Consider the following 57,671-nt stretch of genomic DNA (forward strand, 5'->3'; position numbering starts at 1 on the left):
TAGTATTTTGCTTTTTTCAGAAAATAATCAAAAAAAGTTAGCGTGGTGAATCGATACTTTACCGATTGAATTTGCATCAATTTCATTCATGAATGCGATTCCACTCACAATATTCCCGCCATATAAACCAAGTTTTAACCTTTTGAGAACATTTTCCACACCTAAAATGCTATTTCTGCGATAATAGCAACCGTTTCGTGACAGGAATCACGGAGTTTTTTGTCAAATATGAATTTCTCCAGATACGTAAATCTATGAGCCTTGTCGCGGTTAACACCCCCAAAAAGACTTTACTATTCAGGCAATACATATTGGCTAAGGAGCAGTGAAATGCGCGTTAACAATGGTTTGACCCCGCAAGAACTCGAGGCTTATGGTATCAGTGACGTACATGATATCGTTTACAACCCAAGCTACGATCTGCTGTACCAGGAAGAGCTGGACCCGAGCCTGACCGGTTATGAGCGCGGGGTGTTAACTAATCTGGGTGCCGTTGCCGTCGATACCGGGATCTTCACCGGTCGTTCACCGAAAGATAAGTATATCGTTCGTGACGATACCACTCGCGATACTTTCTGGTGGGCAGACAAAGGCAAAGGTAAGAACGACAACAAACCTCTCTCTCCGGAAACCTGGCAGCATCTGAAAGGCCTGGTGACCAGGCAGCTTTCCGGCAAACGTCTGTTCGTTGTCGACGCCTTCTGTGGTGCGAACCCGGATACTCGTCTTTCCGTCCGTTTCATCACCGAAGTGGCCTGGCAGGCGCATTTTGTCAAAAACATGTTTATTCGCCCGAGCGATGAAGAGCTGGCAGGTTTCAAACCAGACTTTATCGTTATGAACGGCGCGAAGTGCACTAACCCGCAGTGGAAAGAACAGGGTCTGAACTCCGAAAACTTCGTGGCGTTTAACCTGACCGAGCGCATGCAGCTGATTGGCGGCACCTGGTACGGCGGCGAAATGAAGAAAGGGATGTTCTCGATGATGAACTACCTGCTGCCGCTGAAAGGTATCGCTTCTATGCACTGCTCCGCCAACGTTGGCGAGAAAGGCGATGTTGCGGTGTTCTTCGGCCTTTCCGGCACCGGTAAAACCACCCTTTCCACCGACCCGAAACGCCGCCTGATTGGCGATGACGAGCACGGCTGGGATGATGACGGTGTGTTTAACTTCGAAGGCGGCTGCTACGCGAAAACTATCAAGCTGTCGAAAGAAGCGGAACCTGAAATCTACAACGCTATCCGTCGCGATGCGCTGCTGGAAAACGTCACCGTGCGTGAAGATGGCACAATCGACTTTGATGATGGTTCAAAAACCGAGAACACCCGCGTTTCTTATCCGATCTATCACATCGATAACATCGTTAAGCCGGTTTCCAAAGCGGGCCACGCAACGAAAGTTATCTTCCTGACAGCAGACGCCTTTGGTGTGCTGCCGCCGGTTTCTCGTCTGACTGCCGATCAAACCCAGTACCACTTCCTCTCTGGCTTCACCGCCAAACTGGCTGGTACAGAGCGCGGCATCACCGAACCGACGCCAACCTTCTCCGCTTGCTTCGGCGCGGCGTTCCTGTCGCTGCACCCGACCCAATACGCAGAAGTGCTGGTGAAACGTATGCAGGCGGCGGGTGCGCAGGCGTATCTGGTTAACACCGGCTGGAACGGCACTGGCAAACGTATCTCCATTAAAGATACCCGCGCTATTATCGACGCCATCCTCAACGGTTCGCTGGATAACGCAGAAACCTTCACTCTGCCGATGTTTAACCTGGCGATCCCAACCGAACTGCCGGGCGTAGACACGAAGATTCTCGATCCGCGTAACACCTACGCTTCTCCGGAACAGTGGCAGGAAAAAGCCGAAACGCTGGCAAAACTGTTTATCGACAACTTCGATAAATACACCGACACCCCAGCGGGTGCCGCGCTGGTAGCGGCTGGTCCGAAGCTGTAATCAGCTGATATCTCATTGACCCCTTATCCAAACGGATAAGGGGTTTTTTTATATCTAATTAGCTACCAATATGTACACTTATAATTATCAATAGACCGCAGGATGCATTATGTTCACCTTTATTGAACTACAAGGATTTAGCAAACGCCGCCAGTTATTGCTACCTGATAAGTAGTTCCGGGCTTTTCAGGAACTACTCATTCAAGATCCCACTGCCGGTGACATTATCGCAGGCACAGGCAGTTTTAGAAAAATTCGCTGGAACCGTTCTGGAATGGGGAAACGGGGTGGCATTCGAATAATTTATTACAACGTAACACGCAATGGTCGAATTTATCTGGCGTTGATTTATCCTAAAAATGAACAGGATGATTTAACAGAAGAACAAAGAAAGGCATTGAAACTATTGTCCGAGAAGCTGCTTTAATGTTGAAGCGCCACAAATTCCACCATGGTCGAAATGCCAACGGAGACATTGAAAACAGATGAAAGATGAATTATTTGCTGATCTTCTTGCCAGCGCAGAAGAAATGGTACGCATCGAAAAGGGTGAAGAAACGCCTGAACCAGAGCACGTCCATACTTTTAGCGAGATCGATGTAAAAGCGATCCGTGAAGCAACGGGTTTACGTCAGCAAGATTTTGCTGTCGCCGTAGGGGTAAGTTATGACCTGGTCAAAAGCTGGGAAACCAAACGCCGTCAACCTACCGGAGCACCTCGAAAATTGCTCCTGCTTTTGCAAGCGAATCCTTTCATTATCAATCAATTGAAAACAATCTAAAAACGGGAGGCACCTTCACCTCCCGTTTTTTTACCCTTCTTTTGTCATGCCCTGCGCCCGCGTTACCGGCACTGGCAGCCAGGCGCGAATGGAAAGCCCGCCCCGTTCGCTGGTGCCAAGCTCCAGCATCCCGTTATGGTTATCCACGATACGCTGCACAATCGCCAGCCCTAATCCCGTGCCGCTAATGGTGCGCGCACTGTCGCCACGAACAAACGGCTGGAACAGGTGCTTACGTTGTTCCGGCGCAATACCCGGACCGTCATCTTCTACCTGGAACCAGGCGCGATTCGGCTCCGTGCCGCTGCTGACTTTGATCCAGCCATTGCCGTAACGGGCGGCGTTGACCACCATATTCGCCACCGCGCGTTTGATCGACAGCGGGTGCATTTTCACCTCAATGCTGCCGGGGTAAAGCGCGGTTTCAATTTCCCGCTCATAGCCACTTTCGGCGGCAATCACCTCACCGAGCACGGCGTTGAGATCCGCCATTTCCATCGGCATCTCCTGCCCGGTGCGCAGGTAGTCGATAAACTGCTCAATGATGGCGTTGCACTCTTCGATATCTTTATTGATCGATTCTGCCAGGTAGCCATCCTGCTCGCTCATCATCTCGGTCGCCAGGCGAATACGCGTCAGCGGCGTGCGTAAGTCATGACTTACCCCCGCCATCAGCAGCGTGCGGTCATCCGCCAGTTGCTTAACACCAGCCGCCATATGGTTAAAGGCGCGGGTAACCGAACGCACCTCGGACGCGCCATATTCACGCAGCGGCGGCGGAATAATCCCTTTACCGACCTGCAGAGCAGCATGTTCGAGATCGACCAACGGTCGGTTCTGGATACGGATAAACAGCCACGCCCCGCCTATCGCCAACAGCATAATCGCCAGCGTATAGCGGAACAGCGGAGAAAAATCGCCCTGATGAATTTCGGTCAGCGGCACGCGTACCCAGATATTGGGCGACAGCCAGGTTTTCAGCCAGACAACAGGCGAACTTTTGTTGACCTCAACGCGCACTTCCGTCGGGCCGCCCAGTTGCTGTGCCATCTGATGGCTTAAGAATTCATAGTGTTGTGCCCAACGCAGACCTGCCTCTTCGGCAGCTTCGTTGGAGTAGAGAGAGATCCCCAGCTCACGGTAGATCTCCCGACGGAAAGCGGGAGGCACAACCAACTGCGTACCGTCCTCCAGTTGCAGTTTGTCGGTCATCAACATACGCACTTCGTACGCGAGGACTTTATTAAACTGCTGGAGGCTCGGCAAAATCGCGAAGTTCAGCACCACCAGATAAGTCGTCACCAGGCTGACGAACAGCAAGGTGACGATGAGCAATAACGTACGGGCAAATGAACTTCGTGGCGAGAAGCGCAATCGCCTCATGCTTTAGAACCGTCCGGTACAAAGACGTAGCCCAGACCCCAGACGGTCTGAATGTAACGCGGATGCGCCGGATCTTCTTCCACCATGCGGCGCAGACGCGAAATCTGCACGTCGATGGAGCGTTCCATTGCGGAATATTCACGACCACGGGCAAGGTTCATCAGCTTATCGCGGGAGAGCGGCTCACGCGGATGGCTGACCAGCGCCTTAAGTACCGCAAACTCACCACTGGTGAGCGGCATCGGCTCGTCTTCGCGGAACATTTCGCGCGTACCGAGGTTAAGTTTGAACTTACCGAAAGCAATTACCGCCTCTTCCTGTGACGGTGCGCCTGGCAGTTCATTCGCCTGACGACGCAGCACCGCACGAATGCGGGCCAGCAATTCACGCGGGTTAAACGGTTTTGGAATGTAATCGTCAGCGCCAATCTCCAGGCCAACGATACGGTCCACTTCTTCCCCTTTCGCCGTCACCATAATGATCGGCATCGGATTGCTCTGGCTACGAAGACGTCGGCAAATCGACAAGCCATCTTCACCAGGTAACATCAAATCCAGTACCATAAGATGGAAAGATTCACGAGTCAGCAGGCGATCCATCTGTTCTGCATTAGCGACGCTTCGAACCTGGAAGCCTTGTTCGGTGAGATAACGTTCCAGCAGCGCGCGCAGGCGCATGTCGTCATCAACCACCAGAATCTTGTAGTTCTCTTGCATTGTTTGTACTCCCAAAGGTTCGCAACAATTTGTAAGCGTGTATTCTTAAAAAAGCTCACGTTCGTCACCAGCTAAATCTGGTATGAATTTCAGCCTAAATTGTTACAAAGCATATTAAACAGCAGCTTAAGTATACAATTTATTCGGCGAAACATTATTGATTCTGTTGATATGATCACGTTATACCCAATGTGCGCATTATCAAACAGACAAAGGGAATCAACGAGATGAAAACGCCCCTGGTTACCCGGGAAGGGTATGAAAAACTCAAACAAGAGCTTAATTATCTCTGGCGTGAAGAACGCCCGGAGGTCACAAAGAAAGTGACCTGGGCCGCAAGTCTGGGTGACCGCAGCGAAAATGCTGACTATCAGTATAATAAAAAGCGCCTGCGTGAAATCGACCGTCGCGTGCGCTATCTCACTAAATGCATGGAAAATCTCAAAATCGTCGATTACTCCCCGCAGCAGGAAGGCAAAGTCTTTTTTGGCGCGTGGGTGGAGATTGAAAACGACGATGGCGTGACTCACCGTTTCCGTATTGTCGGCTACGATGAAATTTTTGGCCGTAAAGATTACATCTCTATCGATTCCCCGATGGCCCGCGCATTGCTGAAAAAAGAAGTCGGCGATCTGGCGGTGGTGAATACCCCTGCCGGGGAAGCGAGCTGGTATGTTAATGCTATCGAGTACGTGAAACCGTAAGGAAGAGTCTTAACCTCCTGCCGATGGCTGGCATTTTTGCCAGCCAGTCCGTATAACTATCCCCTGATTTTTGATCCGAAAAGATGAACTCAAACCATGATGAATGATTCGTTCTGCCGCATTATTGCGGGTGAAATTCAGGCGCGCCCGGAACAGGTTGACGCTGCCGTTCGCCTGCTTGACGAAGGGAATACCGTGCCGTTTATCGCACGTTATCGTAAGGAAATCACCGGCGGTCTGGATGACACGCAGCTGCGTAATCTGGAAACGCGTCTGAGCTATCTGCGCGAGCTGGAAGAGAGACGTCAGGCGATCCTCAAGTCTATTTCCGAGCAAGGCAAACTCACCGATGATCTGGCGAATGCCATCAACGCCACCCTAAGCAAAACCGAACTCGAAGACCTCTACCTGCCCTACAAACCTAAACGCCGCACCCGTGGGCAAATCGCCATTGAAGCAGGGCTTGAGCCGTTGGCCGATCTGCTGTGGAGCGATCCGTCACACACGCCAGAAGTCGCCGCTGCACAATATATTGATGCCGATAAAGGCGTGGCAGATACCAAAGCCGCGCTGGACGGCGCGCGCTATATCCTGATGGAACGGTTTGCCGAAGATGCCGCGCTGCTGGCGAAAGTGCGTGATTATCTGTGGAAGAACGCGCATCTGGTCTCAACCGTGGTGAGCGGTAAAGAAGAGGAAGGGGCAAAATTCCGCGACTATTTCGATCATCACGAACCGCTGTCCACGGTGCCTTCTCACCGCGCGCTGGCGATGTTCCGTGGTCGTAACGAAGGCATACTTCAGCTTTCGCTGAATGCCGATCCGCAGTTCGAAGAGCCGCCGAAAGAGAGCTATTGCGAGCAAATCATCATGGATCACCTTGGCCTGCGCCTGAACAATGCCCCGGCGGATAGCTGGCGCAAAGGTGTGGTGAGCTGGACGTGGCGCATCAAGGTGTTGATGCATCTGGAAACTGAACTGATGGGCACCGTGCGCGAACGCGCGGAAGATGAAGCAATCAACGTCTTTGCCCGTAACCTGCACGATCTGCTGATGGCGGCCCCTGCCGGGCTGCGTGCAACGATGGGCCTCGATCCGGGTCTGCGTACCGGGGTAAAAGTGGCGGTAGTCGATGCAACTGGCAAACTGGTGGCGACCGATACCATTTATCCGCATACCGGGCAGGCCGCAAAAGCAGCGATGACCGTTGCTGCGCTGTGTGAAAAGCATAACGTTGAACTGGTGGCGATCGGCAACGGTACAGCTTCTCGCGAAACCGAACGTTTCTATCTCGACGTGCAGAAGCAGTTCCCGAAAGTGACCGCGCAGAAAGTGATCGTCAGCGAAGCTGGCGCGTCGGTTTACTCGGCTTCCGAGCTGGCAGCACAGGAATTTCCGGATCTCGACGTTTCGCTGCGTGGCGCGGTGTCTATCGCCCGTCGTTTGCAGGATCCGCTGGCGGAGCTGGTGAAAATCGATCCGAAATCTATCGGCGTAGGTCAGTATCAGCATGACGTCAGCCAGACGCAGCTGGCACGCAAACTGGATGCAGTAGTAGAAGACTGCGTAAACGCCGTTGGCGTCGATCTCAACACCGCTTCTGTTCCTCTGTTAACCCGCGTGGCGGGCCTGACGCGCATGATGGCGCAAAACATCGTGGCCTGGCGCGATGAGAACGGCCAGTTCCAGAACCGTCAGCAACTGTTAAAAGTGAGCCGTCTGGGGCCGAAAGCCTTCGAGCAGTGCGCGGGCTTCTTGCGCATTAACCACGGTGATAACCCGCTGGACGCTTCTACCGTTCACCCGGAAGCCTATCCGGTGGTGGAACGCATTCTGGCAGCAACACAGCAGGCACTGAAAGATCTGATGGGTAACAGCAGCGAACTGCGTAACCTGAAAGCATCTGACTTTACTGATGAGAAATTCGGTGTGCCGACGGTAACCGACATCATCAAAGAGCTGGAAAAACCGGGTCGCGATCCGCGTCCGGAATTTAAAACCGCTCAGTTTGCCGATGGCGTCGAGACAATGAACGACCTGCAACCGGGTATGATCCTCGAAGGTGCGGTGACCAACGTCACCAACTTTGGCGCGTTTGTCGATATTGGTGTGCATCAGGACGGCCTGGTTCACATCTCTTCATTGTCGAACAAGTTTGTGGAAGATCCGCATACCGTGGTGAAAGCGGGCGACATTGTGAAGGTGAAAGTGCTGGAAGTGGATCTTCAGCGTAAACGTATCGCCCTGACCATGCGTCTGGACGAGCAGCCTGGCGAAACCAACGCCCGTCGCGGCGGCGGTAATGAACGCCTGCAAAACAACCGCCCGGCAGCCAAACCGCGTGGGCGTGAAGCGCAGCCTGCCGGTAATAGCGCGATGATGGACGCGCTGGCGGCAGCAATGGGTAAAAAGCGTTAAACCCCCTGATTGGCCTACGGTTCAAATTTTCACGAAATCGTAGGCCAGATAAGGCGTTCACGCCGCATCTGGCAATACACGCCTTGCCTGACATAAAAATGCCGGAGTATATCTCCGGCATTTTTATTCCACAGCCAACCCCACAATATACTCCCTAATATTTATCACTTCATTAACAACTGAGACCTTAATTAAACATTAACCAGCCCTAATAATTCGTCATGCGAATTATATTTTCGCTGCGATATAACCTTGAGCCATATCAACATTGAGTCAGATTATTATTCAAACCAACATTCACACACATTTTAAGTATTGCTGATAGAAACCATTCTCATTATCATTGTACTGTTGATTATTTAATCTCTCCTTCGTTGGCAAATCATCTGGTCTCATGTCGCTGTCAAACGCCCCATGAGGTAGTTATCCAGTTAATGAGAAACAAGTAGGCACCTATGCAATACACTCCAGATACTGCGTGGAAAATTACTGGCTTTTCCCGTGAAATCAGCCCGGCATATCGCCAAAAACTGCTTTCTCTTGGCATGTTACCTGGCTCCTCTTTTAATGTGGTGCGCGTCGCTCCACTCGGCGACCCCATTCATATCGAAACCCGTCGTGTGAGCCTGGTATTACGCAAAAAAGATCTGGCCTTATTAGAAGTGGAAGCGGTTTCCTGTTAATACGGTGATAACAACAATGAAAAAATTAACCATTGGCTTAATTGGTAATCCAAATTCTGGCAAGACAACGTTATTTAACCAGCTCACTGGCTCACGTCAGCGTGTAGGTAACTGGGCTGGCGTTACCGTCGAACGTAAAGAAGGGCAATTCTCCACCACCGATCATCAGGTCACGCTGGTGGACCTGCCCGGCACCTATTCTCTGACCACCATCTCATCGCAGACCTCGCTCGATGAGCAAATCGCCTGTCACTACATTTTGAGTGGCGACGCAGACCTGCTGATTAACGTGGTGGATGCGTCTAACCTTGAGCGTAACCTGTACCTGACGCTGCAACTGTTGGAACTCGGCATTCCCTGCATCGTGGCGCTGAACATGCTCGACATTGCCGAGAAGCAAAATATTCGCATTGAAATTGATGCTCTGTCGGCGCGTCTTGGCTGCCCGGTGATCCCGCTGGTTTCAACCCGTGGTCGCGGTATTGAAGCGCTCAAGCTGGCGATTGATCGCTATAAAGCTAACGAAAATGTGGAACTGGTGCATTACGCTCAGCCGCTGCTCAACGAAGCAGATTCACTGGCAAAAGTGATGCCTTCCGACATCCCGCTGAAACAACGTCGCTGGCTGGGCCTGCAAATGCTGGAAGGCGATATCTACAGCCGCGCCTACGCCGGTGAAGCGTCGCAGCATCTGGATGCCGCCCTCGCCCGTCTGCGTAATGAGATGGACGATCCGGCGCTGCACATTGCCGATGCGCGTTACCAGTGCATTGCTGCCATCTGTGATGTGGTAAGCAACACCCTGACGGCAGAACCCAGCCGTTTCACCACTGCGGTAGATAAAATCGTGCTCAACCGTTTCCTCGGTCTGCCGATTTTCCTCTTTGTGATGTACCTGATGTTCTTGCTGGCTATCAACATCGGCGGGGCGTTACAGCCGCTGTTTGACGTCGGCTCCGTAGCACTCTTTGTGCATGGTATTCAGTGGATTGGCTACACGCTCCACTTCCCGGACTGGCTGACTATCTTCCTCGCCCAAGGCCTGGGCGGTGGTATTAACACCGTGCTGCCACTGGTGCCGCAGATCGGCATGATGTACCTGTTCCTCTCCTTCCTTGAGGACTCCGGCTATATGGCGCGTGCGGCGTTTGTGATGGACCGTCTGATGCAGGCGCTGGGCTTGCCGGGGAAATCCTTTGTACCGCTGATCGTTGGTTTCGGTTGTAACGTACCGTCGGTAATGGGCGCACGTACGCTTGATGCACCGCGTGAACGTCTGATGACCATCATGATGGCACCGTTTATGTCCTGCGGCGCGCGTCTGGCTATCTTCGCAGTATTCGCGGCTGCCTTCTTCGGGCAGAACGGTGCGCTGGCGGTCTTCTCGCTGTATATGCTGGGTATCGTAATGGCGGTGCTGACGGGCCTGATGCTCAAGTACACCATCATGCGCGGTGAAGCGACGCCGTTTGTCATGGAGCTGCCGGTCTACCATGTACCACACGTTAAAAGCCTGATTATCCAGACCTGGCAGCGTCTGAAAGGCTTCGTTCTGCGTGCTGGTAAAGTGATTATCATCGTCAGCATTTTCCTGAGCGCCTTCAACAGCTTCTCGCTGAGCGGAAAAATCGTCGATAACATCAACGACTCGGCGCTGGCTTCCGTCAGCCGGGTGATCACCCCAGTCTTCAAGCCGATTGGCGTGCATGAAGATAACTGGCAGGCAACGGTTGGCCTGTTTACAGGCGCAATGGCGAAAGAAGTGGTGGTGGGCACGCTCAACACCCTCTACACCGCAGAAAATATTCAGGACGAAGAGTTCAATCCGGCGGAATTTAACCTCGGTGAAGAGCTGTTCAGTGCGGTAGATGAAACCTGGCAGAGCCTGAAAGACACCTTCAGCCTTAGCGTACTGATGAACCCCATTGAAGCCAGCAAAGGCGACGGCGAAATGGGTACCGGGGCGATGGGCGTGATGGATCAGAAATTCGGTAGCGCAGCTGCCGCATACAGCTACCTGATTTTCGTCCTGCTGTACGTACCGTGCATCTCGGTGATGGGGGCTATCGCGCGTGAATCAAGCCGTGGCTGGATGGGCTTCTCCATCCTGTGGGGGCTGAATATTGCTTACTCACTGGCAACATTGTTCTATCAGGTCGCCAGCTACAGCCAGCATCCAACTTACAGCCTGGTGTGCATTCTGGCAGTTATCCTGTTTAACATCGTGGTTATCGGTCTGCTGCGCCGCGCGCGTAGCCGGGTAGATGTCGAACTGCTGGCAACGCGCAAATCGGTAAGCAGTTGCTGTGCGGCCAGCACCACTGGCGATTGCCACTAAGGACACGACAATGGCTTCGCTCATTCAAGTGCGTGATTTACTGGCATTACGGGGCCGTATGGAAGCGGCCCAGATTAGCCAGACACTGAACACTCCGCAGCCAATGATTAACGCCATGCTGAAACAGCTAGAAAGTATGGGAAAAGCAGTGCGGATTCAGGAAGAACCTGACGGCTGTCTTTCCGGCAGTTGTAAAAGCTGCCCGGAAGGAAAAGCCTGTCTGCACGAATGGTGGGCGTTGCGTTAACCTTGTTTCACTGCCTGTTTTGAAAGCCCGGTATGCGTTTGCATCCGGGCTTTTTTGCGTGCGGCTTTCCATAAAAATGCAACCCTTGCAGCGCGACGTAAGTTCCTCTGAAAGCGTCTCGCAGGGATGAAAACTCGCTAATGCACAGGTGTGGAGTGGCGCGTAGAGTCGCGGCATTCAAATAACAGGTGAAGGAACGCCATGAGCAAAAAGCAGAGTTCCACCCCACACGATGCGTTACGCCATTGCCGCAATGCAAAATCACCTTGATGCCGGATACAAAACATTGCCGATGGTGGTGCCATTGTTGTTTTATCACGGTATTGAAAGCCCCTATCCCTATTCGCTGTGTTGGCTGGATTGTTTCGCCGATCCCAACCTGGCAAGGCAGCTTTATGCCTCTGCATTTCCGCTGATTGATGTCACCGTCATGCCTGATGATGAAATCATGCAGCACCGACGTATGGCACTGCTGGAGTTAATTCAAAAACATATTCGTCAACGCGACCTGATGGGGCTGGTAGAGCAAATGGCCTGCTTATTAAGTAGTGGATACGCTAATGGCAGACAAATCAAAGGGCTGTTTAATTACATACTGCAAACCGGCGACGCGGTACGTTTTAACGATTTTATCGATGGTGTGGCCGAACGTTCACCAAAACACAAGGAGAGTTTAATGACTATTGCGGAAAGATTGCGGCAGGAAGGGGAACAATCCAAAGCCTTGCATATAGCAAAAATAATGCTTGAATCCGGAGTCCCTCTTGCAGACATCATGCGCTTTACCGGGGTGTCAGAAGAAGAGTTGGCTGCGGCGAGCCAGTAAAGTTCTGTCCCGCCATTTCGAAAGCCACCTACACCCTCTGCTTCAACGCCACCAGCAGATGACAAAACTCGTCCGGATGTGAAATAAACGGCGCATGGGCCGCTTTGGCGAAAATGTACGACTCGCTGTGCGGCCAGAGTTTATCCAGCATCGGCACTACTTTGCGCGGCACCAGACCATCAAGATAGCCATACAATCGCAAAAACGGCATGGACACGTTTTGCAGCGGCAGACGGAGATCGACCGTTTTGAGGATTTCCAGCCCACCATTGAGCACGTCCACCTCCGGCATCGGTAACGCCAGTACGGTTTTCTTCAACGCCCGCGCATCCTGGCGCGCCGTTTCAGTACCCATGGTTTGTAACGCCAGGAACCGCTCCACTGTACGCTGAAAATCATCACTCAGCTGCTGCTGAAATCCCGCCAGCACGTCCGGTTTTATCCCCGGCCACTCGTCACGAGCACTAAAACAAGGCGACGACGCCACGGTGACCAGCGCCTGAACACGCTCGGGATGGGTTAACGCAATCTGGCTTGCCACCAGCCCGCCCAGACTCCAGCCTAACCAAATGGCTTTATCAGGTGCCTGTCGCAGCACGGCTTCGGCCATATCAGCAAGCGACAGCGCACCAAATCCCCGACTGCGCCCGAAACCGGGCAGATCAACAAGGTGCAGCGTAAAATGCGAGCTAAGTTCCTCGTCAATGCAACGCCACACTTCGGCATTCAGTCCCCATCCGTGCAGCAGCACAAGATGAACATTCCCCTGACCTTTGGTCTGCCACCAGATGTTATTCATCCGCTATTGTTCTCTTTTGACTTACAAGGATGAACATATGCTAACAGTACCGGGATTATGCTGGCTATGCCGAATGCCGCTGGCGTTAGGTCATTGGGGGATTTGTTCGGTATGCTCACGCGCCGCCCGTACAGATAAAACGTTATGCCCCCAATGTGGATTACCCGCCACACACTCACATCTTCCCTGCGGTCGCTGCCTGCAAAAACCGCCGCCCTGGCAAAGACTGGTCACGGTTGCCGACTATGCGCCGCCGTTAAGCCCGCTAATCCACCAGCTTAAGTTTTCCCGGCGCAGCGAAATCGCCAGCGCCCTGTCACGTCTGTTACTATTGGAGGTCTTACACGCTCGTCGCACCACCGGGTTGCAATTGCCGGATCGCATCATCAGCGTTCCGTTATGGCAGCGGCGTCACTGGCGTCGGGGATTTAATCAGAGCGATTTGCTGTGTCAGCCGTTATCACGCTGGCTACACTGCCAATGGGATAGCGAAGCCGTCACACGAACACGGGCCACCGCGACCCAGCATTTTCTTAACGCCCGGCTACGCAAACACAACCTGAAAAATGCCTTTCGCCTTGAATTGCCTGTGCAAGGTCGCCATATGGTGATTGTGGATGATGTCGTTACCACCGGAAGTACCGTCGCAGAGATTGCGCAGTTGCTTTTACGCAATGGTGCGGCGACTGTCCAGGTCTGGTGCCTTTGTCGAACCTTGTAGAGCCTCGATGATGGGCGTATTATAACCAACTAAAATAGTCAACTATTAGGCCATTACTATGATCCGTATTTCCGATGCTGCACAAGCGCACTTTGCCAAACTGCTGGCAAACCAGGAAGAAGGGACACAAATCCGCGTATTTGTGATTAACCCTGGCACGCCTAACGCTGAATGTGGCGTTTCTTATTGTCCGCCGGACGCTGTGGAAGCCACCGACACTGCCCTGAAATTTGACCTGCTGACCGCGTATGTTGATGAGTTAAGCGCTCCTTACCTGGAAGATGCAGAGATCGATTTTGTTACCGACCAGTTGGGTTCGCAGCTGACGCTGAAAGCGCCTAACGCCAAAATGCGTAAAGTGGCTGACGATGCGCCGCTGATGGAGCGCGTGGAGTATATGCTGCAATCACAGATCAACCCACAGCTTGCTGGTCACGGTGGTCGCGTTTCGCTGATGGAAATCACCGAAGACGGTTACGCCATTTTGCAATTTGGCGGCGGCTGTAACGGTTGTTCCATGGTCGATGTAACGCTGAAAGAGGGGATCGAGAAGCAGTTGCTGAACGAATTCCCGGAGCTGAAAGGTGTACGCGATCTCACCGAACACCAACGCGGCGAGCACTCTTACTACTAAGTTCTCTCCTCTTTTGTCGATTGCCCGATGTGACGCTAAAGCGTCTTATCGGGCCTGTACGTTGCACGAGAGTCTGACATTAGCGCAGAATTACCTCAGCAAATCCAATCTCTTCGTTTCCCCACGATAATATGACCAACCTCTCATAATTTAAATTTACCCCGCTCTGGTGATTCTCAAGCACGTAATGTTACCCGTATCATTCTCATGGGCACCAAACACACTCATAACATCTGACTACACTAACTCGTTTTAGGGGTCATCAGCCGTGGTGCCGTAACATCTCTGTTCCCAGTTGGGACAACCAGGATTTTCCGTCAGAAACCTGACGTTACCCATAACAAATTAAAGGCCAGGTAAATCATGCCATTAGTCATTGTTGCTATCGGTGTAATCTTGTTATTACTCCTGATGATCCGCTTCAAAATGAACGGCTTCATCGCTCTCGTCCTCGTGGCGCTTGCTGTTGGATTAATGCAAGGGATGCCGCTGGATAAAGTTATTGGCTCCATCAAAGCCGGTGTCGGCGGAACGCTCGGTAGCCTTGCCCTGATCATGGGTTTTGGTGCGATGCTGGGCAAAATGCTGGCAGACTGCGGTGGCGCACAACGTATCGCTACCACACTGATTGCCAAATTTGGTAAAAAACACATCCAGTGGGCGGTGGTACTGACCGGTTTTACCGTTGGTTTTGCCCTGTTCTATGAAGTGGGTTTCGTGCTGATGCTGCCGCTGGTGTTTACCATCGCGGCTTCCGCGAATATTCCACTGCTGTATGTTGGTGTACCAATGGCGGCTGCACTGTCTGTGACCCACGGCTTCCTGCCACCGCATCCGGGTCCGACTGCAATTGCCACCATTTTCAATGCCGATATGGGTAAAACTCTGCTGTACGGTACTATTCTGGCAATCCCGACCGTGATTCTCGCCGGTCCGGTTTACGCTCGCGTGTTGAAAGGTATCGATAAGCCGATCCCGGAAGGTCTGTACAGCGCGAAAACCTTCAGCGAAGAAGAGATGCCGAGCTTTGGCGTCAGCGTCTGGACCTCTCTGGTGCCGGTGGTTCTGATGGCGATGCGTGCGATTGCCGAAATGATCCTGCCGAAAGGTCACGCTTTCCTGCCGGTAGCGGAGTTCCTCGGTGACCCGGTAATGGCTACGCTGATTGCCGTGCTGATCGCGATGTTCACCTTTGGTCTGAACCGTGGTCGTTCAATGGATCAGATTAACGACACGCTGGTTTCTTCCATCAAAATCATTGCGATGATGCTGTTGATTATCGGTGGTGGCGGTGCGTTCAAGCAGGTGCTGGTAGACAGCGGCGTGGACAAATACATTGCTTCCATGATGCACGAAACCAACATTTCTCCGCTGCTGATGGCCTGGTCGATTGCTGCCGTACTGCGTATCGCGCTGGGTTCCGCAACCGTCGCGGCAATCACTGCGGGTGGTATCGCGGCACCGCTGATTGCAACGACGGGTGTTAGCCCGGAGCTGATGGTTATTGCGGTTGGTTCCGGTAGTGTGATTTTCTCTCACGTGAACGATCCGGGCTTCTGGCTGTTCAAAGAGTACTTTAACCTGACTATCGGCGAGACCATCAAATCCTGGTCGATGCTGGAAACCATTATCTCGGTGTGCGGTCTGGTAGGCTGTCTGCTGCTGAATATGGTGATTTGATAATACTGATGGCCGGATGCGGCGTGAACGCCTTATCCGGCCTACGATTCGGCATTAATTAGTAGGCCGGATAAGACGCGTCAAGCGTCGCATCCGGCATCAACCGCACTCTACTTCTTCTTCGCTGCCGCTCTGCGCCGTCTGTCCAAATCCTTCAGCAACTTGTTCACACCATCATCGGCAAACATCGACTCAAGCGTTGCGGAAAGTTTACGTCGCCAGTTTTTATACTGGTAACTGGTGCCGGGAATATTTACCGGATCTGCCATATCCAGCCAGTCTTCCGGCTGTAGCCCTAACAGGGCGCTGTTGCTATCGGCGATGTAGCGCTGTAAGCCACGATTCAGCGTCGGCGTCATCGACATCAACGATGCCTTATGCCCGGCACGTTTTGGCAGACAACCATATTTATGCAGAGCATCCAGTAGTCCTTGCTTCGCCAGTTCGCGATCCTGATACAGACCGCGCAGTACCACTTCATCCGGATACAACCCCAGCGTTTTGCCCAGCGTTAGATCCCCGCTCTCCCAGTAGCCGCGTAGCGTAGGCAGGTCGTGTGTCGCCGCAACCGCCATCGACTGCTCTGGGTACGCTTTCGGCGCGCGGAATGTCTTCTCGTGGTCGTTTTCGAAATAGAGCACTTTGTAGGAGTACACACCGCTGCTGCGCAGCTTACCGACAATCTCTACCGGTACGGTACCGAGATCTTCACCAATCACCATACAGCGATGACGCTTACTTTCGAGTGCCAGAATCGAGAGCAGATCATCCACCGGATAGTGAACATATGCCCCCTGATCTGCCGTCTCGCCATACGGTATCCACCACAAACGCAGCATCGACATCACATGGTCAATTCGTAATGCGCCGCAGTTTTGCATATTGGCACGCAACAGCTCGATAAACGGTTCATAGGCACGCGCGGTGATAATATGCGGGTCCATTGGCGGCAATCCCCAGTTCTGCCCCAACGGGCCGAGGATATCCGGCGGTGCTCCAACCGACGCTTTCAGGCAATACAACTCCCGGTCGCACCAGGTTTCTGCTCCACCCTCTGCTACACCAACGGCCAGGTCACGATACAAGCCAATCGGCATTTCATAGCCCTGGCTTATCTCCCAGCAGGCGGCAAACTGGCTGTAAGCCAGCCACTGCAACCAGAGATAAAAATCAACGTCATCGCGATGTTCTTCGCAGAACTGGCGCACTTCTGGTGAATCCACGTTCTGATACATCTCTGGCCATGCAGGCCAGCCCCAGCGCATTTCGTCCTCTTTCACTTGCTGGGCATGTAGTGCGTCAAACGCCGCCTGCCAGAACAGGCTGTCGCCTTGCTCTGCAACAAACTGGCGAAACGCGGCCATCTGTTCATCATCACGTTGCGCGAAACCTTTCCACGCCATTCGTAATGCTGTCATTTTTAGGGCGGTAACCGTGGAGTAATCGACCCAGTCGGCATCCCGCGCCTGTTGCAGCGTCTGTTGCGTGGTCGGCAACTTCCACCAGGCCTGAGCCTCTTCGCTAAGATGGAAATCTTCAACGGCGTTAACGTCGATATAAATCACATTCAGCCAACGGCGAGAAGACGGGCTATACGGGCTGGCACTTTCCGGATTTGCCGGATAGAGCGCATGAATCGGGTTCAGACCGATGAACGACCCGCCACGTTTTGCCACATCCACCAGCATCGCTTTGAGATCGCCAAAATCCCCAATACCCCAGTTTTTTTCCGATCGCAGTGTATAAAGCTGAACGCAGGCACCCCACAGCTTTTGTTTGTTCAGCAACGCCTGCGGTTCGTAACAGCGTTTCGGGGCGACAATCACCCGGCAATGCGCGCGCTGGTCGTCCTGGGTAAGCGTCAGCGTGTGATAACCTTCCGGCAGCTTCGTCGGTAGATTGAACGCTTTGCCCCCCATCACATGGCCTTTGTACTGCTTTCCTTCTTCGGTGGTCAGCAGCCAGCTATATTCGCCGCTGCCCTCCACCACCATCGGCATTTTTTTGCCGCTGGTATAAACCATGACATTCGGGACTGGCGTTACCGCCACTTTCGTGGCGGTACGTTGATGCATCGCGTCAAGCAAACGCCGTTTGGTTTCGGCGCTAATCGACTGCGGTTTACCGTGGGCATTGATGTAATTGGGGCTGATCCCCGCCGCCAGCGCGGCATTATCCAGACGTTTGCTTTCCATCGAGCTTCCTTAGCGTTTTGCCTGCCAGATACGAGCCTGATAATCGCGAATAGAGCGATCCGAGCTAAACATACCGCAGCGGGCGGTATTGAGGATCGCCGCGCGAGTCCAGGCCTCCTGGTCGCGGTACAGCACATCCACCTGCTTTTGTGCCTCTACATAAGCGGCGAAATCTGCCATCACCAGATACGGATCGCCGCCCTGTTTGCCGATACTGTGCAGCATCTGGTCGAAGGCATGCTTATCGCCGTCGCTGTATTTACCGCTTTCCAGCTCTTTCAATACTGCGTCCAGCACCTTATCTTTCTTCCGCCATTTCACCGGGTCGTAGCCTTTGGCCAGAATTGCCTTCACTTGTTCCACGGTATGACCAAAAATAAAGATATTTTCTTCACCGACTTTCTCAGCGATTTCAACGTTCGCACCATCCAGCGTACCGACAGTAAGCGCACCATTGAGCGCCAGTTTCATATTGCCGGTACCGGAAGCTTCTTTACCTGCAGTCGAAATTTGTTCGGAGATATCCGCCGCCGGGATCAGTTTTTCCGCCGCCGAAACACAATAATCCGGCAAGAAAACCACCTTCAACTTGTCGCCAACCAGCGGATCGTTGTTGATCACGTCAGCCACTTTGTTGATCGCAAAGATAATATTTTTCGCCAGGTAGTAGCCCGGTGCTGCTTTCGCGCCGAAGAGGAAGACGCGCGGTACGCGGTCAGACTGCGGGTTTTCACGAATTTCTTTGTACAACGCCAGAATATGCAGCAGATTCAGATGCTGGCGTTTGTACTCATGCAGACGTTTGATCTGAATATCGAAAATCGCCTGTGGATTGATCTCAATACCGGTACGAACTTTCACAAACTCTGCCAGACGGACTTTATTCGCCTGCTTGATCTCGCGATATTGCTGACGGAATTTCGCATCATCAGCGAATTTTTCCAGATTGATCAGTTGATCGAGATCGTTAGCCCACTCTTTTTTCAGTGATTTATCCAACAGAGCCGCCAGTGCCGGGTTGCACTGTTTGATCCAGCGACGTGGGGTAATACCGTTGGTGACATTATGGAATTTGTTCGGCCATAGCTGGTGATATTCCGGGAACAGATCTTTCACCACCAGATCTGAGTGCAGCGCCGCAACACCGTTCACCGCGAAACCGCCAACCACACACAGGTTCGCCATATGCACTTGTTTGTCGTGTACCACCGCCAGTTTGGCCCACACTTTTTCATCGCCCGGCCAGGTTTTCTCCACCAGCGTTTTAAAGCGAGTATTAATTTCGTTAATAATCTGCATGTGGCGCGGCAGTAAGCCTTTCACCAGTTTCACATCCCAGCGTTCCAGCGCTTCTGGCATCAGGGTATGGTTGGTGTAAGCGAAAGTTTTGCTGGTGATGGCCCAGGCGTCATCCCAGCTCATCTGGTGCTCATCGATCAGCACGCGCAGCAGTTCTGGAATCGCGATAGTTGGGTGGGTATCGTTCAGCTGAATAACTTCGTAATCCGCCAGTTCGTGCAGTTTACACCCCGCCAGATGATGGCGACGCAAAATATCCGCTACCGAGCAGGCACACTGGAAGTATTGCTGCATCAGGCGCAGCTTTTTACCGGCAGTATGGTTGTCGTTTGGATAGAGAACTTTGGTCAGTTTTTCCGCGTTGATGCCCTGCTGTTCGGCACGCAGGAAATCACCGTCGTTAAATTTAGTCAGATCAAACGGATGCGCATGCGTCGCCTGCCACAGACGCAGTGGCTGCGCCACGCCATTACGATAGCCGACAACGGGGAGATCCCACGCTTGACCGGTAATGGTAAACTCCGGCTCCCAGCGTCCGTCTTTCGTCACTTTACCGCCAATCCCTACCTGCACATCCAGTGCTTCGTTGTGGCGGAACCACGGGTAGTTACCGCGATGCCAGTCATCCGGCGCCTCAACCTGTTTGCCATCGACAAAAGACTGGCGGAACAAACCATATTGATAGTTCAGACCGTAACCCGTCGCAGACTGACCAACAGTTGCCATTGAGTCGAGGAAGCACGCCGCCAGACGTCCCAGACCACCGTTCCCCAGCGCCGGGTCGATCTCTTCTTCCAGCAAGTCAGTCAGGTTGATGTCATAAGCCTTCAACGAATCCTGTACATCCTGATACCAGCCGAGATTCAACAGGTTGTTGCCCGTCAGGCGACCAATTAAAAACTCCATTGAGATGTAGTTAACATGTCGCTGATTCGCCACTGGCTTGGCGAATGGCTGAGCACGCAGCATTTCGGCCAGTGCTTCGCTCACTGCCAGCCACCACTGGCGAGGAGTCATTTCAGCCGCAGAATTTAAGCCATAACGCTGCCACTGACGTGAAAGCGCTTCCTGAAATTGCTTATCGTTAAAAATAGGTTGTGACATAGGAGTTCCACTTTTCTTAGATTTTCAACACAACGTTATCGCTAGTTTGCCAGGCTCGATGTTGACCTTCCTCATCCTGCGGGGGATTAGGCAGGGAGGAGTTGCGGGGATGAGCAAGGAAATGTGATCTCGACCACTTAAAGCTAGTGCAATCCACAGGATTAGCAGCAAATCAATGCCATACCGCGCAGAAAATCTGTATCTAAGTGCAAAAAATGGCCGTTGCGTATTTTCAAAAAGCGGAAGGTAACTCTATAAATTAAGTAAAGGAGTGAAACAGTTTCACAAGTAAAATATCAAATGTGCTCCATCTCATTCTTAATAGATTTATTAAGATCATCTTTTTAGATGGCACTTTCATCAGAAATGAAGAAGAAACCCTTACTTAAATGAAACTGATGAACATAAGGAAAATACCGTACAACCCAGTATTCACGCTGGATCAGCGTCGTTTTAGGTGAGTTGTTAATAAACATTTGGAATTGTGACACAGTGCAAATTCAGACACATAAAAAAACGTCATCGCTTGCATTAGAAAGGTTTCTGGCCGACCTTATAACCATTAATTACGAAGCGCAAAAAAAATAATATTTCCTCATTTTCCACAGTGAAGTGATTAACTATGCTGATTCCGTCAAAATTAAGTCGTCCGGTTCGACTCGACCATACCGTGGTTCGTGAGCGCCTGCTGGCTAAACTTTCCGGCGCGAACAACTTCCGGCTGGCGCTGATCACAAGTCCTGCGGGCTACGGAAAGACCACGCTCATTTCCCAGTGGGCGGCAGGCAAAAACGATATCGGCTGGTACTCGCTGGATGAAGGTGATAACCAGCAAGAGCGTTTCGCCAGCTATCTCATTGCCGCCGTGCAACAGGCAACCAACGGTCACTGCGCGATATGTGAGACGATGGCGCAAAAACGGCAATATGCCAGCCTGACGTCACTCTTCGCCCAGCTTTTCATTGAGCTGGCGGAATGGCATAGCCCACTTTATCTGGTCATCGATGACTATCATCTGATCACTAATCCTGTGATCCACGAGTCAATGCGCTTCTTTATTCGCCATCAACCAGAAAATCTCACCCTTGTGGTGTTGTCACGCAACCTTCCGCAACTGGGCATTGCCAATCTGCGTGTTCGTGACCAGCTGCTGGAAATTGGCAGTCAGCAACTGGCATTTACCCATCAGGAAGCGAAACAGTTTTTTGATTGCCGTCTGTCATCGCCAATTGAAGCCGCAGAAAGCAGTCGGATTTGCGATGACGTTTCCGGTTGGGCGACGGCACTGCAGCTAATCGCCCTCTCCGCCCGGCAGAATACTCACTCAGCCCATAAGTCGGCACGCCGCCTGGCGGGAATCAATGCCAGCCATCTTTCGGATTATCTGGTCGATGAGGTTTTGGATAACGTCGATCTCGCAACGCGCCATTTTCTGTTGAAAAGCGCCATTTTGCGCTCAATGAACGATGCACTCATCACCCGTGTGACCGGCGAAGAAAACGGGCAAATGCGCCTCGAAGAGATTGAGCGTCAGGGGCTGTTTTTACAGCGGATGGATGATACCGGCGAGTGGTTTTGCTATCACCCACTGTTTGGTAACTTCCTGCGCCAGCGCTGCCAGTGGGAACTGGCGGCGGAGCTGCCGGAAATCCACCGTGCCGCCGCAGAAAGCTGGATGGCCCAGGGATTTCCCAGCGAAGCGATTCATCATGCGCTGGCGGCAGGCGATGCGCTGATGCTGCGCGATATTCTGCTTAATCACGCCTGGAGTTTGTTCAACCATAGCGAACTGTCGCTGCTGGAAGAGTCGCTTAAGGCCCTGCCGTGGGACAGTTTGCTGGAAAATCCGCAGTTGGTGTTATTGCAGGCGTGGCTGATGCAAAGCCAGCATCGCTACGGCGAAGTTAACACCCTGCTGGCCCGCGCTGAACATGAAATCAAGGACATCAGAGAAGGCACCATGCACGCAGAATTTAACGCTCTGCGCGCCCAGGTGGCGATTAACGATGGTAGTCCGGATGAAGCGGAACGGCTGGCAAAACTGGCACTGGAAGAGCTGCCGCCAGGCTGGTTCTATAGCCGCATTGTGGCAACCTCGGTGCTGGGTGAAGTGTTGCACTGCAAAGGCGAATTGACCCGCTCACTGGCGTTAATGCAGCAAACCGAACAGATGGCACGCCAGCACGATGTCTGGCACTACGCTTTGTGGAGTTTAATCCAGCAAAGTGAAATTCTGTTTGCCCAAGGGTTCCTGCAAACCGCGTGGGAAACGCAGGAAAAAGCGTTCCAGCTGATCAACGAGCAGCATCTGGAACAGCTGCCAATGCATGAGTTTCTGGTGCGCATTCGTGCGCAGCTGTTATGGGCCTGGGCACGGCTGGATGAAGCCGAAGCGTCGGCGCGCAGCGGGATTGAAGTCTTGTCGTCTTATCAGCCACAGCAACAGCTTCAGTGCCTGGCAATGTTGATTCAATGCTCGCTGGCCCGTGGTGATTTAGATAACGCCCGTAGCCAGCTGAACCGTCTGGAAAACCTGCTGGGGAATGGCAAATATCACAGCGACTGGATCTCTAACGCCAACAAAGTCCGGGTGATTTACTGGCAAATGACCGGCGATAAAGCCGCCGCTGCCAACTGGTTGCGTCATACGGCTAAACCGGAGTTTGCGAACAACCACTTCCTGCAAGGTCAATGGCGCAACATTGCCCGCGCACAAATCTTGCTGGGCGAGTTTGAATCTGCGGAAATTGTCCTCGAAGAACTCAATGAAAATGCCCGCAGTCTGCGGTTGATGAGCGATCTCAACCGTAACCTGTTGCTGCTTAATCAACTGTACTGGCAGGCCGGACGTAAAAGTGACGCCCAGCGTGTGTTGCTGGACGCATTAAAACTGGCGAATCGTACCGGATTTATCAGTCATTTTGTCATCGAAGGCGAAGCGATGGCGCAACAACTGCGCCAGCTTATTCAACTCAATACGCTGCCGGAGCTGGAACAGCATCGCGCACAGCGTATTCTGCGAGAAATCAATCAACATCATCGGCATAAATTCGCCCATTTCGATGAGAATTTCGTTGAACGTCTGCTAAATCATCCGGAAGTACCAGAGCTGATCCGCACCAGCCCGTTGACCCAACGTGAATGGCAGGTCCTGGGGCTGATTTACTCCGGTTACAGCAATGAGCAAATTGCAGGCGAGCTGGAAGTGGCGGCAACCACCATCAAAACGCATATCCGCAATCTGTACCAAAAACTCGGTGTCGCCCACCGTCAGGCCGCGGTACAACACGCGCAGAAACTGCTGAAGATGATGGGATATGGGGTGTGAGTTTAGCCGGATAATGCGTCGGATCCGGCTTACATCTTTACATCATTCAATGCTCACCCGCGTTACGCCATCTGTTTCTATAAAACCAAACCGCACCGGCAAGAAACGCTCCACCACGGCGATATTGGTCAGCAGATGGCATGAGGGATGGGCGACCGTAAATTCCCCCGTGCCCGCCAGCGCCATCGGTAGCACCAGTTGGTCGGCGAGATATTCCCCCACCGCCGCCGGGCTTGCCAGGTAGCGTTTCACCTCTTTCACCAACTGTGCCGCGACCACCTCGGCACTGACGCGCTTTTCACCGACGACAAAAAAGCGTTCGGTGATATTTTCACTTTCGACTTCAAGCGAGACGGTATTACCCGGCCCCTGGTCGCGCGGCAGGTTATGAATATTCTGTTCATGCAAGGAAAAACTACCCGCCAGTGTAGCGATTTCACGCTCAGCAACATGGCGCGGCACACCAGCCAGTAGCACCTCTCCACGCATCTGCACAATGTTCCCGCGCTCGCCAAGTTGCAAGCTATTAAACGATGCCACCGGTGAGACTTCCGTTGCTACCATGCCGCCTCCGGCAGGATAAAAACCGTGACGTAACAGCGTGGTTTGCTGATGAACTCCTATTTTCGCCAGCAGCGGCTCCAGCACCCGACGGATAAAATCCGCAGGCGGGGCCGACGGGTTATCGGTGCCGCCGCTCACTTCAACACGCGAAGGTCCATCGGCAAACCACAGCGCGGGCAGCACCGTTTGCAGCACCAGCGTACAACTTCCGGCGCTACCGATAGCAAAGCGGTAATCGCCGCCGCGCACGGTGCCAGGTCGGAAGACCAGACGCTGCGACCCCAGCTCAGCGCCTTCCACCGTTGCCCTACAAATTTCCGCAGCCGCTTTTACCGCGGTCAGATGTTGGCGCAACAGCCCCGGTTTCGCCCGCCCGGCACGAATGCCGGTGATGGTAAATGGCTGGCCGGTTATCATCGACAGGCTCAGCGCCGAGCGCAGGATCTGCCCGCCGCCTTCGCCCTGTGCGCCATCCAGCACAATCATCCTTTTCATCATTTATCCTTTTACGCACACCACCTGACGCAGGGTATAGATAACTTCCACCAGATCGCTTTGTGCCGCCATCACCGCATCAATATCTTTATACGCCATCGGGATTTCGTCGATCACCTCGGCATCTTTACGGCACTCCACATGCGCGGTGGCACGGATTTGATCTTCCACACTGAACAGTTTTTTCGCTTTAGTACGGCTCATTACCCGCCCGGCACCGTGGCTGCACGAACAGAACGACTCTTCATTTCCCAGCCCACGGACGATAAAGCTTTTCGCCCCCATCGAACCGGGAATAATTCCATATTGACCCGCACGCGCAGACACCGCGCCTTTACGCGTCACATAGATCTCTTCGCCAAAGTGCTGTTCTTTTTGCACATAGTTGTGGTGACAGTTGATCTCTTCCATCGCCAGCGTTTGTGGCTGTTTTACCGTTTTCTGCGTAACGCTCTGCAACGCCGTTACCACGTTTTCCATCATCGCATCGCGGTTAAGGCTGGCAAAAAGCTGCGCCCAGGCCACGGCTTTCAGGTAATCATCAAAGTATTCCGTACCTTCCATAAAGTACGCCAGGCCACGCGATGGCAACGTTTCAAGCGTTTCCTGCATCTCTTTTTGCGCCAGATCGATAAAGTAAGTTCCGATGGCATTACCGATTCCGCGTGAACCGGAGTGCAGCATAATCCACACCTGGTCCGACTCATCAAGGCAGATTTCAATAAAGTGGTTACCCGTTCCCAGCGTTCCCAGGTGTTTATAGTTGTTAGTGTTAAGGAAACGGGGATATTTTTGCGTTAACCACTGATAACCGGCTTCCAGCTCAGCCCATTTCGCATCGACGTTAACAGGTGGATTTTCCCATGCGCCTTTATCACGTTTACAACGGCCAGTGGTACGTCCGTGCGGCACGGCCGTTTCAATCGCCTGACGCAGCTCCGCCAGGTTTTCAGGCAGGTCTACCGCCGTTAACGCGGTACGCAGCGCGTTCATTCCACAACCGATATCCACGCCCACCGCCGCCGGAATAATCGCCCCTTTGGTCGGGATCACGCTACCAATGGTGGAACCTTTACCCAGGTGTACATCAGGCATTACCGCAATATGTTTGAAAATAAACGGCATCTTCGCGGTATTAATAAGTTGCTGACGCGCATCGGCTTCTACCGGCACGCCTTTGGTCCACATTTTTACCGGAGCATTTTCAGTGGTCAGTAATTCGTAATTCATTTTGTTTTTCTCTTTTCGTTGTTTGCTGTCCTGATAATTGCAACCGTCGTGCCAGAAAACCAAATAAGCAGCTTAATTTTTTAATTCATTGTTTTTAAAAATATTATATTTTTACGTCCGTAAACGGAGATTTCCCGCAAAGCCGATTTACCGATAATGAAATCTCGTCTTTTATAAGGATATCTAAGATGCGTAAAACAGTGGCTTTTGGCTTTGTCGGAACGGTGCTGGATTATGCCGGGCGCGGCAGTCAGCGCTGGTCAAAATGGCGTCCGACACTCTGTCTATGCCAGCAAGAATCGTTAGTTATCGATCGGCTGGAATTATTGCACGACGCCCGCTCGCGCTCGCTATTCGAAACGCTTAAACGCGATATCGCCAGCGTTTCGCCAGAAACAGAAGTGGTGGGCGTTGAGATAGAACTGCATAACCCTTGGGATTTCGAAGAGGTTTACGCCTGCCTGCATGATTTCGCCCGTGGTTACGCGTTCCAGCCAGAAAAAGAAGACTATTTAATTCACATCACCACCGGTACCCACGTCGCGCAGATTTGCTGGTTTCTGCTGGCAGAAGCGCGTTACCTGCCCGCCCGGTTGATACAATCTTCACCACCGCGCAAAAAAGAGCGGCCCGATAGCCCTGGCGCAGTGACGATTATCGATCTCGATTTAAGCCGTTATAACGCCATCGCCAGCCGCTTTGCCGAGGAACGCCAGCAAACGCTTGATTTTCTTAAGTCCGGCATTGCCACGCGTAACTCCCACTTCAACCGCATGATTGAGCAGATTGAAAAAGTGGCGATAAAATCCCGCGCACCGATCCTGCTTAACGGCCCGACCGGTGCAGGTAAGTCATTTCTGGCACGACGCATCTTCGAGCTAAAACAGGCGCGGCATCAGTTTAGCGGCGCGTTTGTGGAAGTGAACTGCGCCACCCTGCGCGGCGATACCGCCATGTCGACGCTGTTTGGTCATGTGAAAGGCGCGTTTACCGGGGCGCGGGAATCGCGTGAAGGATTATTACGCAGCGCCAACGGCGGAATGTTGTTTCTTGATGAGATTGGCGAACTGGGCGCAGACGAACAGGCAATGCTGCTGAAAGCCATTGAAGAGAAAACCTTTTACCCGTTTGGCAGCGATCGCCAGGTGAGCAGTGATTTTCAGCTTATCGCCGGAACGGTGCGCGATTTGCGCCAGTTGGTTGCCGAAGGCAAATTTCGTGAAGACCTGTACGCGCGAATAAATCTCTGGACCTTCACCTTGCCAGGATTACGCCAACGCCAGGAAGATATTGAACCGAACCTGGATTATGAAGTGGAGCGCCACGCCTCACTCACTGGCGACAGCGTGCGTTTTAACACCGAAGCGCGGCGTGCCTGGCTGGCCTTTGCGACCTCTCCCCAGGCAACATGGCGCGGTAACTTTCGCGAACTTTCTGCCAGCGTCACGCGGATGGCCACCTTTGCCACTAGCGGACGCATCACACTGGATACGGTGGAAGATGAGATCAACCGTCTGCGCTATAACTGGCAGGAGAGTCGCCCCTCCGCGCTTACGGCGTTGCTGGGCGCAGAGGCAGAAAACATCGATCTCTTCGACCGTATGCAACTGGAACACGTTATCGCTATCTGCCGCCAGGCAAAGTCGCTTTCAGCTGCCGGACGTGAACTGTTTGACATTTCGCGCCAGGGTAAAGCCAGCGTCAATGACGCGGATCGGCTACGCAAATACCTGGCGCGTTTTGGTCTGACATGGGAAGCAATGCAGGATCAGCACAGCTCCAGTTGAATATGATGGTCCTTCAGCACCTGCATCACGCTCGCAGGCGGCATCGTGTCGGTGTAGACAGCATCGACCATGCTGATGCTACCCATATTGACCATTGCGTTACGGCCAAATTTTGAGTGGTCGACAACCAGCATAACGTGGCGCGAGTTCTCAATGATGGCGCGTTTGGTGCGAACTTCGTGGTAATCGAACTCCAGTAGCGAGCCGTCGCTATCGATGCCGCTTATCCCCAGAATGCCGAAATCAAGGCGGAACTGGGAGATAAAATCGAGCGTTGCTTCGCCAATGATCCCGCCATCACGGCTGCGTAATTCGCCACCGGCAAGAATGATACGGAAATCCTCTTTTACCATCAGCGTGTTAGCGACGTTGAGATTGTTGGTCACAATGCGTAAATTGCTGTGATTAAGCAGCGCGTGCGCCACCGCTTCCGGCGTGGTGCCGATATCGATAAACAGCGTCGAGCCATTGGGAATTTGCTCCGCCACTTTGCGGGCGATGCGCTCTTTTTCTTCGGTCTGGGTGGCCTTGCGATCGTGCCACGGCGTGTTAACCGAACTGGAAGGCAGCGCCGCACCGCCATGATGGCGCAGGATCAGGTTTTGCTCTGCCAGCTCGTTGAGATCGCGGCGAATAGTCTGCGGGCTAACGGAGAAATGCTCTACCAGTTCCTCGGTGCTGACATAACCCTGCTGTTTAACCAGTTCGATAATACCGTTGTGACGTTGTGTTTGTTTCATTGATAAATCCCTGGAATTATTTTCGTTTTCGCGCATTGAGCGAATCAACAAAAGCCATCGCTAAACCCACGGCTAACCCGGCGATGTGTGCTCCGTTCGCCATCGACATCCCAAACAAATCAAACCATCCGGCGACAATCCAGATCAACGCAAAGATAATTAACCCACGTTGCAGGTAAATGCCACTTTGCGGATCGCGTTCGCCACGTAGCCAGACGTAGCCCATCAGCGCATACACCACGCCAGAAAGCCCGCCAAACCACGGCCCGCTGAATTTTTGCTGCACATAGCCGCTTAACAGGGCGCTAATGAGAGTAATGACAATTAGCTTACCGCTACCGAGGCGTTTTTCCACCGCACCGCCGAGATACCACCACCAGAGCAGGTTAAAGAGGATATGCATCAGCGAGAAGTGCATTAACGCGTGGGTGAAGTAACGCCAGAACTCAAATTTCAGCGTCGGATCGAATGGCCAGGCCAGCCATAACATCACTTCCTGATCGCCGAGAATTTGCATGGCGATAAACACCACCACGCAGGCGATCATCATCACCCAGGTTACCGGACCTGCGCGTTCACGCAAGGCGGCAAAGAAAGGATAACGGCGATAATGCAGGCCACTGCCGGTATGGCCCGCCTGCCAGCTGGCCGCCAGATAACGCGGATCTGCCGGGTTTTCGAGAAAACGCGCCAACTCCGCCCGCACGCGCTCGGCCTGGGACTCATCCGCCAGCCAGACATCGCTTTGGTTATGTTGTTGAATCGTGAGGATAACACCCTGCGTCGCCATGTAATCAACAAACGCCTGCGCCACGCGGGGGTTAGCAAAAGAGGTAATCATCAACATCGTTGCTGTCGCTTATTCCACACAAAAGGGGACAGTATAAAGCGTTACGCGCCGTACGCCACCTCTGCGGGAAACTGGCGCTGCCAGGCTTCAAAACCGCCATCAATGCTGTAGACCACATCGTAGCCCTGTTGCAGCAGATACTGCGCCGCGCCTTTGCTGCTATTGCCGTGATAACACATCACCATCACCGGAGTGTCAAAGTCGTTATCACGCATAAACGCGCCCAGCGTGTCGTTGGTTAAATGGAAAGCCTGCACCGCATGCCCCATTGCGAAACTCTGTGGATCGCGAATATCGACCAGCACCGCCTCTTTTTCCTGCAACTTCTGGTGCGCGTCGGCAACGTTAATACATTCGAACTGATCCATGCGTCTCTCTTTCTTTACAAACAAGTGGGCAAATTTACCGCACAGTTTACGTCGAAGCGGCAGATAAACGCCATAATGTTATACATATCACTCTAAAATGTTTTTTCAATGTTACCCAAAGCGCGATTCTTTGCTAATATGTTCGATAACGAACATTTATGAACTTTAACGAAAGTGAATGAGGGCAGCATGGAAACCAAAGATCTGATTGTGATAGGTGGCGGCATCAATGGTGCTGGTATCGCGGCAGACGCCGCTGGACGCGGTTTATCCGTGCTGATGCTGGAGGCGCAGGATCTCGCTTGCGCGACCTCTTCCGCCAGTTCAAAACTCATTCACGGTGGCCTGCGCTACCTTGAGCACTATGAATTCCGCCTGGTCAGCGAGGCGCTGGCTGAACGTGAAGTGCTACTGAAAATGGCCCCGCATATCGCTTTCCCGATGCGTTTTCGCCTGCCGCATCGTCCGCATCTACGCCCGGCGTGGATGATTCGCATTGGTCTGTTTATGTACGATCATCTGGGTAAACGCACCAGCCTGCCGGGATCAACCGGTTTGCGTTTTGGCGCAAACTCAGTGTTAAAACCGGAAATTAAGCGCGGATTCGAATATTCTGACTGTTGGGTAGACGACGCCCGTCTGGTACTCGCCAACGCCCAGATGGTGGTGCGTAAAGGCGGTGAAGTGCTTACTCGTACTCGTGCCACGTCTGCTCGCCGCGAAAACGGCCTGTGGATTGTGGAGGCGGAAGATATCGATACCGGCAAAAAATATACATGGCAGGCGCGCGGCCTGGTTAATGCTACCGGCCCGTGGGTGAAACAATTTTTCGACGACGGGATGCATCTGCCTTCGCCTTATGGCATTCGCCTGATCAAAGGCAGCCATATTGTGGTGCCGCGTGTGCATACCCAGAAGCAAGCCTACATTCTGCAAAACGAAGATAAACGTATTGTCTTCGTGATCCCGTGGATGGACGAGTTTTCCATCATCGGCACCACCGATGTGGAATACAAAGGCGATCCAAAAGCAGTGAAGATTGAAGAGAGTGAAATCAATTACCTGTTGAAAGTGTATAACACGCACTTTAAAAAGCAGTTAAACCGGGACGATATCGTCTGGACCTACTCCGGCGTGCGTCCGCTATGTGATGATGAGTCCGACTCGCCACAGGCCATTACCCGTGATTACACCCTTGATATCCATGATGAAGACGGCAAAGCCCCGCTGCTGTCGGTATTCGGCGGTAAGCTGACCACCTACCGCAAACTGGCGGAGCACGCGCTGGAAAAACTGACGCCATATTATCAGGGCATTGGTCCGGCGTGGACGAAAGAGAGCGTGCTGCCGGGTGGTGCCATTGAAGGCGACCGTGACGATTACGCCGCCCACCTGCGCCGCCGTTACCCGTTCCTGACTGAATCGCTGGCACGTCACTACGCGCGCACTTACGGCAGCAACAGCGAACTGCTGCTCGGCAATGCAGGGGCGATAAGCGACCTCGGTGAAGATTTCGGTCATGAGTTCTACGAAGCGGAGCTGAAATATCTGGTCGACCACGAATGGGTCCGCCGCGCCGACGATGCCCTGTGGCGTCGCACGAAACAAGGCATGTGGCTAAATGCGGATCAACAATCTCGTGTGAGTCAGTGGCTGGTGGAATATACGCAGCAGAGGTTGTCGCTGGCGTCGTAAGGATGATGCCCGGTTGTGAAGTGCAACCGGGCTATTTGAATTCCTTAGACTATTCATTGTAAATAATTGAAGAACGGCCCCAGAGCTAAAATCGCCAAACTTAAGCACGTTACCCAATCGCCCCACTTCTTCCTATGGCTTCTATTTTTGCTACGCCACTGGCAATAATATCCCAACGCAAAACCAAGCTGGGCACTAATCGGGCCGACAAAATCAGTCCACGGCTGCGGCCAAAAAGGGGAAAAATTCAGGGGAAGCCAGACAAATGTCAGAAAGAAATTTCGGATATTTTCCAGCAACGCTGATTTCTCTGGAGAAATATAAAGAATGAAATTCGAGAGAATTAACCAGAAATAGACCGGAGAAAAGACCAGCCAGCAATGTAGCCTGTTTTTTAATTCAGGAGGCGTTCTGCGGGAGAATTGCCAACCGATGCCACCCATTACACTGAAAAAAAGTGCATATTCAACCAATAACTCAAGTTGTAATTCCTGAAGAGAAATACGCACAACCAGGAGCGGAAAGGAGAATATTATTTCCGCCAGAAAAGTTAACGTGAATATAAGTACGGCTAAGGCAATAACCGTCGGCCATACCAATAATGGTACGATAACAAAACCGAGAATTACAGGGGGAATATAAAGCCGGAATTTAATCATTTTTATTTTCCTGGTGATTCGGATGATGCGTCATACATCGCGCATAAACACTCATCAATCATCCAGTCGTCTTCCCAGATCTGATACTGTGTGCCCTGTTCGGGCTGCTTAAGCGGGTTCTCAATCGCCTGCCGCGCGCGTTCTTTCAGGATGGATTGATTGTTGAAGGCCCAGGCATTGATTTGGGCGGTAATGGCTTTATCGATATCGTCCTGGTTATCTCTGATATAACCGTCACGATACGTATTCAATAAACAGGCAAGAGACGCTGCCGACCAAAATCCGGGAACTGAAATAATGGCATCAAGCAATGGCGAAAGAGCGATATCGGCACGGAAAAACATTTCCAGCTTGTACTGTAATTCGACAGCCTCATCCCCAGATACCCAATCAGTCATATACTGGCAAGCAAATTGCTGCAATATTTCCCGTTCATCCTCACGCCAGTTTTCTTTACTGGCAAGGTTTATACGCCGTAGAGAAAATACTTCGTGAATATTGTCAAATTGCCCCTGCGCAACAAACTCCAGTAAACGAGGCAGAAAATAACGAACCTCATCGCTGTTTTGCGGATCAGGTCCTGGACTACTATTCCAGGCATTGATTAAGGAATAAGGAATCGCTCGCAACGATGTATTCCGTAATGCTTTTTGTTCCTGTTGACTCAGACAATATTCACAACAAACCACAAATTGCTTCGGCGCCGGATAACGACGAAAAATATGATATATCTGCTCAATTAATGCCTGCATGGCAGGAGTGGGGTGCATAATTACCCCCTCGCCCGCTGATCGCGTGTAAAGGGTTGATAGACAAAACGAGCATTCGCCGCATTCAGGCGAATAATGGCACTACGAGAGAGGGAAAAGCTGGGCCGAATGCAATAATTACAGTCCCAACAGCTTTCCTCTGTGCAATTTTCCACTGAGTAATGACGCGCGTAGAGTTTCAGTTCAGCCTGCTTATCGCGAAATCCGCGTAAACTGTTATCGTTTTGAAATTGCCAGGCTTCTTTAAACACTTGAAAGATATAAACATCCTCAATCCAGGCGTCACATTTTTTAAGCGGACGCTTTGCTATGATCACCCGCTCATCCGGGTTGAGCATCGCCGTAAATTGTACGGTGAAGTCATTTGTCGTGTTCAGATCACATTGAACATCTGGTACATCACTGATATAGAGGTCAAATCCAAAGTCAGCACCACAGGCACAAAGACGGCTAATGGTGGCGGTATCGAGGGAAAATCCCGGCCATACATTGCTGGACGTTAAACCAATATTTAATGTGACATCATATCGAGATAATCCCTCAAGACCGGCAGCACCGGCGAACTTTTCCCCTTCATCCAGGACCTGGTTAATGAGTTGCTGAACAATGCCTTCATCCCAGTATGTTGATTTGCAGTTGGCAATCGTAATATCCACGCCAGTGAATGGATCAGTACCGGAGAGGCTTGCAAATAACGTATCAACTAATTCCATTTTTATTATCCGGCTTAATGCAACATTTTATTCATCGGCACATAACCTACATTTTCCACCAGGTTTTTCCCCTGTAGAATTAAAAATATTTTTTTGTTTTACATTCTGTTCATCCCTATTATTGCATTTTATTTTGCGGTGATAGCTAAACCGACTCTGTACTGGCTCAAAAATTACTGATATTCCACTCGCAATATAGCCAGTGCATTATAACGACCTGCCGCAGGCACTTTTCCAGTTGTACTAACAGGTAAAGTCAGAAAAGTAACATCAGCAGTTTGCGCAGAAGCAGCCTGGTTTTCCACCAATCTGAACGGAACGCCTACTGATGTTGCCAGGGCATTTAAATCTACGGAGTTTTGCTGACTATCCATAATCATAATACCAACATCAGGATTATCTTGTGCCTGAATAATACTTTGTTTCCCATTGGTATCACGTGTGGCGGAAATGTTACCGTCGAATACCAACGTCATTACCGCATCTGTATCTTTATTCGTACAATTAATCGGAATAGTTGTTGCTACAGGAGTAACACCAGCGGGCTTCGCTCCGGCACCAGCCCGGCTCAATTCACTGGCCCACACATCCGGCATATTAACAGTAAAACTCGTACCCTCATTAATAGTGCAACCTTGCGGAACCTGAATATTTAAGTTTCCTATGTAGGCATTAAAGACAGGGATAGGACCATGTTCGGTAGGGATCTGGCTGACATATAATGACACCAATAATACGTTACTTAATGAAACATCAGATATAATTTTTTTATCAATCCTGATTTTAATATATCCTTCAGTACCTGATGCCCAATTAGATGGTTTGCTTCTGTCCCCCGGATAATTGGTATTATAATTTTCGAATGGCACAATTTTATCTGTCATTGTGCCATTTTGATTATAAAGTTTTATATGAGTAGAGACAGATATTTCATGGGTGAGTGGAATAAATACATCACTCCCTTGATGATCACCACTGGCACCAGACGGATCTATTCCAGAGACAGCACTGAAGTAAATTTCATAATCATCAAGAGAATTACAATAAGCCTTATAGGTTCCAACCTTCCAGATTTGTGATGGCAATACAGTGCCAGGCGCATTTTTGTTGACATCAGAAACCACTATAGTACCAAAATTATAAGAAAAGGATGCAGGCGTAGTATTATTACTCGGTGAACCCGGATAACAATATGCACGTTCTCGCCCCATATCTTCAGCATTAGCAATAGAAGAAAGAACATTTGAAAATATAATAATCAATAAAATGAAATATCTTCTATACCAATAAGTATGTATACGCATATCATGTCCTCAGATATATTATTGACTAAATGCAAAGCCAGTAACATCCAACTGTGAAGGATTTAATTTTACTTTCAAAATTGGCAATACATTATTATAAATGTCCAATGTCTGCCATGCTATTTCACAAACCCCTTGCGATTTACACCATGATTGTTGGCGATGGCTAAATGGTGCGACCATACCACCATCTATAACTTTACCATCAACATGTAGGTTATAGAGTGTCACATATCTGGGGCCTGGATTATAAACGGTAACAATTTCATTTTTTCGTGCCCAGCGTAATTTTTGATATGACATATTCGGGTCTTCAGACAAATTTGATGGCCGATAGAATATTTTCATACGATTGCGGACTGCTATTTGCAATTGATTATCAGTTTTGACTGAATGACTATTTTCCAACGTTGGTAATGCTGCAACATTCAGTATAAATAAACTTTCCCGGTCGGCAGGTAAACTGCCACCAACACGATTAATTCTTATTTTTGTATTTTTGTCAGGCTTCAAAATAAACAGTGGCGGAGTTGCGATAAATACCGTTTCAGAATATGAGGGCAAAGATTCAACCGTTCCCGTCAACTGACGAGCATCATCAGGGGAGACTGCAACCTTGACTAACATATCTCTGTCTGAAGTGTTTTTGAGTTCAACAGATATTGAGGACTGATTTTCCGGATACGCAAAACGCGTTCCACCGATCACTAAGCCTGCTTGTGCTGTAGAGAATAAAAGGGAAAATAATACTATGACTACCTTAATCATAGGTGACAATAAACGATACTGACGCATTTGCATCCCCTGGTTGGACATTATTTTTTAATGCTTTGTAAGCCGCAAAAAAATGCAATATATTATCAACTGATGATGTAAGTGAAAAACCCATGCTTTTAACATCATTACTAATACTGCCTTTGTTCTTATCAAAAATCGTAAGTGCAAGCCCCTCTACCGAGCCATCTTCCAGCTTATATAAACTGGCATCTTCAGAAACTGTATTGCCGGTAAACTTTATATACGCGTTGCCAACATCACTACCACAGCGGGTTAACGTTATGGAAAAATAAACCTTTTCAGTAACATCCCCTGCACTCCTTACCGAACTACTGGGTACGTCTGGCATATTAACTGTAAAATTTTTTGACTCATCAGAAATAATGCAGGTTTTTTCGGTAATTAACCCTTCAATACGAACCACTCCGGCATGAGTGATATCATCAGCAAAAGAATTTGTTGATATTATAAACAAAAATAAACTAATGAATATCTTCATATCTCCCTCACTGATAATCGATATCAAAATACAACAGAGCATTTGCTTGCCCGGCATGTACATTTTCCTGAGTTGATTTATAGCGAAGTTTAAACGTCAAATTAGCATCACCGTTTTCATTTAACACTAAATCACGAAAACCTGATTCACCATTAATGGCAATCGCCACATCATTGTTATCCAATATTTCTATTCCCAGTCCAGTCGCACTATCTGCACCGGCGGAGAGACGCAGTAATGCGCTATTAATGGCATCTGCATCACCAGTAAACCGCACATTGGCGCTCACACCAGAACTATAAACAGTACTTTTTGCAGTCGGGCATCCTTGTACATTAATCGTAAACGTTTGACTCGGAGAAACATCACCTACATTTAAAAATTCATTAGCATCATAAGTGCCCATTTTTACCGACTGATCTTTACTTCCGGTAGTAATGTCACAGCTTTTTGCCAACAAAATCCCAGTAAATGTAACAACAACTGAATCATTGGCCTGCCCTGAGAGCGGAAAAGCAAAAAAAGCGAAAAAAATAAAAAATACAGAATATTTAGAGAATATTAAATTCATTAGCGGCACTCCAGAGTTGCATAGCTAACAGGATTATCCAGTTCTGTTTCAGGGAGCTTGTAATTAGCCTGACATTTTTGCTGAACACCGTCTCCCCACTGGATATTAATAACACCTTCTAAAGGCAATCCTGAGAGATAAAGTTGTCCATTATCGCCGACAATCCCGGTAATTTGACTACTGTTTTTAATCTGAGCGCTGGCTGTAGCACCGAATGGGACTGATTTATTACGATAACGAACTGTGAACAAACCACGAATACCGATATGAGCAGCAAACTCTGCACGAACTAACGCACCTTTTCCCGGAATAACTTCAGTGGAAGTGATATCCAGTTCAGTATGCATATTCATTGACATAGGATCTAATGAAATATTATTACGTCTATATTCTGTTGCATAAGGAACAACTGCATATCCACGCCAGTCAGTGGATATTCCTGTCCCCCGCTGAACATCCACATTATTCGCTCCAGGCGCTTTTATCAAAACATTAGTTTCACCTAATGGTTGACTCAACGTAAGACCATTTTCATGTACAACAAGAGCACCACTGATGCCATAGTTTATTTGTTGATTACCTTCATTATCGTAACTGTAGGCGGAATTCAAGGAACCATATGCCCCACGATAATTAACACCAACAGAACCACTACTGCTATTATCCTGATTAGCAAAACCATGTTGTATGTTATAACTGAGATTATGCTGCTCCAACAGAGAACCAGATACCCCCGTATATTGGTTTACCTGTCCGTGGTTATCCTGACTATAACCATACGTTGCAGTCATGGCATTCGATGATGAGCGCCCATCATTCGTGGAAGATAACCAATTACTTATAGGTAATGAGACATTTAGCGAGACAATTTTATCCGCATTTGTCCCTGGTGATTTACTGTAATTCCACGCAACATTTAGATAGATACCCTTAATACTGGTGTTATAACCAACTTGGTATAAAGAATCTTTTTTATCAGTATTCCAGTATGTTTGCTGACTAGCCGATAAATACATAGACCCGTAGTTACCGAAAGGTTGCGATACACTAGCCTGAAATTTTCCACGTTTGCTATAACGCAAGTTATAAAAATCATTCCAGTTATAAACGTAATCTTTATCATCTAACGTTTTTGGATCAACAACAGTCCCTGACATTTGTTGGTATGTCGTATCACTTAAAGTGTAAAAGCCCTGGGTTGAATAACGATAGCCAATAATATGGAATGCTGTTCCTGTCTGAACTAACGATTTGGAATAAAGAAAACGATAAGATTGCCCTTGATGTTTGCTCCCATCCACAAGCGAACTGTTAGCCTGAGTCACATCAAACGATGTTGCACCAAATACACCCAGATTCAGGCCAAGGCCGAGCGCCAACGCCCGGTAATCCTCAGAGAATTGTGCCCCACCATAAGCCGTAATATCCCAGGGTAAACCCCAAATTAATTCCCCCTGAAATACATAAGGACTTTTCTGGTTATAGCTATTGCTTCGATATTGGCCAACCGTAGTAGAATATTTTAAATGACCTTCTCGTTGCAGGATGGGGACAGCGGCATAAGGTACGGTATAGACAGTTTCTGAATTATCAGACTCTTTGATGGTAACTTCCAGATCTCCCGCAGATGATGTCGGGTTAAGATCGCTAATCTCAAACGGTCCCGGCGGCATATAGGTTTGATAAATGACATAACCATTCTGTTTGATTGTTACCTGAGCGCGACTTTTCGCAATTCCGCGCACCGTGGGAGCGAAACCACTTTGACTATCGGGCAACATATTTTCGTCAGATTCCAGTTTTATGCCACGAATACTAACACTGTCGAAAACATCTGATGATGACCATGTATCTCCTAGCGTTAATTCACTTCTGAAAGGAATAATAACTCGCTGCAACGTACTACTGATATGCTCCAGTTTACCTGCTGAATTACTCCCACGACTCCAGGTTGAATAATCGCGAAAACGCCATGCACCAATATTGATCCCAGCGCGAAGATTTAAATAATAGTTATTTGAAGAGTAATCACCACGATCGTTATTACCAGAAAAGTCATAATTCAGCAAAAAAGCTGTAATACCGTTATCCCACTGTTCTGGTGGAATATATCCGCGAGCGTCACGTTTTATTATCGCCTGTGGAAAGGTCAGTTTAAGTCTCTGTGCATCCAGCTCCGGCATGTAATGCACATCGGGAAACCAGATACGCAAATCAAGGCAACTATTTTCAGATGAAGCCAAAGCCTGCTCTGGCAGCGCATTTTTGTTAATTCCAAGGCTTAATAAGTCAGCAAGTGAAAGGCAGGGAATCAGTTGATTCTCATCGTCTGCTTTAAAAGTTACAGTACGAGAGAGTAAAGGGGAATCATTGACCCAAACTTCGACTTCATAGCTACCAGGAAGATAAGTCATCCCTTTCTCGAAGCGGGATAAGTCAGCAACAGCTTCAGTATCACCCGACAGAAAAGCAGGGTTAAAGCGCATTCCCGCGATTGAACATGCAGGCATAATAACCAGAAGAAGCGGCACAACCCGTTTCATCTGCTTTTGTGCCGCCATCCAATATTCGCATCTTTTGAGCTTTAGGTTCATATCCCTGACCTGTGTTGCATCTGAACTATTCCGTTGTTACTGCATTATTCCTTTCTGCCGCTCCGTCGTAGCGCCAAAGTCATTAATTGTTTGATAAGTAATTTCACCAGCCAACGTCACTGGCGACGAGACCGTAATATCACTTTTCGGTGGTACAAACATATTGGGCAATTTACTCCCTTGTACTTTAATTCCTGTCAGTGTCAGGTAATAAGGCGAAGGATTGATAACTTTTAGTTGTTTGCCCTCATACTTAAACCGCAACATATTTCGTGCTTTTCCTGGTTGCACAGGTAGATTTTCCGGGCGATAAAATAGCTTGATTTTGTTTTGTAATGCCAACTGTAAGGTATTCTTCTGTGTATTTTTCTCATCTGTTGGCGGAATTGCTTTAACATTCATCCAATACAAAGTTTCACGATCGGTCGGCAAATTAGTCTTACCAAGAAACATGATACGTAATGAAGCTTCTTTACGCGTTGGTAACATAAAGAGGGGAGGAGTGATAACAAAATCCTGGCTCTTTTTTTCCGTTTTACTGTCATCAACCCATGATTGAATTAAATAACTGGTGTTGTCACCGCTATTTTGCACACTGAGTGTTATTTGCTTACTTTCTGCCGGATAAATCAATCGCGTTACGCCAAGGCCAAACCCGCCCGCGGACGCATTATTAATAAATAATATCGATAGTAAAAAAAGAATCCCTGAGCGTATAATATTTTGTGATACTTTTAATTCATCCCTGAATCCATAAACCCATTTTTTATTTCCAATAATACATTTCATACAGCATCCTTGTTGATGAAATAACACCTGTTATTCATACTCTATTAAATAATTTCAATCTCAGGTTACAACTTTTTGTAACCTGAAATCGTATTTATATTTACTCGTACAGCACCACAAAACTTGCTGTTGACTTAACTACACCAGGTGCAACAGTGCTACCGTTTTGAGCATAACCTGCAGTAAAGGCCGCGCTGAAATCATGGGTCGTAGCATTTCCTGGAATTGTATAAGCGGCGGTGGAGGCGCTACCCTCTGCCGCAGTAGTATTCAGGTTAATCAGACCATTATTCGTCGTACCTTTGGAGTAAATTCGAATCCCTACACCAGTCGCCCCCGCATTGCCGCTGTTGTCAGCATCCGTTGATCCTTCTACTTCGTTAGCGAGCGTTTTATTAGCGCTATCTGCAGTACCGGTAAAACGGAACTCAATTTTCTGATCCTCTGTATTGCTACATTCGGTCAGATTAATATTGAAATCGGTCTGGTTGCTCGCCCCCTGTGCTTCTACGTCGATACCAGTGAAAAGGTTGGAAGGCACAACCGGCAGGACAACTTCAATCTGTTTTGAATCGGTTGCGACCTTACAGGTAGCTTTCACTACACGGCCAGTAAAGCGGATTTTCCCCCCCATTGAATCAACGTTGTCATCCATATCAGTGAGCCTGGGATAATCAACGGTGCTCCAGTCAGTATCCGCCCCACCAAATTGTGTTGCATCGCCGGGTGCTGCGGTTACCGCAGTAGACATCAGCATACCTGATGCCAGTAATACTGCGGATAAATTAGATAAATTGAATTTCATTTATACCTTTCCTTTTGTTAAAAAATCCAAGCAACATTGGTGTTTTTACATTCTGCGTTAATAAGTTATATCTCACAAAAAAGAAGCTGACGTTGGCTAATTCCAGAAGGTTCTTTAGAAGAGTAATTGAGTGAATAATATTATATATGCTGCTTAGTAATGTACCTAAAATAATCCAAAGCCGCAATAAGTGAGTTTATACTCACATATAACACACTGATAATGATAAAATTTATTTTTACGTGGGGTTGTAATAGGGGCAATAAAACATAAATAACATGAATAATATTAATGCATTCATAATAAATTAATATTATTTGAAATAACAAAACACCAAAAACATTATCATCAATCGTTATTTAATATATATTAATGGTATATATTAAATAGAATAACATACATCAAAGTTATTGTTTATTGTGTATAGAAATACCGTGAGTTCCACGCTGTATTACTTCAGCGGAACACACGGTATTTAGCCGTATTTGAACTTACAATCTCACCGGATCAATATGCCAGATATGATCGGCGTACTCTTTGATCGTACGGTCAGAAGAGAAGTAGCCCATATTGGCAATGTTCAGCATCGCTTTTGCGGTCCACTCTTCCTGACGCTCGTAGAGTTCGTCGACTTTATCCTGACAATCGACATAGCTGCGATAATCCGCCAGTACCTGGTAGTGATCGCCGAAGTTGATCAGCGAATCGACCAGATCGCGATAGCGACCCGGATCTTCCGGACTGAATACACCGCTGCCGATTTGCGTCAGCACCTGATGCAGCTCCTCATCTTTCTCGTAGTATTCACGCGGTTTGTAGCCCTGACGACGCAGTTCTTCCACTTCTTCCGCTGTGTTACCAAAGATAAAGATATTGTCAGCACCGACATGATCCAGCATCTCGACATTCGCACCGTCCAGCGTACCGATAGTCAGCGCGCCGTTAAGCGCAAACTTCATGTTACTGGTGCCGGAAGCTTCCGTCCCCGCCAGCGAAATCTGTTCAGACAGATCGGCCGCCGGAATGATCAACTGCGCCAGGCTAACACTGTAGTTCGGGATGAACACGACTTTCAGCTTGTCGCCAATCTGCGGATCGTTGTTGATCACTTTCGCTACGTCATTGATCAAATGAATAATGTGCTTCGCCATGTAATAGGCCGAAGCCGCCTTACCGCCAAAAATATTCACGCGCGGTACCCACTTCGCATCCGGGTCGGCCTTGATGCGGTTATAGCGGGTGATCACGTGCAACACATTCATCAATTGACGTTTGTATTCGTGAATACGTTTGATTTGCACATCGAACAGCGCTTTCGGATTTACCACCACATTCAGCTGCTGGGCGATATACTCCGCCAGACGCTTTTTGTTCTCCAGCTTCGCCTGATGCACCGCGTGATTAACCATTGGGAAATCACAGTGTTGTTGCAGATCATTAAGCAGGCTAAGGTCGGTGCGCCAGTTGCGGCCCAGGTGTTCGTCCAACACGGCTGAAAGCGATGGGTTCGCTACCGCCAGCCAGCGACGCGGCGTCACACCGTTGGTGACGTTGGTGAAACGACCCGGGAAGATTTTCGCAAAGTCGGCAAATAGCGATTGCACCATCAGGTTAGAGTGCAGCTCCGATACACCGTTAACTTTGTGGCTCACCACAACCGCCAGCCAGGCCATACGCACACGACGACCGTTGGATTCATCAATGATCGACGCCCGTCCCAGCAGATCGGTATCGTTCGGATACTGTTCCTGCAAGGTTTTCAGGAAATAGTCGTTGATTTCAAAGATGATCTGCAGGTGACGCGGCAGAATTTTACCCAGCATATCGACTGGCCAGGTTTCCAGCGCCTCGCTCATTAGCGTGTGGTTGGTGTAGGAGAAGACCTGACAACACACTTCAAACGCGTCGTCCCAGCTAAATTGGTGCTCATCGATCAGCAGACGCATCATCTCAGGAATCGACAGCACCGGATGAGTATCGTTGAGGTGAATCGCAATTTTATCCGCCAGGTTATCGTAGGTTTTATGCAACTGATAATGGCGGCTTAAAATGTCCTGAATGGTCGAGGAAACCAGGAAGTATTCCTGACGCAGTCGTAGCTCACGCCCGGAGTAGGTGGAGTCGTCCGGATACAGTACGCGAGATACGTTCTCGGAGTGGTTTTTATCTTCCACTGCCGCGAAGTAGTCGCCCTGGTTGAATTTACCGAGGTTAATTTCGCTACTGGCTTGGGCACTCCACAAACGCAACGTGTTGGTCGCGTCGGTGTCGTAACCTGGGATTATCTGATCGTAAGCTACTCCCAGAATCTCTTCGGTTTCAATCCAGCGCGTTTTTTTACCTTCCTGCTGAATGCGACCGCCAAAACGGACTTTATAGCGCGTGTTGTGGCGTTTGAATTCCCACGGGTTACCGTATTCCAGCCAGTAGTCAGGCGACTCTTTCTGGCTACCGTTAACGATGTTCTGCTTGAACATACCGTAGTCATAGCGGATGCCGTAACCGCGCCCCGGCAACCCTAACGTCGCCAGAGAATCGAGGAAGCAAGCCGCCAGACGGCCCAGGCCACCGTTACCGAGGCCCGGGTCATTTTCTTCATCAATCAGCTCTTCGAGATTTAATCCCATCGCTTCCAGTGCGCCCTGTACATCTTCGTAAATTCCTAGCGACAACATGGCGTTGGAAAGCGTACGGCCAATCAAAAACTCCATCGACAGGTAGTAAACCTGACGAGTTTCTTGCGACAACTGGGCACGGTTTGAGCGTAACCAGCGCTCCACGAGACGATCGCGCACAGCAAATAACGTTGCGTTCAGCCATTCATGTTTATTGGCGACGACCGGATCCTTGCCAATCGTAAACATCAGCTTGTAAGCGATAGAGTGCTTAAGAGCTTCTACGCTAAGCGTGGGCGATGAATATGTAAACGGAGCATTCATATAGGCGTTTCCTGAAAACTATTTCAAGCGATAGTAAAGCTCACGGTACGACTTCGCCGCGACCTGCCAGCTAAAATCCATTGCCATAGCCTGACGTTGCACAAACCGCCACAGTGAAGGACGGGACCACAGTACAAAAGCACGTCGAATAGCCCGTAACAGCGACCAGGCATTACTATCTTCAAAGACAAACCCACTGGCGACGCCATCTGCAAGGTTCTCAAGAGAACAGTCAGAAACCGTATCAGCAAGCCCACCGGTGCGCCGCACTAACGGCAGCGTACCGTACTTCAATCCATAAAGTTGCGTTAAGCCGCACGGTTCAAAACGGCTGGGCACCAGAATGACGTCCGCGCCGCCCATAATGCGATGCGAAAATGCTTCGTGATAGCCAATCTGAACGCCCACCTGGCCGGGGTATTCCGCTGCCGCCGCAAGGAAACCTTCCTGCAGCACCGGATCGCCCGCGCCGAGTAGCGCCAACTGCCCGCCCTGCTCCAGAAGACCAGGTAAGGCTTCCAGCACCAGGTCGAGACCTTTCTGGCTGGTAAGACGGCTCACCACTGCAAAAAGCGGCACTTTATCGTCAACCTTAAGCCCCATTGCGATTTGTAACTGGCGCTTATTTTCCGCTTTATCTTCCAACGTATCGCGGGTGTAACGCGAGGCCAACAGTAAGTCCGTCTCTGGACTCCAGATTTTCTCGTCCACGCCGTTCAGTACGCCGGAAAGACGCCCTTCACGGTGACGCTGTTGCAACAGACCTTCCATACCGTAGGCAAACTGCGGTTCGGTGATCTCGCGAGCGTAGGTTGGGCTGACTGCCGTAATGTGATCGGCATAGTACAGACCGGCCTTCAGGAAAGAGATTTGTCCGTTGAATTCCAGCCCATGAATATTAAAGAACGACCATGGCAATTGGATGTCATTCATGTGATGTGCATAAAACATGCCTTGATAGGCCAGGTTGTGCACAGTAAACACCGACTTCGCCGGACGCCCGCGCGCCGCCAGATACGCAGGCGCAAGGCCTGCATGCCAGTCGTGCGCATGCACCACATCAGGACGCCAGAATGGGTCAAGCCCGCTGGCCATTTCTGCCCCAACCCACCCCAGCAGCGCAAAACGCAATACGTTGTCGGTATAGGCAAATAAGTTGGTATCGTGATACGGGCTTCCCGGACGATCATAGAGATGCGGCGCGTCAATCAGGTATATGCCAACCCCGTTGTAATGACCGAACAACAGCGTGATATGTCCGGCGAAGGTATCACGACGGGATACTACCTGCGCATCGGTCACGCCACGGCGAATATCGGGAAATGCAGGCAACAGTACGCGAGCGTCAACGCCGTCTGCGATTTGTGCTGCGGGTAATGCCCCAATAACATCAGCCAGACCGCCGGTTTTAAGCAGCGGGAACATCTCTGAACATACATGTAAAACCTGCATTATCGCTCCTGTTTATGCCCTAACTTCCGTAGCATTTCGCGCGTTACCAGCACGATGCCTTCTTCTGAACGATAGAAACGACGTGCATCTTCCTCTGCGTTTTCACCAATCACCATGCCTTCCGGAATAACACAAGCACGATCGATGACGCAGCGGCGCAGACGGCACGAGCGACCTACCCATACTTCCGGTAACAATACGGCGGAATCAATGTTGCAGAATGAATTCACGCGAACGCGCGAGAACAGAACGGACTGCACCACCACCGAACCGGAGATCACACAACCGCCGGATACCAGTGAGTTAAGGGTCATCCCGTGGCTACCGGAGCGATCCTGCACGAATTTCGCTGGCGGTAATGATTCATTGTAGGTGCGAATTGGCCAATTGCGATCGTACATATCCAGTTCCGGCACCACAGAGGCCAGATCGAGGTTCGCTTTCCAGTAAGCTTCCAGCGTACCCACATCGCGCCAGTACGGCTCGGCATCCGGGTCGGATTGTACGCAAGAGAGCGGGAACGGGTGCGCATAGGCCAGACCGGCTTCGGTGATCTTGGGAATCAAATCTTTGCCAAAGTCGTGGCTGGAGTTCTCATCGCGATCGTCTTCTTCCAGCAGTTCATACAGATAGTCGGCGTCAAAGACGTAAATACCCATACTCGCCAGAGATTTGCTCGGATCGTTCGGCATTGACGGCGGGTTAGCTGGTTTTTCAACGAATTCGATAATTTTATCGTTCTCATCAACCGCCATAACGCCAAACGCGGAGGCTTCTTCAATCGGTACTGGCATACAAGCAACGGTGCAACGTGCACCTTTTTCGACGTGGTCGATAAGCATACGCGAGTAGTCTTGCTTGTAGATATGGTCGCCCGCCAGGATCACCACGTATTCCGCTTTATAACGGCGGATAATGTCGAGGTTTTGGGTGACCGCATCTGCGGTGCCGCGATACCAGTTTTCCCCTTTCATTCTCTGCTGTGCTGGCAGCAGATCGACAAACTCGTTCATTTCTTCATTGAAGAATGACCAGCCGCGCTGGATGTGCTGCACCAGAGTGTGGGACTGGTACTGGGTGATCACGCCCATACGACGGATCCCGGAGTTGATGCAGTTAGACAGCGCAAAGTCGATAATGCGGAACTTACCGCCGAAGTGTACGGCCGGTTTTGCTCGCTTATTGGTTAAATCCTTCAGGCGGGTACCACGTCCTCCCGCCAGTATCAGGGCAACAGATTTCAATGGCAGCTGGCGCGCCAACATTAAGTGATCGTTCTTCTCTAAACTAACCATGACTAACTCCTTTTTTATCATCTCTGGAACACACACAATCCGTGTGCAGGTCCCTGCCAGACAGCCGTAATCACTGGGTTATCCTCTCCAGCGAATGGGGGAATGGCGTGCCACTCCCCAGCAGGTAAAACAATCTCTGTTACCTCAAGCGTGGCGTTAATTGCGATCAAAAAGCGATCCGAGAGCAGAATTTGCAGCTGTTTCGGCCCGTTTTGCCACTCATCCGTGCTTAAAGGTTGAGCATATCGATTTAGCCAACGGACATTGCCGTCGCCTTCTTCCCACCAGCGATTCTCCATCAAAGCGGGAATGCGCTTGCGCAGATGGATTAACGCGGCGGTAAATGCGGTTAAACCACTGCTTGCCTGCGACCAGTCCAACCAGGTTAATTGGTTATCCTGACAGTAGGCATTGTTATTGCCACGCTGGCTGTGACCATGTTCGTCACCGGCCAGTAACATCGGCGTACCCTGGGAGAGCAACAACGTTGTTAACAGGGCGTGAATGCTGTCGCGCCGCCGTTCAACCAGATCAAGAGTACCGCCTAACCCTTCTTTACCATGATTGTTACTGTAATTGTTGTTGGTCCCGTCGCGATTTTCTTCTCCGTTTGCTTCATTGTGTTTATGGTTGAAGCAAACGCAGTCGCGAAGCGTAAAACCGTCATGCGCGGTGACGAGATTAATCGCGGCACTCGGCAGACGACCATTACGTTTAAAAACATCGCTGGAGGCAGCAAAACGCCCGGCAAACGCTCCCAGAGGTAAATCATAATGCAGCCAGAAACGACGGGCTGCATCGCGGAAATGATCGTTCCACTCGGCAAACAGCGGCGGGAAATTTCCCACCTGATAACCACCAGGAGCGATATCCCACGGTTCAGCAATTAACTTCACCTGCGAGAGCACCGGGCAGTTCTGGATAGCGGTAAACAACGGCGCATCCTGACGAAACTCTGGCGTACGGCCCATGACTGCCGCCAGATCAAAGCGGAAACCATCGACGTGGCAGGTTTCTACCCAATAACGCAGGCAGGCGCTGGCATAATCTACCACCGCCGGATGACTCAAATTGAGCGTGTTACCACAACCGGTCCAGTTGTGATAATCGCCGTCTTCTCTTATCCAATAATAGCTACGGTTGTCGATCCCACGCAGCGAGAATAACGGGCCGTCGAGGTCCAGTTCCGCACTATGGTTGAGCACGATATCAAGAATGACTTCGATACCCGCTTTATGCAGTGCTTTGATTGCATCGCGAAACTCATCCAGCGCCGTTTCTGGGGAGCAGGCATACGCCGGATGCAGCGCAAACATCGCCACCGGGTTATAACCCCAGTAGTTACTAAGCCCCATACGTTGCAGACGTGGTTCGCTGGCAAATTGTGCCACCGGCAGCAGTTCCAGCGCGGTAATGCCCAACTGTTTCAAATAGTTGATCATCACCGGATGCCCCAGGGCTTTATAAGTGCCGCGGATATTGACCGGGATCTCCGGGTGCAGATACGTTAATCCTTTGACATGGGCTTCATAAATGATGGTGCTGCCCCACGGCGTGCGCGGCGGGGCATCATCCTCCCAGTCATAGTGATCAACCACCACTACGCATTTCGGCGCAATGGAGGCGTTGTCGCGATAGTCAGGTTCATTATGACCGGCGTGCAGCAGCGGGTTATCTTTAAACTCCCCGTCAATTTGCCGCGCGCAAGGATCAATCAACAACTTCGCCGGGTTAAAGCGATGCCCCTCGGCAGGTTGCCAGGGGCCATGAACGCGATAACCATAACGCAAACCCGGGCGCGCATCCGGCAGATAACCGTGCCAAATGTCGCCACTGTGCCCTGGCAAGTCATAGCGATGTTCCTGGCCATTGGCATCAAAGACACACAGCTCTACCCGCTCGGCATGAGCGGAGAAAAGTGTGAAGTTGACGCCCTGACCGTCGTAATGCGCGCCGAGGGGAGTGGGTTTGCCAATGGCGAGTTGTGTCATTCTGCCTCCCGAACCAGCCAGATAGTGGCCAGAGGTGGTAGCGTCAGGCTCAGTGAATGCTGACGACCGTGGCTGGCAATCTCATCGCTGTGTACTGCGCCGCCATTGCCTGCATTACTGCCGTGATAGTGCATGGAATCGGTATTGAGGATTTCACGCCATTTACCCGGCTGGTTAATACCGAAGCGATAATCATGACGCGGCACCGGTGTAAAGTTACTGGCAACGATGATTTCGTTACCCTCTTTATCGCGACGCACAAAGATCAGCACCGAGCGTTCTTTGTCATCCACCACCAGCCATTCAAAGCCGTACGGGTCAAAATCCAGTTCATGCATTGCTTTATGGTGGCAGTAGGTGTGGTTCAGATCGCGCACCAGACGCTGGACACCGTGGTGCCAGTTATCGCCGCCTTCCAACAGATGCCAGTCGAGGCTGGCGTCATGGTTCCACTCGCGGCCCTGGGCAAATTCGTTCCCCATGAACAGTAGTTTCTTGCCCGGGAATGCCCACATCCAGCCGTAGTAGGCGCGCAGGTTAGCGAATTTCTGCCATGCGTCGCCCGGCATCCGGTCGAGAATCGATTTTTTACCGTGGACCACTTCATCATGCGACAACGGCAGGACGAAGTTTTCAGTGTAGTTGTAGAGCATCCCGAAGGTCAGTTTATCGTGATGATACTGACGATAAATCGGGTCGAGCTTCATGTAGTCCAGGGTGTCATGCATCCAGCCGAGGTTCCACTTGTACCAGAAGCCCAGACCGCCCATATCCTGCGGACGAGAAACGCCAGGGAAATCGGTAGACTCCTCCGCCATTGTCACTGCACCGGAAACCTGCTCACCAAGAATACGGTTGGTATTACGCAAGAATTCAATCGCTTCAAGATTCTCGCGACCGCCAAATTCGTTCGGGATCCATTCCCCCTCTTTACGGCTGTAGTCGCGATAAATCATTGACGCCACCGCATCGACGCGCAGCGCATCAATACCAAAACGTTCAATCCAGTAAAGTGCGTTACCGACAAGGAAGTTACTGACTTCACGGCGACCATAGTTGTAGATCAGCGTGTTCCAGTCCTGATGATAGCCTTCGCGCGGATCGCTGTGTTCATACAAGTTCGTGCCATCAAATTCGGCAAGCGCAAAGTCATCGGTCGGGAAGTGGCCTGGCACCCAGTCGAGAATCACGTTCAGACCAGCTGCGTGTGCGGCATCAATGAAATAACGGAAGTCGTCGCGAGTACCAAAACGGCGGGTCGGTGCATACAGGCCGGTTGGCTGATAACCCCAACTGCCATCGAAGGGATGCTCGTTAATGGGCAGTAGCTCGAGATGGGTAAAGCCCATCCATTTAGCATAAGGCACCAGTTGATCGGCCAGCTCGCGGTAGCTCAACCAGAAATTGTTGTCGGTGTGGCGACGCCAGGAGCCCAGGTGAACTTCATAAATAGAGATTGGCGCATCAAACTGATTCGCTTTTTTGCGCTCTTCAGTCTGCACAACCTTTTCCGGCAGCCCGCAAATAAGAGACGCGGTTTCCGGGCGCATTTGCGCTTCGAAGGCATAAGGGTCGGACTTCAGACGCAAGTTGCCATTGGCATCAATCATCTCGTATTTATAGAGCTGACCGTTATGCGCCCCGGGGATAAACAGTTCCCAGATTCCGCTCTCTTTACGCAGTCGCATCGGATGACGGCGACCGTCCCAGTAGTTGAATTGCCCAACCACCGAGACCCGACGGGCGTTTGGAGCCCAGACAGAAAAACGCGTACCTGTGACGCCATCCATAGTATCTGCATGCGCGCCTAAGGTTTCATACGGACGTAGGTGAGTACCTTCAGATAATAGCCAGGCATCCATTTCCTGGATTAGCGGGCCAAAACGGTAAGGATCATCAATCAGGTTTTGCTGACCATGCCAGACAACAGCCAACTGATAGCGGAAAAAATTCTTACGTCGCGGAATGACACCGCTAAAGAATCCCCGTGAGTCGAGACACTCCAGTTTTGCGAGTTTGCGCCCGGTTTTCGGTTCAATCACCCACACATCGGTAGCGTCGGGTAAAAGGGCACGGACTTCCAGTCCCGCGGTGGTTTTATGCATCCCCAGTACGGAAAAAGGATCCGCAAAATGGCCTGCAATTAGCGCGTTAATCACGTCTCTATCGATACGATCGGACATGCTTGTCTTCCTGTTTTATTGTGTCACCCCATCCAACTGAATTTTTGACTTCTGGTTGTGACATTTTTTTGACCTGAACGGCGCAGCACTCTGTGCATCCTCTCTGCGTCGTCCTCACTTCAGGTAAGGCTGTGAATACTCGTGTATTCCGCCACCCTTAAAGAATAGCCAATGCTCTATTTAACTCCCGGTAAATCATGAAACATCTGCGCTTACTCCTGTATTACGCACTAGCAGGGGCGGCATCGCGCCCCAGATTTAATGAATAAAGATTACGCCAGTTGACGAAGCATCCGACGCAGCGGCTCCGCGGCCCCCCACAGCAACTGGTCGCCCACGGTAAAGGCTGACAGGAACTCCGGTCCCATATTCAGCTTACGCAGGCGGCCTACCGGCGTGGTCAGCGTGCCGGTAACGGCAGCTGGGGTTAGCTCACGCATAGTGATTTCCCGATCGTTCGGAACAACTTTCGCCCACGGATTGTGCGCAGCCAGCAGTTCTTCCACGGTCGGAATAGACACATCTTTTTTCAATTTAATAGTGAATGCCTGGCTGTGGCAGCGCAATGCCCCGACACGCACACATAAACCATCTACCGGAATTACGGAAGATGTGTTGAGGATCTTGTTGGTTTCCGCCTGCCCTTTCCACTCTTCGCGGCTCTGACCGTTATCAAGCTGTTTGTCGATCCACGGAATCAGGCTACCCGCCAGCGGCACGCCAAAGTTATCTACCGGCAGCTCACCGCTACGGGTTAAGGTTGTGACTTTGCGTTCGATATCGAGAATAGCAGAGGACGGGTTCGCGAGTTCATCTGCCACATGGCCATACAGATGGCCCATTTGGGTTAATAACTCACGCATATGTCGCGCACCACCGCCGGAAGCGGCCTGGTAGGTTGCAACGGACACCCAATCAACAAGATCATTGGCGAATAAACCCCCCAGCGACATCAACATCAGGCTTACGGTACAGTTACCGCCAACAAAAGTCCTGATGCCATTATTTAATCCGTCGGTAATGACGTCCTGATTGACGGGGTCAAGAATGATGATGGCGTCATCTTTCATGCGCAGAGATGATGCTGCGTCAATCCAGTAACCTTGCCATCCGCTTTCACGAAGCTTTGGATAGATTTCGTTGGTATAATCGCCGCCCTGACAGGTCACAATGATATCGAGGGCCTTTAGCGCCTCCAGATCAAAGGCATCCTGAAGTGTGCCAGTGGTTCCGCCAAAAGACGGCGCAGCCTGACCAAGCTGAGAAGTAGAAAAGAAGACAGGGCGAATGGCGTCGAAGTCGCGCTCTTCAACCATGCGTTGCATGAGAACGGAGCCGACCATACCGCGCCAGCCGATAAAACCAACATTTTTCATAAGCGTTTTTTCCTGCAAAGATGTGTGCTGTATAAATGTGCCGGTCTCCTCCTGGCACATCTTTCACCATACAAAAAGCAGCCAAAGTCGCAAGTGAAATTAATCAATGATAGCGAAGCCATCAGTAATGCGACTTATCCTGCTTTGTTAGCACGCAGAAAGTCCGCGGCAATTATCAGGGAATTTGAGTTATGAATGAAATCATTTCTGCAGCAGTTTTATTGATCCTGATTATGGATCCGCTCGGAAACCTACCTATTTTCATGTCCGTACTGAAACATACTGAACCGAAAAGACGGCGGGCAATCATGGTGCGGGAGTTGCTTATTGCTCTCCTGGTGATGCTGGTGTTCCTGTTTGCGGGTGAGAAAATTCTGGCATTTCTCAGCCTGCGAGCAGAAACCGTCTCCATTTCTGGCGGCATCATTCTGTTTCTGATCGCCATTAAGATGATTTTCCCCAGCGCTTCAGGAAATAGCAGCGGGCTTCCGGCAGGTGAAGAGCCGTTTATCGTGCCGTTGGCAATTCCGTTAGTCGCCGGGCCGACTATTCTCGCCACGCTGATGTTGTTGTCTCATCAGTACCCGAATCAGATGGGACATCTGGTAATTGCTCTGCTGCTGGCCTGGGGTGGCACCTTTGTCATCCTGCTACAGTCTTCGCTATTTTTACGTCTGCTGGGCGAGAAAGGGGTGAATGCACTTGAACGCCTGATGGGATTGATTCTGGTGATGATGGCAACTCAGATGTTCCTCGACGGCATTCGAATGTGGATGAAGGGGTAACGAGGAGAGTTTTTCGAAAAGAGCCCGGTAGCGTCAGAACTACCGGGTAAACAAACTTAACTCAACAGCTGGAACGCAATCATCCCAACGATGGCACCGACAGTGCCGAGGATGGTTTCCATCATGGTCCAGGTTTTAAGCGTTTCGGCTTCGGTCGCGCCGGTAAATTTACCGAACAACCAGAAACCCGCGTCGTTAACGTGGCTGACAACAATCGAACCACCGGCGATACAAATCGACAGCGCCGCCATTTGCGCACCGGAGTAGTTCAGTTGTTCAATGACCGGCATTACCAATCCCACCGCCGTTAAACAGGCAACGGTAGCAGAACCCTGAATGATGCGCACTGCAGCTGCCAGCACGAAGCAGGTGATGGCAATCGGCAGGCCCATGCCGGTTAACGCTTCGCCCAGTGCCGGACCGACACCAGAGTCAACCAGCACCTGTTTGAACACGCCGCCCGCACCAATCACCAGCAGAATGATCCCCGCCGGTTGCAGCGCGTGACCGCAAATCTCCATCACTTTGTCTTTTGGCATACCCTGACGCATTGCCAGACCGTAAATCGCCACCAGGCAAGCAACCAGAATCGCGGTAAACGGATGGCCGATAAACTCGAACCATTCGTAAGCAGTAGAGCCTTCTGGCACAAAACGCGCGGCAATGGTTTTCAGCCCCACCAGCACCAGTGGCAACAGGATCAGCGACAGGCTGAATCCGAAGGACGGCATTTTGCCTTCGCCGAGATGCGGTTCGCTGATGTCGTCAGGAATATGCAACTCCACGTAGCGGCTGATGAAATTACCCCACAGCGGCCCGGCAATAATCATTCCCGGAATTGCCGCGCACAGGCCAATCAGGATCATCCAGCCAAAATCGGCATTCATCTGCGATGCCAGCAGCATTGGCGCTGGCCCAGGCACCAGGAACGCAGCCGCTGCCGCCACGCCGGCGAATAATGGGATTACCAGCTTCACCAGGTTCGTGCCGGTGTGGCGCGCCATTGAGAAAGCAACGCTAATCAGCAGAACAATCGCCACTTCAAAGAACAGCGGTAGCGCACAAACCAGCCCCGCAAGGCCGATGGCATAATGCACGCGGCTGTGACCGAAGGATTTGAGCATTTTGACGGCAATCTGATCGACCGCGCCGGTTTCATGTAAGATCTTACCAAACATGGCTCCCAGAGCGACAACCACCGCCAGGAAGCCGAGGGTGCCTCCCATCCCTTTTTCCATCGTCGCTGCGATTTTATCGAGCGGCATACCGGAAAAAAGGCCAGCCCCCATGGACACCACCATTAAAGCCAGGAAAGCGTGCATACGCGCCTTCATGACTAAAAACAGCAGCAGTAAAACAGACCCTACTGCTGTTAAAACAAGCGTTAATGTAGTCACTACTTATTTGCCTTTTTTAATAACCTCAATGGTGCTTGCCACAACACCTTCCAGCGGTTGATCAATATCCACCACCAGTACATCGGTTTCGTCCGCACCCGGCTCCTGCAGCGTTTCAAACTGCGTCACCAGCATTTGGGTTTTAAAGAAATGGCCTTTGCGCGCTTTCAGGCGGCTTTCAATCACATCAAAATCGCCTTTCAGGTAGATGAAAGAGAGATTAGGATTACCTTCACGCAGCAAGTCGCGATAGTGTTTTTTCAGTGCAGAACAGACGATCAGCGATACTTTATTGGTGCGCTGCATAGCAAACGCGGCGTCGTTCAGCGCCTGCAACCACGGTTTGCGATCGTCGTCATTCAGCGGTTCGCCAGACGCCATTTTTTCGATATTGCAGCGCGGATGGAGGAAATCGCCATCAAGAAACGCGGCATGAAGTTGATGCGCCACTTCACTGGCGACCGCAGATTTGCCGCTGCCCGATACGCCCATCAAGACGTAAATGTGGTGATCATGGTTAGTCGTGCTCAAAGTGGTGCCCCCACAATACAAGAATTAAAAATGTTACGGGTAACTGTTATCGGTAACATTGTCCAGCCGGACAATATCAGAAGCAATATCCATCCGTGCCTTAAGTGTATAAGTGTGAGCTACTTCAAATTTGTAGGCTTAAATAGATCCGCCCGGTGACAAGGTGAAACCTAAATCTAACATTTTCGGTGTCACAGATTCGCCACGAATACGCGCCAGCAGGCGCTCAGCGCCAATGCTGCCCATCCGCTCACGCGGCGTCAGCACACTCGCCAGCCGTGGCTCCATCACCTGACCAATGTCATGACCGTGGAAACCGGCAATCGCCATATCGTCAGGAACTTTTAACCCCAGACGCTGACATTCAAACGCCGCGCCGACCGCCAGGTCATCATTAGTACAGAACACGCCATCCAGCTGCGGATATTCCCGCCGCGCCTGGCGAATCAGTTCAATACCGGAAGAGTAAGAAGAAGATTGCTCAACCATCACGCTATACGGCACCAGGCCTGCATCCAGCATCGCCTGTTCGTATCCCTTCTGTTTGATGATAGTACGTTCGTCGAGGCGTGCGCCGAGATAGGCAATGTGACGATGCCCGCGAGCAATAATGGCGGTGGTCATCTGGCGTGCCGCTTCAAAGTTATCAAAACCGACGGCGATATCGAGGCACGGCGACTTACTGTCCATCAACTCCACCACCGGAATCCCCGCCACTTCAATCATCTTTAAGGTACGCGGCGTGTGGGTACGTTCGGTGAGGATCAGGCCGTCGATATTCCATGAGAGCATTGATTCGAGGCGTTCTTGCTCCATTTCCGGTTTATAACCGTAGTGCGCCAGCATGGTTTGATAACCGTGCGCGTCGGTGACGCTTTCGATTCCGCGTAATACTTCCGCGAAAACCTGGTTGGTGAGAGAAGGTAACAGGACGCCAATCGCCCGGCTGGTGGCGTTAGAGAGTATATCGGGCGCGCGATTGGGAATATAACCCAGTTCATCAAGAGCGGCGGCAATCTTGCCGCGTAGAGCGACGGAAACCTGCTCCGGGTTGCGTAAAAAACGGCTGACCGTCATTTTAGTCACGCCTACACGGTCAGCCACATCCTGAAGTACGGGTCTTTTCTTTTTCATCGTCCTGAAGGTACAAAAGAGATAGATTCTCTTAGTTTAACACGGACGCATCACAACCTTCCTGATTCCTCAGGAAGGTTTGTGAGATAAATTTAGACTGGCGGTAAATCGAACAGCAGGATTTCGCTGTCGCTATTAGCATGGATGGAAATCGCCTGCTCATCCCAGATTGCCAGACCATCGCTGGTCGAAGCTTTTACGCCGTTAATGGTGACATTACCTTTCACCACCTGGATCCAGACGCGGCGTTCAGCGGCAATCTGATGCACCGACTGCTCATCTTTCACCAGCGCCCAACGATACAGTTCCATATCCTGATGCACTTTCAATGAACCATCTCGCGCATCCGGCGAAAGCACCAGTTGTTTGCCCTGCACGGCATCGAAGCGACGCTGTTCATAACGCGGCGTAATACCGTTTTCTTCAGGCATGATCCAGATCTGATACAGATGCAGACGCTCGGTGCTGCTTGGGTTGTACTCTGAGTGACGAATACCCGTACCCGCACTCATAATCTGGAACTCACCCGCCGGAACCTGCTCTTTATTGCCCATGCTGTCCTGGTGCTCAACAGTACCTTCCAGCACGTAGGTCAAAATTTCCATATCTTTATGCGGGTGAGTGCCGAAGCCCTGCCCTGCTTCAATCACGTCGTCGTTAATCACGCGCAGCGCAGAGAAGCCCATAAAATTCGGATCGTAATAGTTGGCAAAAGAGAAAGTATGCCAGGAGTCCAGCCAGCCATGATTTGCATGACCGCGTTCATTTGCTTTGCGTAAGTAGATCATTTGTATTCGCCCCCTGAATGATTTCGATGGGCTTAGTGTGGACCCGATCCGCCTGGGATGATAGAGGGTGAAAATTGACCCCTCTGTTCAAAAAAATTGAACTATTCGAGGGGCCATCAAACTTACCTCGCGAGAGTCACTGCGGAGGGAGAAGCTTGCTCAAAACCGCGTTCAAGGATTTCCAGATTCGTAAGAACTTCAGATTCCTTGACGTAATTTGGCGCACCGTTGGTGATGGTTTGATACAACGCATCATAAACGCGCCCATAATCGCCCATCTCTGGCTTCATCTCTTCTCTTACCGTCACGCCCTCGTCATTGACATACTCCAGCACACCGACCGAATCATCCGCTGCGAATCCTGGTTCGCCCGGCATAATATTAGCCTTCAGGCTGGTTTCCTGCTGGTCGATACCGTATTTAATAAACGAACCTTTCTTACCGTGAACGATAAATTTCGGATAATCGATTTTCACCAGATGGCTGGTTTTGACGATGGCTTTTAGATCGCCATAAAACAGCTGCGCTTCAAAGGTGTCGTCCGGATTGGCTTTATTACGCAGGCTGCGGATGTCATAAGCGACGTGATCCGGGCGACCGAACAGAGAAATAATCTGGTCCATCGTATGCACACCAAGGCCATAGAACGCGCCATCCTGCGGCAGCCCCGGTTTGGTTTCTGCCACCGGGCGGTAATAGTCAAAATGGCTTTCCACTTCGACAATCTCTCCCAGCTTGCCGCTTTCAATCGCTTTTTTCGCTGTCAGGAAGCAGGAATCA

45 protein-coding genes and 2 pseudogenes (1 of these 47 only partly in view) are annotated in these 57,671 nt (G+C 50.6%); 16 read left to right on the plus strand and 31 right to left on the minus strand.

Going from position 1 to position 57,671, the window contains the following annotated elements; translation table 11 throughout:
• Nucleotides 1-330 precede the first annotated feature (330 nt).
• From pckA to nadS, 3 genes and pseudogenes are all read left to right on the plus strand, one after another.
• Nucleotides 331-1,953 (plus strand): phosphoenolpyruvate carboxykinase (ATP), encoded by a 1,623-nt coding sequence (gene pckA, locus ACJHYO_RS18495; protein WP_001265681.1) that lies wholly within the window; start codon nt 331-333, stop codon nt 1,951-1,953.
• Between the two features lie 109 nt (nt 1,954-2,062).
• Nucleotides 2,063-2,380 (plus strand): annotated as a pseudogene (locus ACJHYO_RS18500) (type II toxin-antitoxin system RelE/ParE family toxin).
• 58 nt (nt 2,381-2,438) lie between these two features.
• A complete protein-coding gene (nadS, locus tag ACJHYO_RS18505) occupies nt 2,439-2,735 on the plus strand; it encodes a NadS family protein (RefSeq protein ID WP_000650976.1) in 297 nt (98 codons plus the stop codon).
• A 30-nt stretch (nt 2,736-2,765) separates the two neighbouring features.
• On the opposite strand, the gene envZ is transcribed toward nadS, so the two are convergent.
• Together envZ and ompR are read right to left on the minus strand one after the other, a co-directional pair.
• Nucleotides 2,766-4,118 carry a two-component system sensor histidine kinase EnvZ gene (envZ, locus tag ACJHYO_RS18510; protein ID WP_001253708.1) on the minus strand — a complete coding sequence of 451 codons (1,353 nt, stop codon included), beginning with the start codon at nt 4,116-4,118 and terminating at the stop codon, nt 2,766-2,768.
• The gene (gene ompR / locus ACJHYO_RS18515) at nt 4,115-4,834 is read right to left on the minus strand and encodes a two-component system response regulator OmpR (protein WP_001157751.1); all 720 of its coding nucleotides are present in this window, start codon (nt 4,832-4,834) and stop codon (nt 4,115-4,117) included. Before ompR ends, envZ begins: the two co-directional genes overlap by 4 nt.
• Nucleotides 4,835-5,061: 227 nt before the next feature.
• Between ompR and greB the strand changes: the two genes are divergently transcribed.
• The 6 genes and pseudogenes from greB to ACJHYO_RS18545 all read left to right on the plus strand — a co-directional run.
• Nucleotides 5,062-5,538 carry a transcription elongation factor GreB gene (gene greB / locus ACJHYO_RS18520; protein WP_000856744.1) on the plus strand — a complete coding sequence of 159 codons (477 nt, stop codon included), beginning with the start codon at nt 5,062-5,064 and terminating at the stop codon, nt 5,536-5,538.
• A gap of 96 nt (nt 5,539-5,634) precedes the next feature.
• Nucleotides 5,635-7,956 carry a Tex family protein gene (locus ACJHYO_RS18525; protein ID WP_000980738.1) on the plus strand — a complete coding sequence of 774 codons (2,322 nt, stop codon included), beginning with the start codon at nt 5,635-5,637 and terminating at the stop codon, nt 7,954-7,956.
• 455 nt (nt 7,957-8,411) lie between these two features.
• Nucleotides 8,412-8,639, plus strand: a complete 228-nt coding sequence (feoA, locus tag ACJHYO_RS18530) for a ferrous iron transporter A (protein ID WP_001200455.1) — start codon at nt 8,412-8,414, stop codon at nt 8,637-8,639.
• A 16-nt stretch (nt 8,640-8,655) separates the two neighbouring features.
• The gene (feoB, locus tag ACJHYO_RS18535) at nt 8,656-10,977 is read left to right on the plus strand and encodes a Fe(2+) transporter permease subunit FeoB (RefSeq protein WP_000737042.1); all 2,322 of its coding nucleotides are present in this window, start codon (nt 8,656-8,658) and stop codon (nt 10,975-10,977) included.
• 10 nt (nt 10,978-10,987) lie between these two features.
• Nucleotides 10,988-11,224 (plus strand): [Fe-S]-dependent transcriptional repressor FeoC, encoded by a 237-nt coding sequence (gene feoC / locus ACJHYO_RS18540; protein ID WP_000157585.1) that lies wholly within the window; start codon nt 10,988-10,990, stop codon nt 11,222-11,224.
• A 232-nt stretch (nt 11,225-11,456) separates the two neighbouring features.
• Nucleotides 11,457-12,050, plus strand: a pseudogene (locus tag ACJHYO_RS18545) (Rpn family recombination-promoting nuclease/putative transposase); the annotation flags it as partial.
• A gap of 28 nt (nt 12,051-12,078) precedes the next feature.
• Here ACJHYO_RS18545 and bioH read toward each other — a convergent pair.
• The gene (gene bioH, locus ACJHYO_RS18550) at nt 12,079-12,849 is read right to left on the minus strand and encodes a pimeloyl-ACP methyl ester esterase BioH (RefSeq protein ID WP_001060077.1); all 771 of its coding nucleotides are present in this window, start codon (nt 12,847-12,849) and stop codon (nt 12,079-12,081) included.
• A 37-nt stretch (nt 12,850-12,886) separates the two neighbouring features.
• Between bioH and gntX the strand changes: the two genes are divergently transcribed.
• From gntX to gntT, 3 genes are all read left to right on the plus strand, one after another.
• On the plus strand, nt 12,887-13,570 hold the full coding sequence (gene gntX, locus ACJHYO_RS18555) for a DNA utilization protein GntX (protein WP_001298214.1): 684 nt from the start codon (nt 12,887-12,889) through the stop codon (nt 13,568-13,570).
• Nucleotides 13,571-13,628: 58 nt separating this feature from the next.
• A complete protein-coding gene (gene nfuA / locus ACJHYO_RS18560) occupies nt 13,629-14,204 on the plus strand; it encodes a Fe-S biogenesis protein NfuA (protein ID WP_000619389.1) in 576 nt (191 codons plus the stop codon).
• Between the two features lie 363 nt (nt 14,205-14,567).
• On the plus strand, nt 14,568-15,884 hold the full coding sequence (gene gntT, locus ACJHYO_RS18565) for a gluconate transporter (RefSeq protein WP_001131758.1): 1,317 nt from the start codon (nt 14,568-14,570) through the stop codon (nt 15,882-15,884).
• A 110-nt stretch (nt 15,885-15,994) separates the two neighbouring features.
• Here the strand turns inward: gntT and malQ are convergent, their stop codons facing one another.
• The gene (malQ, locus tag ACJHYO_RS18570; protein ID WP_085455582.1) at nt 15,995-18,079 is read right to left on the minus strand and encodes a 4-alpha-glucanotransferase; all 2,085 of its coding nucleotides are present in this window, start codon (nt 18,077-18,079) and stop codon (nt 15,995-15,997) included.
• Between the two features lie 9 nt (nt 18,080-18,088).
• A complete protein-coding gene (malP, locus tag ACJHYO_RS18575; protein ID WP_410232538.1) occupies nt 18,089-20,482 on the minus strand; it encodes a maltodextrin phosphorylase in 2,394 nt (797 codons plus the stop codon).
• 622 nt (nt 20,483-21,104) lie between these two features.
• Here malP and malT point away from each other — a divergent pair.
• Nucleotides 21,105-23,810: an HTH-type transcriptional regulator MalT gene (gene malT, locus ACJHYO_RS18580; RefSeq protein ID WP_000906981.1), complete on the plus strand. Its 2,706-nt coding sequence runs from the start codon at nt 21,105-21,107 to the stop codon at nt 23,808-23,810.
• A gap of 42 nt (nt 23,811-23,852) precedes the next feature.
• Here the strand turns inward: malT and rtcA are convergent, their stop codons facing one another.
• Both rtcA and rtcB read right to left on the minus strand, forming a co-directional pair.
• Nucleotides 23,853-24,869, minus strand: coding sequence for an RNA 3'-terminal phosphate cyclase (gene rtcA, locus ACJHYO_RS18585; protein WP_015912562.1), 1,017 nt, complete (start codon nt 24,867-24,869; stop codon nt 23,853-23,855).
• 3 nt (nt 24,870-24,872) lie between these two features.
• The gene (gene rtcB, locus ACJHYO_RS18590) at nt 24,873-26,099 is read right to left on the minus strand and encodes an RNA-splicing ligase RtcB (protein ID WP_085455584.1); all 1,227 of its coding nucleotides are present in this window, start codon (nt 26,097-26,099) and stop codon (nt 24,873-24,875) included.
• Nucleotides 26,100-26,287: 188 nt separating this feature from the next.
• Here rtcB and rtcR point away from each other — a divergent pair, with 188 nt between their 5' ends.
• Nucleotides 26,288-27,886, plus strand: coding sequence for a DNA-binding transcriptional regulator RtcR (rtcR, locus tag ACJHYO_RS18595; RefSeq protein WP_001232923.1), 1,599 nt, complete (start codon nt 26,288-26,290; stop codon nt 27,884-27,886).
• Here the strand turns inward: rtcR and ACJHYO_RS18600 are convergent.
• Genes ACJHYO_RS18600 through glpE form a run of 3 tightly spaced genes read right to left on the minus strand, consistent with a single transcriptional unit; the run spans nt 27,868 to nt 29,844 of the window.
• Nucleotides 27,868-28,626, minus strand: coding sequence for a DeoR/GlpR family transcriptional regulator (locus ACJHYO_RS18600; protein ID WP_001296480.1), 759 nt, complete (start codon nt 28,624-28,626; stop codon nt 27,868-27,870). The two genes, rtcR and ACJHYO_RS18600, sit on opposite strands and share 19 nt — an antisense overlap.
• A gap of 16 nt (nt 28,627-28,642) precedes the next feature.
• On the minus strand, nt 28,643-29,473 hold the full coding sequence (gene glpG, locus ACJHYO_RS18605; protein WP_000928723.1) for a rhomboid family intramembrane serine protease GlpG: 831 nt from the start codon (nt 29,471-29,473) through the stop codon (nt 28,643-28,645).
• A gap of 44 nt (nt 29,474-29,517) precedes the next feature.
• Entirely contained in the window at nt 29,518-29,844 is a 327-nt protein-coding gene (glpE, locus tag ACJHYO_RS18610; protein WP_000371928.1) for a thiosulfate sulfurtransferase GlpE, read from the minus strand.
• Nucleotides 29,845-30,033: 189 nt separating this feature from the next.
• Between glpE and glpD the strand changes: the two genes are divergently transcribed.
• A complete protein-coding gene (gene glpD, locus ACJHYO_RS18615; protein WP_085455585.1) occupies nt 30,034-31,539 on the plus strand; it encodes a glycerol-3-phosphate dehydrogenase in 1,506 nt (501 codons plus the stop codon).
• A 53-nt stretch (nt 31,540-31,592) separates the two neighbouring features.
• Here the strand turns inward: glpD and ACJHYO_RS18620 are convergent, their stop codons facing one another.
• From ACJHYO_RS18620 to asd, 16 genes are all read right to left on the minus strand, one after another.
• Nucleotides 31,593-32,198 carry a hypothetical protein gene (locus ACJHYO_RS18620; RefSeq protein WP_085455586.1) on the minus strand — a complete coding sequence of 202 codons (606 nt, stop codon included), beginning with the start codon at nt 32,196-32,198 and terminating at the stop codon, nt 31,593-31,595.
• A 2-nt stretch (nt 32,199-32,200) separates the two neighbouring features.
• Nucleotides 32,201-32,968, minus strand: a complete 768-nt coding sequence (locus ACJHYO_RS18625) for a hypothetical protein (RefSeq protein ID WP_000553740.1) — start codon at nt 32,966-32,968, stop codon at nt 32,201-32,203.
• A gap of 2 nt (nt 32,969-32,970) precedes the next feature.
• Nucleotides 32,971-33,681 carry a hypothetical protein gene (locus ACJHYO_RS18630; protein WP_000424219.1) on the minus strand — a complete coding sequence of 237 codons (711 nt, stop codon included), beginning with the start codon at nt 33,679-33,681 and terminating at the stop codon, nt 32,971-32,973.
• Between the two features lie 173 nt (nt 33,682-33,854).
• Entirely contained in the window at nt 33,855-34,985 is a 1,131-nt protein-coding gene (locus ACJHYO_RS18635; protein WP_001304928.1) for a fimbrial protein, read from the minus strand.
• Between the two features lie 18 nt (nt 34,986-35,003).
• The gene (locus ACJHYO_RS18640) at nt 35,004-35,780 is read right to left on the minus strand and encodes a molecular chaperone (RefSeq protein WP_001304929.1); all 777 of its coding nucleotides are present in this window, start codon (nt 35,778-35,780) and stop codon (nt 35,004-35,006) included.
• Complete coding sequence (locus tag ACJHYO_RS18645; protein WP_001363061.1) at nt 35,746-36,318, minus strand: fimbrial protein; 573 nt, start codon at nt 36,316-36,318, stop codon at nt 35,746-35,748. Before ACJHYO_RS18645 ends, ACJHYO_RS18640 begins: the two co-directional genes overlap by 35 nt.
• Nucleotides 36,269-36,832: a fimbrial protein gene (locus ACJHYO_RS18650; RefSeq protein WP_001048912.1), complete on the minus strand. Its 564-nt coding sequence runs from the start codon at nt 36,830-36,832 to the stop codon at nt 36,269-36,271. The genes ACJHYO_RS18645 and ACJHYO_RS18650 overlap by 50 nt, the downstream gene beginning before the upstream one ends.
• Nucleotides 36,832-39,426 carry a fimbrial biogenesis usher protein gene (locus tag ACJHYO_RS18655; RefSeq protein ID WP_001049767.1) on the minus strand — a complete coding sequence of 865 codons (2,595 nt, stop codon included), beginning with the start codon at nt 39,424-39,426 and terminating at the stop codon, nt 36,832-36,834. The genes ACJHYO_RS18650 and ACJHYO_RS18655 overlap by 1 nt, the downstream gene beginning before the upstream one ends.
• Nucleotides 39,427-39,462: 36 nt before the next feature.
• Nucleotides 39,463-40,215: a molecular chaperone gene (locus ACJHYO_RS18660; RefSeq protein ID WP_000649748.1), complete on the minus strand. Its 753-nt coding sequence runs from the start codon at nt 40,213-40,215 to the stop codon at nt 39,463-39,465.
• 100 nt (nt 40,216-40,315) lie between these two features.
• Entirely contained in the window at nt 40,316-41,020 is a 705-nt protein-coding gene (locus ACJHYO_RS18665; RefSeq protein WP_000671316.1) for a fimbrial protein, read from the minus strand.
• A gap of 491 nt (nt 41,021-41,511) precedes the next feature.
• Nucleotides 41,512-43,959 carry a glycogen phosphorylase gene (glgP, locus tag ACJHYO_RS18670; RefSeq protein ID WP_000993444.1) on the minus strand — a complete coding sequence of 816 codons (2,448 nt, stop codon included), beginning with the start codon at nt 43,957-43,959 and terminating at the stop codon, nt 41,512-41,514.
• 18 nt (nt 43,960-43,977) lie between these two features.
• Nucleotides 43,978-45,411, minus strand: a complete 1,434-nt coding sequence (gene glgA / locus ACJHYO_RS18675; RefSeq protein WP_001197646.1) for a glycogen synthase GlgA — start codon at nt 45,409-45,411, stop codon at nt 43,978-43,980.
• Nucleotides 45,411-46,706: a glucose-1-phosphate adenylyltransferase gene (gene glgC / locus ACJHYO_RS18680; RefSeq protein WP_000253975.1), complete on the minus strand. Its 1,296-nt coding sequence runs from the start codon at nt 46,704-46,706 to the stop codon at nt 45,411-45,413. Before glgC ends, glgA begins: the two co-directional genes overlap by 1 nt.
• A gap of 17 nt (nt 46,707-46,723) precedes the next feature.
• Nucleotides 46,724-48,697 carry a glycogen debranching protein GlgX gene (gene glgX, locus ACJHYO_RS18685; protein WP_049595523.1) on the minus strand — a complete coding sequence of 658 codons (1,974 nt, stop codon included), beginning with the start codon at nt 48,695-48,697 and terminating at the stop codon, nt 46,724-46,726.
• Nucleotides 48,694-50,880, minus strand: a complete 2,187-nt coding sequence (gene glgB, locus ACJHYO_RS18690; RefSeq protein ID WP_001283711.1) for a 1,4-alpha-glucan branching enzyme — start codon at nt 50,878-50,880, stop codon at nt 48,694-48,696. Before glgB ends, glgX begins: the two co-directional genes overlap by 4 nt.
• Before the next feature lie 272 nt (nt 50,881-51,152).
• Nucleotides 51,153-52,256 (minus strand): aspartate-semialdehyde dehydrogenase, encoded by a 1,104-nt coding sequence (asd, locus tag ACJHYO_RS18695; protein WP_000799949.1) that lies wholly within the window; start codon nt 52,254-52,256, stop codon nt 51,153-51,155.
• Between the two features lie 191 nt (nt 52,257-52,447).
• On the opposite strand from asd, the gene yhgN reads away from it, so the two are divergent.
• The gene (yhgN, locus tag ACJHYO_RS18700; protein WP_001002544.1) at nt 52,448-53,041 is read left to right on the plus strand and encodes an NAAT family transporter YhgN; all 594 of its coding nucleotides are present in this window, start codon (nt 52,448-52,450) and stop codon (nt 53,039-53,041) included.
• Nucleotides 53,042-53,097: 56 nt separating this feature from the next.
• On the opposite strand, the gene gntU is transcribed toward yhgN, so the two are convergent.
• The 5 genes from gntU to ACJHYO_RS18725 all read right to left on the minus strand — a co-directional run.
• A complete protein-coding gene (gntU, locus tag ACJHYO_RS18705; RefSeq protein WP_000210122.1) occupies nt 53,098-54,438 on the minus strand; it encodes a gluconate transporter in 1,341 nt (446 codons plus the stop codon).
• Nucleotides 54,439-54,441: 3 nt separating this feature from the next.
• Nucleotides 54,442-54,969, minus strand: coding sequence for a gluconokinase (gene gntK, locus ACJHYO_RS18710; protein ID WP_000108320.1), 528 nt, complete (start codon nt 54,967-54,969; stop codon nt 54,442-54,444).
• Nucleotides 54,970-55,107: 138 nt separating this feature from the next.
• Entirely contained in the window at nt 55,108-56,103 is a 996-nt protein-coding gene (gntR, locus tag ACJHYO_RS18715; RefSeq protein ID WP_000730252.1) for a gluconate operon transcriptional repressor GntR, read from the minus strand.
• 92 nt (nt 56,104-56,195) lie between these two features.
• Nucleotides 56,196-56,891 (minus strand): quercetin 2,3-dioxygenase, encoded by a 696-nt coding sequence (yhhW, locus tag ACJHYO_RS18720; RefSeq protein WP_000639817.1) that lies wholly within the window; start codon nt 56,889-56,891, stop codon nt 56,196-56,198.
• 122 nt (nt 56,892-57,013) lie between these two features.
• Nucleotides 57,014-57,671, minus strand: partial view of an oxidoreductase gene (locus ACJHYO_RS18725; RefSeq protein WP_000236276.1) — the 3' portion only. 380 nt of this gene lie beyond the right edge of the window; the window shows 658 of its 1,038 coding nt (coding positions 381-1,038); the start codon falls outside the window, past its right edge — the gene reads right to left on this strand; the stop codon is at nt 57,014-57,016.

The organism is Escherichia sp. WS1118, from assembly GCF_046487695.1.
In the GTDB taxonomy this organism is placed as follows: domain Bacteria; phylum Pseudomonadota; class Gammaproteobacteria; order Enterobacterales; family Enterobacteriaceae; genus Escherichia; species Escherichia coli.

Coding starts and splice junctions, on each gene's coding strand:
- glgX (WP_049595523.1), bottom strand. CDS start 48,697: ATGACACAACTCGCCATTGGCAAACCCACTCCCCTCGGCGCGCATTAC.
- malQ (WP_085455582.1), bottom strand. CDS start 18,079: ATGGAAAGCAAACGTCTGGATAATGCCGCGCTGGCGGCGGGGATCAGC.
- gntR (WP_000730252.1), bottom strand. CDS start 56,103: ATGAAAAAGAAAAGACCCGTACTTCAGGATGTGGCTGACCGTGTAGGC.
- malT (WP_000906981.1), top strand. CDS start 21,105: ATGCTGATTCCGTCAAAATTAAGTCGTCCGGTTCGACTCGACCATACC.
- glgB (WP_001283711.1), bottom strand. CDS start 50,880: ATGTCCGATCGTATCGATAGAGACGTGATTAACGCGCTAATTGCAGGC.
- gntT (WP_001131758.1), top strand. CDS start 14,568: ATGCCATTAGTCATTGTTGCTATCGGTGTAATCTTGTTATTACTCCTG.
- pckA (WP_001265681.1), top strand. CDS start 331: ATGCGCGTTAACAATGGTTTGACCCCGCAAGAACTCGAGGCTTATGGT.
- feoB (WP_000737042.1), top strand. CDS start 8,656: ATGAAAAAATTAACCATTGGCTTAATTGGTAATCCAAATTCTGGCAAG.
- glpE (WP_000371928.1), bottom strand. CDS start 29,844: ATGGATCAGTTCGAATGTATTAACGTTGCCGACGCGCACCAGAAGTTG.
- ACJHYO_RS18525 (WP_000980738.1), top strand. CDS start 5,635: ATGATGAATGATTCGTTCTGCCGCATTATTGCGGGTGAAATTCAGGCG.
- feoC (WP_000157585.1), top strand. CDS start 10,988: ATGGCTTCGCTCATTCAAGTGCGTGATTTACTGGCATTACGGGGCCGT.
- rtcA (WP_015912562.1), bottom strand. CDS start 24,869: ATGAAAAGGATGATTGTGCTGGATGGCGCACAGGGCGAAGGCGGCGGG.
- ACJHYO_RS18665 (WP_000671316.1), bottom strand. CDS start 41,020: ATGAAATTCAATTTATCTAATTTATCCGCAGTATTACTGGCATCAGGT.
- glpG (WP_000928723.1), bottom strand. CDS start 29,473: ATGTTGATGATTACCTCTTTTGCTAACCCCCGCGTGGCGCAGGCGTTT.
- ACJHYO_RS18620 (WP_085455586.1), bottom strand. CDS start 32,198: ATGATTAAATTCCGGCTTTATATTCCCCCTGTAATTCTCGGTTTTGTT.
- yhhW (WP_000639817.1), bottom strand. CDS start 56,891: ATGATCTACTTACGCAAAGCAAATGAACGCGGTCATGCAAATCATGGC.
- yhgN (WP_001002544.1), top strand. CDS start 52,448: ATGAATGAAATCATTTCTGCAGCAGTTTTATTGATCCTGATTATGGAT.
- glpD (WP_085455585.1), top strand. CDS start 30,034: ATGGAAACCAAAGATCTGATTGTGATAGGTGGCGGCATCAATGGTGCT.
- bioH (WP_001060077.1), bottom strand. CDS start 12,849: ATGAATAACATCTGGTGGCAGACCAAAGGTCAGGGGAATGTTCATCTT.
- ACJHYO_RS18650 (WP_001048912.1), bottom strand. CDS start 36,832: ATGAATTTAATATTCTCTAAATATTCTGTATTTTTTATTTTTTTCGCT.
- feoA (WP_001200455.1), top strand. CDS start 8,412: ATGCAATACACTCCAGATACTGCGTGGAAAATTACTGGCTTTTCCCGT.
- envZ (WP_001253708.1), bottom strand. CDS start 4,118: ATGAGGCGATTGCGCTTCTCGCCACGAAGTTCATTTGCCCGTACGTTA.
- ACJHYO_RS18655 (WP_001049767.1), bottom strand. CDS start 39,426: ATGAACCTAAAGCTCAAAAGATGCGAATATTGGATGGCGGCACAAAAG.
- nadS (WP_000650976.1), top strand. CDS start 2,439: ATGAAAGATGAATTATTTGCTGATCTTCTTGCCAGCGCAGAAGAAATG.
- ACJHYO_RS18625 (WP_000553740.1), bottom strand. CDS start 32,968: ATGCACCCCACTCCTGCCATGCAGGCATTAATTGAGCAGATATATCAT.
- ompR (WP_001157751.1), bottom strand. CDS start 4,834: ATGCAAGAGAACTACAAGATTCTGGTGGTTGATGACGACATGCGCCTG.
- glgP (WP_000993444.1), bottom strand. CDS start 43,959: ATGAATGCTCCGTTTACATATTCATCGCCCACGCTTAGCGTAGAAGCT.
- ACJHYO_RS18645 (WP_001363061.1), bottom strand. CDS start 36,318: ATGCCGGGCAAGCAAATGCTCTGTTGTATTTTGATATCGATTATCAGT.
- malP (WP_410232538.1), bottom strand. CDS start 20,482: ATGTCACAACCTATTTTTAACGATAAGCAATTTCAGGAAGCGCTTTCA.
- ACJHYO_RS18640 (WP_001304929.1), bottom strand. CDS start 35,780: ATGCGTCAGTATCGTTTATTGTCACCTATGATTAAGGTAGTCATAGTA.
- asd (WP_000799949.1), bottom strand. CDS start 52,256: ATGAAAAATGTTGGTTTTATCGGCTGGCGCGGTATGGTCGGCTCCGTT.
- nfuA (WP_000619389.1), top strand. CDS start 13,629: ATGATCCGTATTTCCGATGCTGCACAAGCGCACTTTGCCAAACTGCTG.
- ACJHYO_RS18635 (WP_001304928.1), bottom strand. CDS start 34,985: ATGCGTATACATACTTATTGGTATAGAAGATATTTCATTTTATTGATT.
- gntX (WP_001298214.1), top strand. CDS start 12,887: ATGCTAACAGTACCGGGATTATGCTGGCTATGCCGAATGCCGCTGGCG.
- greB (WP_000856744.1), top strand. CDS start 5,062: ATGAAAACGCCCCTGGTTACCCGGGAAGGGTATGAAAAACTCAAACAA.
- rtcR (WP_001232923.1), top strand. CDS start 26,288: ATGCGTAAAACAGTGGCTTTTGGCTTTGTCGGAACGGTGCTGGATTAT.
- ACJHYO_RS18660 (WP_000649748.1), bottom strand. CDS start 40,215: ATGAAATGTATTATTGGAAATAAAAAATGGGTTTATGGATTCAGGGAT.
- glgA (WP_001197646.1), bottom strand. CDS start 45,411: ATGCAGGTTTTACATGTATGTTCAGAGATGTTCCCGCTGCTTAAAACC.
- rtcB (WP_085455584.1), bottom strand. CDS start 26,099: ATGAATTACGAATTACTGACCACTGAAAATGCTCCGGTAAAAATGTGG.
- ACJHYO_RS18630 (WP_000424219.1), bottom strand. CDS start 33,681: ATGGAATTAGTTGATACGTTATTTGCAAGCCTCTCCGGTACTGATCCA.
- ACJHYO_RS18600 (WP_001296480.1), bottom strand. CDS start 28,626: ATGAAACAAACACAACGTCACAACGGTATTATCGAACTGGTTAAACAG.
- glgC (WP_000253975.1), bottom strand. CDS start 46,706: ATGGTTAGTTTAGAGAAGAACGATCACTTAATGTTGGCGCGCCAGCTG.